The 46,408-nt window shown below is 63.5% G+C and carries 32 protein-coding genes and 1 tRNA gene; 18 read left to right on the top strand and 15 right to left on the bottom strand.

Annotated features, from left to right (window positions below; all coding sequences use genetic code 11):
- On the bottom strand, positions 1–345 hold a 345-nt coding region (locus KA184_07160), incomplete at its 3' end, for a hypothetical protein (protein MBP8129347.1).
- Between the two features lie 285 nt (positions 346–630).
- On the opposite strand from KA184_07160, the gene KA184_07165 reads away from it, so the two are divergent.
- The gene (locus KA184_07165; protein ID MBP8129348.1) at positions 631–3,345 is read left to right on the top strand and encodes a DUF1080 domain-containing protein; all 2,715 of its coding nucleotides are present in this window, start codon (positions 631–633) and stop codon (positions 3,343–3,345) included.
- A gap of 344 nt (positions 3,346–3,689) precedes the next feature.
- On the opposite strand, the gene KA184_07170 is transcribed toward KA184_07165, so the two are convergent.
- Positions 3,690–3,768: transfer RNA gene (locus KA184_07170), tRNA-Pro, on the bottom strand.
- A gap of 210 nt (positions 3,769–3,978) precedes the next feature.
- On the opposite strand from KA184_07170, the gene miaB reads away from it, so the two are divergent.
- On the top strand, positions 3,979–5,319 hold the full coding sequence (gene miaB / locus KA184_07175; GenBank protein ID MBP8129349.1) for a tRNA (N6-isopentenyl adenosine(37)-C2)-methylthiotransferase MiaB: 1,341 nt from the start codon (positions 3,979–3,981) through the stop codon (positions 5,317–5,319).
- Positions 5,320–5,326: 7 nt separating this feature from the next.
- Here miaB and KA184_07180 read toward each other — a convergent pair whose 3' ends face one another.
- On the bottom strand, positions 5,327–6,469 hold the full coding sequence (locus KA184_07180; GenBank protein MBP8129350.1) for a lactonase family protein: 1,143 nt from the start codon (positions 6,467–6,469) through the stop codon (positions 5,327–5,329).
- 84 nt (positions 6,470–6,553) lie between these two features.
- On the opposite strand from KA184_07180, the gene KA184_07185 reads away from it, so the two are divergent.
- Positions 6,554–7,525: an aldo/keto reductase gene (locus KA184_07185; GenBank protein ID MBP8129351.1), complete on the top strand. Its 972-nt coding sequence runs from the start codon at positions 6,554–6,556 to the stop codon at positions 7,523–7,525.
- Between the two features lie 281 nt (positions 7,526–7,806).
- Here KA184_07185 and KA184_07190 read toward each other — a convergent pair whose 3' ends face one another.
- From KA184_07190 to KA184_07200, 3 genes are all read right to left on the bottom strand, one after another.
- Positions 7,807–8,946 carry an exo-alpha-sialidase gene (locus KA184_07190; GenBank protein MBP8129352.1) on the bottom strand — a complete coding sequence of 380 codons (1,140 nt, stop codon included), beginning with the start codon at positions 8,944–8,946 and terminating at the stop codon, positions 7,807–7,809.
- 106 nt (positions 8,947–9,052) lie between these two features.
- Positions 9,053–11,089, bottom strand: a complete 2,037-nt coding sequence (locus KA184_07195) for a hypothetical protein (GenBank protein MBP8129353.1) — start codon at positions 11,087–11,089, stop codon at positions 9,053–9,055.
- Entirely contained in the window at positions 11,086–12,864 is a 1,779-nt protein-coding gene (locus KA184_07200; protein MBP8129354.1) for a right-handed parallel beta-helix repeat-containing protein, read from the bottom strand. The genes KA184_07195 and KA184_07200 overlap by 4 nt, the downstream gene beginning before the upstream one ends.
- Positions 12,865–13,051: 187 nt before the next feature.
- Between KA184_07200 and KA184_07205 the strand changes: the two genes are divergently transcribed.
- On the top strand, positions 13,052–13,894 hold the full coding sequence (locus tag KA184_07205) for a DUF1559 domain-containing protein (GenBank protein MBP8129355.1): 843 nt from the start codon (positions 13,052–13,054) through the stop codon (positions 13,892–13,894).
- 28 nt (positions 13,895–13,922) lie between these two features.
- Here the strand turns inward: KA184_07205 and KA184_07210 are convergent, their stop codons facing one another.
- On the bottom strand, positions 13,923–14,732 hold the full coding sequence (locus tag KA184_07210; GenBank protein MBP8129356.1) for an ankyrin repeat domain-containing protein: 810 nt from the start codon (positions 14,730–14,732) through the stop codon (positions 13,923–13,925).
- Between the two features lie 91 nt (positions 14,733–14,823).
- Between KA184_07210 and KA184_07215 the strand changes: the two genes are divergently transcribed.
- The 7 genes from KA184_07215 (at position 14,824) to KA184_07245 (ending at position 26,417) form a co-directional block, all read left to right on the top strand.
- On the top strand, positions 14,824–15,564 hold the full coding sequence (locus KA184_07215; GenBank protein ID MBP8129357.1) for a class I SAM-dependent methyltransferase: 741 nt from the start codon (positions 14,824–14,826) through the stop codon (positions 15,562–15,564).
- A gap of 182 nt (positions 15,565–15,746) precedes the next feature.
- Positions 15,747–19,382 carry a response regulator gene (locus KA184_07220; GenBank protein ID MBP8129358.1) on the top strand — a complete coding sequence of 1,212 codons (3,636 nt, stop codon included), beginning with the start codon at positions 15,747–15,749 and terminating at the stop codon, positions 19,380–19,382.
- Entirely contained in the window at positions 19,379–21,157 is a 1,779-nt protein-coding gene (locus KA184_07225) for an ABC transporter ATP-binding protein (GenBank protein ID MBP8129359.1), read from the top strand. Before KA184_07220 ends, KA184_07225 begins: the two co-directional genes overlap by 4 nt.
- A complete protein-coding gene (locus tag KA184_07230) occupies positions 21,154–23,022 on the top strand; it encodes an ABC transporter ATP-binding protein (GenBank protein ID MBP8129360.1) in 1,869 nt (622 codons plus the stop codon). The genes KA184_07225 and KA184_07230 overlap by 4 nt, the downstream gene beginning before the upstream one ends.
- A 131-nt stretch (positions 23,023–23,153) precedes the next feature.
- On the top strand, positions 23,154–24,314 hold the full coding sequence (locus KA184_07235) for a hypothetical protein (GenBank protein ID MBP8129361.1): 1,161 nt from the start codon (positions 23,154–23,156) through the stop codon (positions 24,312–24,314).
- Positions 24,315–24,335: 21 nt separating this feature from the next.
- On the top strand, positions 24,336–25,196 hold the full coding sequence (locus KA184_07240; protein MBP8129362.1) for a sulfurtransferase: 861 nt from the start codon (positions 24,336–24,338) through the stop codon (positions 25,194–25,196).
- Positions 25,197–25,241: 45 nt separating this feature from the next.
- Positions 25,242–26,417: an aldo/keto reductase gene (locus KA184_07245; GenBank protein MBP8129363.1), complete on the top strand. Its 1,176-nt coding sequence runs from the start codon at positions 25,242–25,244 to the stop codon at positions 26,415–26,417.
- 61 nt (positions 26,418–26,478) lie between these two features.
- Here the strand turns inward: KA184_07245 and KA184_07250 are convergent, their stop codons facing one another.
- The 6 genes from KA184_07250 to KA184_07275 all read right to left on the bottom strand — a co-directional run bounded on the left by KA184_07250 (position 26,479) and on the right by KA184_07275 (position 34,970).
- Positions 26,479–27,066 carry a response regulator gene (locus KA184_07250; protein MBP8129364.1) on the bottom strand — a complete coding sequence of 196 codons (588 nt, stop codon included), beginning with the start codon at positions 27,064–27,066 and terminating at the stop codon, positions 26,479–26,481.
- A gap of 233 nt (positions 27,067–27,299) precedes the next feature.
- Complete coding sequence (locus KA184_07255; GenBank protein MBP8129365.1) at positions 27,300–29,084, bottom strand: hypothetical protein; 1,785 nt, start codon at positions 29,082–29,084, stop codon at positions 27,300–27,302.
- Positions 29,081–30,457 carry a glucose-6-phosphate isomerase gene (locus tag KA184_07260; GenBank protein ID MBP8129366.1) on the bottom strand — a complete coding sequence of 459 codons (1,377 nt, stop codon included), beginning with the start codon at positions 30,455–30,457 and terminating at the stop codon, positions 29,081–29,083. Before KA184_07260 ends, KA184_07255 begins: the two co-directional genes overlap by 4 nt.
- A 6-nt stretch (positions 30,458–30,463) precedes the next feature.
- Positions 30,464–33,040: a DEAD/DEAH box helicase family protein gene (locus KA184_07265; GenBank protein MBP8129367.1), complete on the bottom strand. Its 2,577-nt coding sequence runs from the start codon at positions 33,038–33,040 to the stop codon at positions 30,464–30,466.
- A gap of 106 nt (positions 33,041–33,146) precedes the next feature.
- On the bottom strand, positions 33,147–34,247 hold the full coding sequence (locus KA184_07270; GenBank protein MBP8129368.1) for a DegT/DnrJ/EryC1/StrS family aminotransferase: 1,101 nt from the start codon (positions 34,245–34,247) through the stop codon (positions 33,147–33,149).
- A gap of 6 nt (positions 34,248–34,253) precedes the next feature.
- Positions 34,254–34,970 carry a glycosyltransferase family 2 protein gene (locus tag KA184_07275; protein ID MBP8129369.1) on the bottom strand — a complete coding sequence of 239 codons (717 nt, stop codon included), beginning with the start codon at positions 34,968–34,970 and terminating at the stop codon, positions 34,254–34,256.
- Between the two features lie 226 nt (positions 34,971–35,196).
- Here KA184_07275 and KA184_07280 point away from each other — a divergent pair, with 226 nt between their 5' ends.
- From KA184_07280 to KA184_07310, 7 genes are all read left to right on the top strand, one after another.
- Positions 35,197–36,156 (top strand): haloacid dehalogenase-like hydrolase, encoded by a 960-nt coding sequence (locus KA184_07280; protein MBP8129370.1) that lies wholly within the window; start codon positions 35,197–35,199, stop codon positions 36,154–36,156.
- A gap of 44 nt (positions 36,157–36,200) precedes the next feature.
- Positions 36,201–37,532 (top strand): glycosyltransferase family 2 protein, encoded by a 1,332-nt coding sequence (locus tag KA184_07285; protein MBP8129371.1) that lies wholly within the window; start codon positions 36,201–36,203, stop codon positions 37,530–37,532.
- 31 nt (positions 37,533–37,563) lie between these two features.
- On the top strand, positions 37,564–38,427 hold the full coding sequence (locus tag KA184_07290; protein ID MBP8129372.1) for a polyprenyl synthetase family protein: 864 nt from the start codon (positions 37,564–37,566) through the stop codon (positions 38,425–38,427).
- Complete coding sequence (locus KA184_07295; GenBank protein MBP8129373.1) at positions 38,402–40,750, top strand: hypothetical protein; 2,349 nt, start codon at positions 38,402–38,404, stop codon at positions 40,748–40,750. The genes KA184_07290 and KA184_07295 overlap by 26 nt, the downstream gene beginning before the upstream one ends.
- Positions 40,751–40,944: 194 nt before the next feature.
- A complete protein-coding gene (locus KA184_07300; protein MBP8129374.1) occupies positions 40,945–42,399 on the top strand; it encodes a hypothetical protein in 1,455 nt (484 codons plus the stop codon).
- A gap of 78 nt (positions 42,400–42,477) precedes the next feature.
- Positions 42,478–43,770 carry a Gfo/Idh/MocA family oxidoreductase gene (locus KA184_07305; GenBank protein ID MBP8129375.1) on the top strand — a complete coding sequence of 431 codons (1,293 nt, stop codon included), beginning with the start codon at positions 42,478–42,480 and terminating at the stop codon, positions 43,768–43,770.
- A gap of 71 nt (positions 43,771–43,841) precedes the next feature.
- Positions 43,842–45,062, top strand: a complete 1,221-nt coding sequence (locus KA184_07310) for a M20/M25/M40 family metallo-hydrolase (protein MBP8129376.1) — start codon at positions 43,842–43,844, stop codon at positions 45,060–45,062.
- Positions 45,063–45,081: 19 nt separating this feature from the next.
- Here KA184_07310 and KA184_07315 read toward each other — a convergent pair whose 3' ends face one another.
- The gene (locus KA184_07315) at positions 45,082–46,131 is read right to left on the bottom strand and encodes a hypothetical protein (protein MBP8129377.1); all 1,050 of its coding nucleotides are present in this window, start codon (positions 46,129–46,131) and stop codon (positions 45,082–45,084) included.
- A gap of 71 nt (positions 46,132–46,202) precedes the next feature.
- Positions 46,203–46,408: hypothetical protein (locus tag KA184_07320; GenBank protein MBP8129378.1), on the bottom strand; the 206-nt coding region annotated here is incomplete at its 5' end.

The raw sequence follows: 46,408 nt of genomic DNA on the forward strand, positions 1-46,408 counted from the left end.
CTTGCGGATGAGCGGGCCGCGCCACGTCACGCCTGTCAGGTCGTTGCCCTTCTCCAGATACAGCACGTCGCCCTCGACGCGGACCTTGCCCGGCGCGGCGAAGTCCGAAACACGCCACCCTTCGCTCCATTGCATTGATCCGGGCAGCACCTGCCCCGCCGCGCCCGCATTGTGGCGCAATTTGAATCCCGGAACGGGCGCCAGTTTCGCGGTGTCGTCGGTCGGCGTATCGGTGGCCGGTTCTTCCGTCTCTGCCCGGCCTTCCAGGCGCCCCAGCAACAACAACGCGGGCAACAGCACACAAAGCCAGGCCAGACGACTCGTCCTCGCAGGAACGCGCACCATTTTAAGCCTCCCTCAGCCGATTATCGTGTTGTGACGCGGCTTCGATTCATTATACACGCTTGGCGGCCGGGCCGTCCTTCTGCACGGGTGTCTTCCCGCGTGTTCTGCTCACAAGTTACAGCACGCATTCTCATTACCCCGATCTTCCGGCTGGTCCGTCAGGCGCCGTTTCTTCCATGACATAGTGCGCTTGATATTGGGGCACGGGCTGGGCAAGGATGCCGCAGGCGGGCGGAACGGGAAGACTATCGCCGCGCCGTTTTTCCAAACACGAAGGAGACAGCCATGAAGTGTGCCGCCACGGTGCTTGTCGTGCTCGTTCTGGGCGGGTCCGGTTGCGCGAGGGGCGCGGACGCGCCCGCGCTGCCGGAGCTCAGCGACAAGACTCTTGTGGTCTGGGCGCGGCCCGCGAACCTGACGCAGCAGGGCGGCAGCGCACTGACCATCGAACAGCGCGGCATTTTTGACGCCATCGTGCTTGGCGAGCGCGCGCCGGGCAAGTGGATGGCCGGCAGCAACAATTTCCTGCGCACACAGGATGACCAGAGCGCAAACGCTGTGGAAACGGCCGGGCCGGACATGCTGGTGCAGGTTGCCATCGCGTACGCGGGCAAACGCGTGACGCTGCACCGGGACGGCGCCGTCTATGCGGTTTACGAGGTGGCCGAACCGCAGACCTTCGCGGAAGGCAGCATGGTCCTTATCGGGCTGCGTCACCTGGACCGGCGCGGCCAGCAGAACGCCTATTTCGCCGGTGCGATTGAAGAGGCCCGCATTTATGACCGCGCGTTGATCGGGGCCGAAATCGCGGCGTTGAAGCCGAATATGCCCTCGGAACCCGCGCCGCTGGCCTGCTGGGACTTTGAAGACGGCGCCGCCAGAGACACCATGGGCGTGTTTGCCGATGGCTTGCTCCTGGGCGGTGCGCGCATCGAGGGCGGGCGTCTTGTGCTCGACGGGATGTCCGCGTACATGAGAACGCCCGATGACGCCAGCGCGGGCGGCGCGTCGCCGCTGCATTTCCGGCCCGCGGCCGGGGTGATGGCCGACACGATCCCCTTTTACTGGAAAGGCGAGTATCACATCTTCTACTTGCGCGGCGGCATCGGCAAAGTACCTTGGGAACATGTGGTGTCCAGGGACCTGGTCCGCTGGCGCGAACTGCCGACGGCGCTTTTGTCCGACGGCGCGCCGGACAGCCCCGATGGCGGCCACATGTTCACCGGCAGCGTCATTGAGAAGGACGGGACCTTCCACATCTTCTATACCGGCCATAATCCCCAGAATCCAGAGGGACAGGAATTCACGATGCACGCCACGAGTCCGGATCTCATCACCTGGACCAAACACCCGGAAGACAAACTCGGGCCGGATGGCGTCATCTATTCAAATGCGCCGCACAACCGCAATTGGCGCGATTCATATGTGTTCCGGAATGACGCCGAGCAGCAATACTGGATGCTGGTCATCGCCGACGGCGTGCGGGAGAAAAAGCCCGTGCAAGGGCTGCTCACATCGAAAGACCTCGCTGCCTGGACCTATGAGCAGCCGCTTGCGGGCGCAGATGGCCAGGAATGTCCCGACCTGTTCCGTATCGGCGGCACGTGGTATCTCCTCGGCGGCGACCACTACCTGTGCGCGCCACATCCGCGCGGGCCTTACACGCGCCCTGCGTTCAGCGTCATCGACCGGCCCGGTGTTTACGCGGCCAAGCGCATGTTCGACGGGCAGCGGCACATCTGGACCGGCTGGGCGTGGGACACCGCGACGCTGCGCGATGGCGAGAATGGCATCTGGGGCGGCGACCAGTGTCTGCCCCGCGAACTGCATCCCGGCCCGGACGGGCAGCTCTTCTGCAAACCCGCGCGCGAGGTCGAGGCCGCCTTCTCAAACACGGTGAGACCCAATCCGGAAATCCTGGAAGGCGCGTGGGACAGGAGCGGCGGCAAGCTCACGGGTGCGCCAGAAGGGGCTGGCATCGCCCGGTGCCGCTGCGCCGTCCCGGCGGATTACATGTTTACCTGCAAGTTCCGTCTCGACCGCAAGGGGCAAGTGACCTTTCTGATGCGCCAGCGCGATGACGGCCGCGCGTACCGCTTCTCGGTGCGACCGGACGCGCAGTCGGCGGCGTTGTCGGGCGAGAATATCGACAGGGTGCATGACCACGTCGCCGTGAATACGGACGAACCCATCACTGTGAAGGGGTTTGTGCTCGGCAGCCTGATTGAGTGCTTCCTCAACGACGACTATGCGTTCACGCGGCGCGCGTACAATCTGCGCTCGGGCAGCCTCGGCCTGGAAGTCGAGAACGGCGCTATCGAGATCCTCGACCTGTCCGTCAGTTCGCCTGCCGACACGCCGCTTCCCTTGGACGACTCGGGGTTTGTCCCCATTTTTGATGGCAAGACTTTGACGGGGTGGGAATCGCCGGACATGAGCTACTGGAGCATCGAGGAGGGAGCGATTACGGGCCGCATTACGCCGGAGCATCCCTGCACGGTCAATCAGTATCTCGTGTGGGAAGGCGGCGCGCTGGACGATTTCGAACTGAAGATGAACTACCGGATGTTCGGCGCGTCGGCTTCGAACGGCGGCTTCCAGTTCCGCAGCGCCTTGCTTCCCGGCCACGACATCGCCGGCTACCAGATGGACAACAACCTCCAGACCGACTGGCTTGTGCGGCTCTACGACGAACACGGCCGCGAGACCCTCGCCTGGCGCGGGCAGCGCACAGCCATCGGGCCGGACGGCGCCGTGAACACCGTGTCCCTCCCCGAAGCGGGGGGGCCCGCGCCGTTCAGGCTTGAGGAGTGGCACGAATACCGGCTTATCTGTTGCGGTGCGCACATCAGCCTGTATGTCAATGGCCAACTCATGGCTGACGTGGTGGACGACGACCCGGCGCAGCGCGACCGTTCCGGGATCCTCGGCCTGCAGTTGCACAGCGGCGACCCGGTAACCGTGCAATTCAAGGATCTGCTGCTCAAGAGACTGCGTTAGCGCGTGGAGGTTGTGGACGAGGTCAGCACGAGGGGCGGCTCGGGCGCGATGACGTGTGGGACGCCAACTGGCCGGCGGCGGGCTCCTCCGTCGGGGTCTTGGCGATGCGGCCCGGCGCGGACACCGCCAAGTCGTCTCCACGGAATCTTCCAGAAGCCATCGCAAGGCGTGATTCCCGCTTCTTGCAGGAGCGAGGCCCGTCTCGCCCTTGCGAAACGCGGTCACAGTCAGCACGAACTGAAAACGGAAACGCCCCCTTTCAACAAGGGGCTCTTGGAAGGAACATCCACGTGGGTTTGATGAGAATCGGGCGGAAACGAAGTGAAAATGCCCGAAAGAGAGAGTGGTCGGGGTGATTGGATTTGAACCAACGCTCTCTTGACCCCCAGTCAAGCGCCTTAGACCGGGCTAGGCCACACCCCGACAACGTGTACCATGAGAATCATAGCAGACCCTGGGCCGCAGGCACAAGGCGCGGGCGATTGTTGCCTGGCGTGGCAAGCCGCCGGTGCCGCGCGCCCGGCCGGGTGTCTTTGAGCGCCCCTACGGCTCGATGCTATACTGAACGCGTGTTCAGTTGCGTCTACGGGCGCCCTCGCAGCGATGACAACACCTGCCCGCGGAATCGTGTCCATGCCGGAAAAAGCCTACATCAAGACGTTCGGCTGTCAGATGAACGAGCATGACAGCTTCCGAATGATGGACCTCCTGCGCGAGGCGGGATATGGCATTGCCGAATCGCCGGACGACGCGTCGGTCATCCTGCTGAACACGTGCAGCGTGCGGCACAATCCGGAAAACAAGGTGTACAGCTTTCTGGGCGCGCTGCGGCGGCGGAAGATGCAGCGGCCGGACATCATCGTGGGCGTAGCGGGCTGCGTCGCGCAGCAGGAAGGCGAACGGCTGCTCGAACGGGAGAAAGCGCTGGACCTCGTCTTCGGCCCGGATAACCTGTTCCGCTTGCCGGAGATGCTTGAAGCCGTGAAGCGGGGCGAGCGCGTGTGCGCGACGCAATGGCTGCCGCGCGAGCGGAAGATTCAGAATTTCATCCCGGAGGAATGGGTGGAGCGGGGCCATGTGGACGGCGTGAAGGCGTACATCGCCATCACGAAGGGGTGCAACAACATGTGCACCTTCTGTATCGTGCCGCACACGCGCGGGCGCGAAGTGAGCCGCGAGGCGGAGAATATCGTGCGGGAAGCGCGCAGTCTGGTCGCCCGCGGCGCGAAGGAAATCTGGCTGCTCGGCCAGAACGTCAACTCGTATCAGGCTTCGCGCAACTACCGGTTCCTCGAACTGCTCGATGAATTGTCGCGCCTGGAAGGGCTCGAGCGCATCCGGTTCACGGCGCCGCACCCGAAAGACTGGAACAAGGAATTGTCGGACCTCATGGCGGCGCGCAAGCGCATCTGCAAGCATTTGCATCTGCCGTTCCAGGCGGGCTCGGACCGCATACTGTCCATGATGCGGCGCAACCATACGCTTGAAGAGTATCTCGACAAGGTGCGCTACTTGCGCTCAGTTGCGCCGGGCGTCGAAATCACCACGGACCTCATCGTTGGTTTTCCAACGGAGAGCGAAGCGGAATTCGAGCGTACGCTCTATTGTCTGGAACAAGCGCGCTTCAGCCAGGTCTATCCGTTCAAGTATTCGCCGCGTCCAGGCACGCCCGCGGCGGGTCTCAACGATGACGTGCCGCGCGAAACCAAGGAAGAGCGCTTGGCTCGCGTGATCGCGGTTCAGGATCGCATCAACGAGGAAAGCCAGCGTGCGCTGGTGGGCACGACGCAGGAGGTGCTTATCGACGGCGCGCATCCGAGGAAGCGGCATGTGATGAGCGGGCGCACGGACGGATACCGCGCCATCAGCGTGCGCGGCGCAACGCTCGAGATTGGCGACCTCGTTTCCGTGCGCGTCGCCGGTTATGCCGGGCACTGGCTCGAAGGCGAACTGGCGGACGTGACTTGCGCGTAGTGCGGGTTCAGTAGAACGTCACGCACACCGGCTTGGGGATTTCCATACTCTGACCAACGGGGGAGAGCGCGCCCGATTCCGCGTCGATGCGGAACAGCACCACGGTATTCGTGTCCTGGTTCGCCGCGACCAGAAAACGCCCCGAGGGATCGATATTGAAATTGCGCGGCGTGCGCCCCTGCGTGGATGTCTCGCCCAACGGGGTAAGCCGGCCCGTGTCTGCGTCCACGGCGAAGGCCGCGACGCTGTCATGTCCGCGGTTCGAGCAATAAACGAACCGGCCCGACGGATGCACGCGGATCTCCGCGGTCGTGTTCTGGCCGTCGAATCCTTCTGGCAGCGTGCCCACGGAATGCAACATATCGAGCCGGCCCTGTGTCGCGTCATAAGCGAATGCGGTGACAGTGCTGCCCAATTCGTTCACAACGTAAGCGAAGCGTCCACTTGGATGAAACGCGAAATGCCGCGGACCCGCGCCGGGAGCAAGCGCCGCGAAGGGCGGGACATTCGGCTCGAGCGTGCCGCCCCGGTCGTCGTAGCGATAGACAAGAATCTTGTCAAGGCCGAGGTCCGCGGCGAATACGAAACGCCCGGCCGCGTCGAGCGTCACGGAATGCGCGTGCGGTCCTTCCTGGCGCTGCGGGTTGATGCTCGATCCTTCGTGCTGGACGAATGCGCAGGCCTCGCCGAGCCGGCCTGCTTCGTCGATGGGCAGCACGACGACACTGCCGCCGCCGTAATTCGCCGCGAGAACGTGGCGGCCCGCGCGGTCCACCGCAACATGGCACGGCCCCCGGCCCACGGACGACGCGGCGTTGAGGAACGTAAGCTTGCCCGTGACGGGGTCGATGGCAAAGGCGTTGATCGTGCCCGGGCCGCCCTCGCCCACGGCATACAGGTGAGGCTTGCTCGGATGGACCGCGAGGAACGACGGGCCCTTCGCACGCCCGGCAAGGCCGAGGTATTCGAGGCGGCCGTCCTCCGCGTGGAGTCTCAGCAGAAAGATACCCTCGTCCGGACCGCTGGCGTAAGTGCCTATATAGACGAACAGAGGCCTCGAGGCTGTTTCCCCAGCGGCGGCGAACCCGGCTTGTGTGAGACCGCTCAGACTCACGGAGATCAGGCCTGCCAAGACCAACTCGTTTCTCATGGCATATCCTTCGGCTGTGCGTGCCCTCCACTATGGCATAATGAGCCGCAAGGTTCCATTATCAAACGCGGAGGCAGCCAAGTCATGAAGCGTCGCGAATTCATGGGAAAATTCGCCGCGTCAGCGGCTCTCGCCGCAAGCGGCGCGGCATGGCGAGGGGCGGCGAGTGCCCGGGAGAACATTTCGTCGGCGGCTGTCTTGCCTCGGCGGTCTATCGGCGCGAGCGGGATCGAGGTCTCCGTGATCGGCTTCAGCGGCATTGTGGCGCGTGACAATACGCCGGAAGCCGTGGCGCAAGTCGTGCACGATGCGATCGAGGCGGGCGTCAACTACTTCGACACGGCGGCTTCCTATGGAAATTCGCAAGAGATGCTTGCCCCGGCGCTCAAGCCATTCCGCAAGGACATTGTCCTCGCCACGAAAACGCGCGAGCGCACGCGCGAAGGCGCGCGGCGCGAGTTCGAGCAGTCGTGCGCTATTCTCGGCACGGACTACTTCGACCTGTACCTCGTGCATGGCATTCAGCATGTGGCCGCCGATGTAGACCCCGTGTTTGCGGCGGAAGGCGCGATGGAATACCTGCTCGAACGGAGGCGGGCCGGTCAAATCCGGTTGCTGGGATTCTCCGCGCATTCAGATGCCGCGGCTCTTGCAGCCCTGGACCGCCACCCGTTCGACTTCTTCTATTACCCGGTCAGTTATGCGCCGTGGCTGAAGGCCGGCTTCGGGCCGTCCGTGCTGGCCGCGGCACGGGAGAAAAGCATCCCGTGTATTGCGCTGAAAGCGTTGGCGCGGCAGAAATGGCCGGAAGGCACGCCGTCCGAAAAACGGCAGGGCAAGCGCTGGTACGAGCCGATTGAATCGCGCGAAGAAGCCTCGCTCGCGCTAAGATGGGCGCTCAGCCAGGCGATCGTGAGCGTGCTTCCGCCCGGCGATGAGAGACTCTATCGCGAAGCCCTCGCCCTGCGCGACAATCTGTCTCCGATTACCGTGGAAGAGACGGAACGGCTGGGTGTGCTGGCGCAGAGCATGAACCCGCTGTTCCCCCGTGCGTGAGGGGGAAGAGGGGGGAGCAGTGAGCCGGGACTGTTCCTACTCTGTCTCTATCCGAAAAACGGCGACGAGGTGGACGATATCAAGGAACTGGCGGTTCGGGAAGAGGCGGCGGCCGGGTCCGTGAAAAAGGGCTCAAGGACCGCACGGGCCGGGTTCTTGCATACGACGATGTTGCCCAATACACCAATTGGGCGTGAGTGGTCCGCCAAACGATGGCTGTCATGACGCAAATCGGCGCTGCCATCGACGGGAATGGCGCATGGCCCGTCACGTGAGGTCTTTCAGGGGCTGGACTCCGCGGCGTTCGCCGGGTCCCAGATGGTTGCGGCTATGTAGCGCTCGGGCCCCGTCTTCAAGTCATTGAAATAATAGATGGTGACGACTTTACCGTCGGGCCGCTGGACGCTTCGGCAGTAGCCGATGTCGCGGTTGGCGCCGTCGTCGCGCAAGACGATGGGCGCGCTCCAGGTCTGGCCGCCGTCGTTACTCAATTTCGCGCAGATGCTGAATGGCGCGGCGCGGTAGCCGTAAGTGAGGCACAGGCGTGTGTCCCGCAACCTGACCAGGCTTGGCGGGTTCCCCTCCCCGAGGGTGTCCACGGGGTCGTTCAAATACGCCCAACTCGCGCCGTTATCATGCGACACATAGGCGTTCAGCCAGCGGTTGTACGACTCTCGGCGGCGCACCACGGTGAACAATGCGTTCTCCGAGAGGCGTACTGTTGCAGGCATGATCGCGAACCCGTCATGCTCCGGTCCAATCCAGGACAAGAACTCCCACGTCTTGGCGCCGTCCGTTGTACGGGCGCAGAAAGGCCGGCCTTCTTTGCCGTTGCTCTTTGCCGCGGTCAGGAACACCGTGCATGCGCGGGGCCCGTCCACGATGTAGTCCGTGCGCGCCGCCACGCCCTGCGCGTCGAAGTCTGGGAAAGCAAAAGGCCCTTTCCAGGTGTGTCCGCGGTCATAAGAGTAGTAAAAGCGCGCGGGGCCCGCATCGACGCTCGACATGCGCAGCGTCATCGCGAAATCCGGGTGTGTGAAGTCCACGCCGCCGGGGCAGGGCGTTGCGGGGGGGACCGCTATCCCGGGAAGTTCCGTGCCGTGCAGCGCACGGCCTTGAGGAAGAAGGTATCCGCGGCCGTTCGGATGCTCGACGGTCCATGTCTCGCCTCCGTCCAGACTGCGCGCGAGGCAGTGTTCTTCGGGTTTCTCGCGGTCGATGTGGTGCCGGTCGGGGCCGAGGTCCTTGTAATGGCCGCGCGAGAAGCCGACAAGTATCTCGTTGTCCCAAATCCAGATGCCGTGGTTGGCGGGCCAGCCGCCGAACCGGCCAGGCTCGTAGTAAACCATGACGTGCTTTTCCACAAAATCGGACTTCGGCTCCGGCTGCGCGGCAAGCAAACAACACACTATTGTCATCATGACGACGCGCTCCTTCTTCATCTTTGCGCTTTGCGTATTTCTCATGTCCGCTGCGATGAGACACTGGAAATTCAAGCGAAGGAGATAGTGTTCTCTTTCGCATGAACTACGGTTCCAGGAACGCGCTGGCTTCGCGGCGTGTGTCCGTCCAATCGAGTTCCAGCCAATGTCCGTTGCACCGGAAGACCGCCTGATCGCACGGGAACGACGCTTGCGCATAGGGATTCTCGTAGCGCGGGTAGTTGTCCAGCGTCACAACAGCGCCGTTCTGCCGCAACGGACCGGTCCAGCCGAAGGAGAGGCGACCTTGTGACGGTGACTCATAGCTGACACGCAGACCAGTGACACTAATGCGGGCGCCAAGAATGCGGTCCACGAATGCCTCAAAATCGCCGTCCGTCGCGCGCCTGCCCATCTCGCAGATGTAGACGTTCCGCCGCCCTCGCACGATCAATTCCCGGCCCTGATCTTCGCCCGGCCGGTCCTGCCAACGGTATGGACGATGCGAATACAAGGCGAGATATCCGTCGCCGCGCCGCGCGAACACCCAGCCGCCCCGTTCGATGCATTCATCGAAACAATCGCGGGGCAGCCACGCATGCGTGAAGAAAAGTGCGGTCGGCACGTAGAGACTTGGCCAGCGCGTGATGTTGTATATCTCGAGCACGACATTCCCGACCTGTGCCGCGCGCGGCAACACGCCGTAGCCGGTCCAGTAGTTGGGTGATTTCCCCAGCCGCCGCGCCGGATGCGAAGTGAAGCAGACGGCATCGGGGCCGAGCGTGGCCTGCCAGATATGCTGCTGATCGCCGCCGAAGCCCCGCCGGTAGTCCTGGGCGGTGCTCAACAGGAAGTCCGGCGTCCTGTGCGTGTAGATGTTCACTTCCTCGCGCGTGTTGCGGCATGCGTCCTGTTGGAAGAAGATGCTCGCGAGCGGCAGCACGCCCCAGTTCCGGCCCTGCAACAGCAGTTGCTGAAACGATTTCGCTTCCGAGAAGAATTCGTTCTCCCACCAGCCGAAGCTGTCTAGCATATCAACCCACAGGTTTATTGTCCGCGGATGCGCGTACGCTTCCAGGCTCAGCCACGTCATTCCGTCCTCGAGATTGTCGAAGCGGAGGCCCCACTGCGCGGCGTCGCGAACGCGGATACCCATGCGCTGCCGATGCACCATGGCCTCATGATTTTGCGTTTCCGATATTTCGTACAGGACGCGCGGCACGTGGTAATTCCTGGACAGGGCCAGGCAGACTGCGCTCATGCCGCGGCCTTCGATGCCGCCGCGGCCGAACGCCATCCGCTGGGTGTCCGATGTGTTCTCGGCGCGCGCGTGTTTCCGTTCGCGCTCATACGTGCGTCCGTGCGTGCCGCCGAACACGCCCCGGAACGAATTGCAGGCCATGTCCGCCAGCAGCAGGTGGGCCACCATCGCTGCTCGTGCAGCCATCTCGGGGTCGCCGCAGAAATCAACGAGGTTGAGCAGCGCCGTCAGGTCCGCGTCATAGTAGACGTTCGACAGCCACTCGCTGAACCCTGAGCGGAACCGCAGTTCGAGCCACCGCAACACGCGCGGGCGCATCACCGCCATCTGTTCGCGGCCTGTCCTGCCCGAGTTCGTGAATACGGCGTCGGGGAAATACTGGCCCGCGAGGTAGCCTGCCGAGGCGAACAGGATGTGGTGGTTTTCCGACCACGTGCACATCGAGTCCGTCCCCGGTTCGTCGGGCCAATACTTGAACCCGAGCGCCGAGCGCTGTACGCGCTCCCATTGCGTGGCTGTGAGACCCCGTGCTTCGGGGAACTGGTACAGCAGGCGAAGGACGGCATGCATGTCGAAATCGGCGCAATCGCGCCGGCTGTCGATCTCATTCAGGCTCGCCTCGAAGGCGGACCATTCCGCGGCTTCGCCCGCCGCCAGCCACGCGAGCTGGGCATACGCGCCTCCGCGGCCGCCGTTGACCAGATGCGAGAGGTATTCCGCGCGCCGCGCGGCGAAGTCTGGCAGGAGCACGACCTGATCGAAACCGGGCTGGTCCGCCTGGCAGGGCGGCCGGGGCTGTGCCGCGGCGATCACCGGGCAGAGGATCAACAGCGCCAGCGCCGCAACCGCGACCGGGATTCGAATCAGGCTTCGATTCGTCACTCTGGCCTCGGGCCGGCCTTTGCGGCCGCTTCGACCGGAAACGCGGGGTCGCCCGGCGCGATGCCGAAGGTATTCTCGCGCAGGTCGAGGTTCTCGGGGCCGGTCTGATTGAATCTAACCGGGTCGCCCGAGGTGTTGTAGATGATATTTCCTTCCACGAGGTACCCTTTGCTCCCTTGGTCAAAGAAGATGCCGTTGTTCGGCGCGCCGCCATGGGCGAACGCGCTCCGGTGCACGTCATACAAGAGGTTTCCGCGCAACACCGTGCCGGGCTGCAACCCGAGCGTATAGATCCCGCCGCCGTCCGCGAGCATCTTCATGACGTCATGCACGTCGTTGTATTCGACGAGGCAACTTCGCTGGCTGGTTTCGGATTCGTCCCAGCGGAAGCCGATGGAGATGCCCGTGTACGGCATGTCCGTCACGAGGTTGTGCGTGATGCGGGTGCCGTCGCAGAACGCGTCGAAAATGCCGACACAGCCGTGATTCACCGCGCCGCAACGCCGCACCGTGCAATCCGCAACCGCGTTGTTCCGCGGCACGAACCGCGGTTCCAGCCAATCTGCGGACAGAGAGGAATCGCCCGCCAACTCCTTGCGGCGGGACCATTCCTCGCCGCGCCAACCCACCATGATGCCGTTGCCCCCGATGTCTTCGAGGCTGCAATGACCGGCGATATTGTCGCGGCAAGCCGCGCCGAAAACGATGCCGCACGCCCCGGTATGCGCAACACGGCATCGCTTCATGCGGCAACCCTCGGCATACTCGAACTCAATCGCGCCGGGCAGCACGAACGCCGGCGCTTCCATCGTCGTGCCGTGGTGGCCGGCCTGAATGCCGACATACCCGAACTCGGGCAAGGGCCATTCCGTGTGCTGGAACGTCAACCCGACGAAGCATACGTTGCGCACCGGCGCTTCGGGCGCGCCGCGAACGACCAGCAGCCGTTCCAGACGCGGGGCGACCATCTCCTCCGCGTTGGGGTCTTCGCCGTCCGCCGCGTAATACGTCAAGACCCCGGTGCGGCGGTCCAGATACCACTCGCCCGGCTCGTCGACCAATTCGGGTGCGTTCTCGACATGGCAGGGTTTGCCGGGGCTTGTGGTCGTTGCGTCGCCATGGCCGATCCAGCCCGCGGGATGCCGGGTATGGATGACCGCTCCGTCGTTGGAGGCAATGCGCGCGCGTGTAATCGACCAGTTCTGGTAAACGACCAGTTCCGCGTCGCCATTGGCGAGGCCGCCCGCGGGCGGCGCTTGATCCAGCGTGATGGCCGTCACCTCCGGGTTGACTGCCGTAACGTGCAGCAGACCGTTCCCATTCGGGAAACGTCCGCGCGGCAAGCGCTGGCCGCCTCGGAATAACTGGCGAAAACACCACGTTCCGGACGCGACATCCGGCAGCGTAGCCGTCCAGCGCCCGTCCGCTCCCTTTTTCCAGCCGGTAATTCGCTCTCCGCCGCTGAAAATTGGCTGCTCTTTCTCATACGCGGTGTAGAGGATGCTGTGGCCGCCGGCGCCGGAATCCTGCGGCCCCAGCGTAAACGGTGCATCGAGGTAATACACGCCGCCGCGAACATACACGACCACGTCCGCGTCGAGTCCCTGATAGACAAGATGCCGGACGGCGTCCCGAGCGCGATGCAGTGTTGCGAATGGCGCCTCAATCGTGCCTTCGGCGCGGTCATCGCCGTGCGGAGCGACGTAAAATGCGGCGGGCGATACAGCGCCCGCGCAGGCGAACGCCTGGACCAGCAGAATCACGGTTTGCAGCATGACATTGCCCTCGCAATTGGTTTTCAGACGCGCCCTAAGATAGCGCACCACCGGCGTCCCGGGAAACTCCTGCCCGCGGGACGCCAGACGGGCGCCGTGACTGCCGCGCGCGGATTCGCCATGTGCCGCGAGATTTGTGTTATTCTGACGCAGAACATGCCGCAAGAAATGGACGGAGGGCTTGGGCATGACGCGTCGTGGATTTACGCTTATAGAACTCCTCGTGGTGATTGCGGTCATCAGCATCCTCGCGGGGATGCTGTTGCCCGCTCTGGGGCGGGCGCGGGAGTCGGCGCGGCGGACAAGCTGCTCGAACAATCTGCGCCAGCTCGGGCTGGTGCTCGAGATGTACGCGAGCGAGCAGGGGGGCGCGTTTCCAGTGGTCCAGCCGTATATCGGCGACCAATGCGATGAAAAAAACACCAACGTACTGATGTTCGACGGCCGCGCGATTTATCCGGAATATCTGTCGGATATTCGCGTGCTGGCGTGCCCGTCGAGCCCCGACGCATCCGATCGCGTCAAGGCCGGCTCCTGGAATCGCCCCGACGGACCCGGTGGCCAAAGGCGCGGCGGCTCGGTCAATCCGTGCCTGCTCGACCAGACCTCCTATCTGTACACGGGCTGGCTCCTGCGCACCGAAGACATCGCGGAGGTCGGCACCCGCGACCTATCGGAAATATTTCTTACGGCATTCAGGGATGTGTTGGAGAGCAAGGACCCCGGCCTGTTGGACCAGCCCTGGATGTTCGTCGACGATTTCGCGAAAGAGCACGAAATCATGCGCCTGCGCCAGGGGCTCAATCGCTTCCTGATCGAAGACATCAACGAACCGTCCAAGACTTCCCGCGCGGAGAGCGCCGTTGCCGTGATGTTTGACCGCGTTGACTTCGACCCCCAAGGGTTCAATCACGTGCCCGGCGGCGGTAATGTCCTTTACATGGACGGGCACGTCGAATTCTTGCGTTACCCGGGCGAATTCCCCGTTAGCCGGGCATGGGCCGAATTCATCGACCTGATGAACCTCTGAACAGGCGCCGGCGCGATGTACGGCTGGGTCAGCGGCCTCCCCATTGCCAGACCAGCTGCGCGATCTCCGGGCTGTTCTCTTGCGCGAGCATCAAGGGCGTCTTGCCCGCCGCGTCCTTCTTGTTCACGTCGGCGCCCTGCGTCACCAGGATTCGGACCATCTCCAGAGCCCCCGCCTGGATAGCCAGATGCAGGGGCGTGTTGCCGGCGCCATCCAGTGCGTCCGGGTCTGACCCAGCCGTCAGCAGGGGAAAGAGCACGTCCAACTGCTTGTGACGGACAGCCAGGTGCAGCGGAGTGTTGGCCTCTCCGTCACGTTCGTTGACGGACAGTCTGCCGCCGGCCCCGTAGCGGCTCCAGTCCTCCATGGCGGCGCGAAACAGGGTCTCATTGCCCTTGATCGCCGCGATGTGAAGCAATGTATGGCCCTCGGGCGTCTTCCGGTCGAGCTTGCCACCGTTAGCGAGCAGGAACCGCACCATTTCAACCTGCCCGTGCCACGCGGCCAGTTGCACGGCGTCCCAGCCGTCATTCGTCGTCAGAGTGGGGTCGGCGTAATAGCTGACCAATAACCGGGCCATCTCGAGGTTCCCGTGGCGCGCGGCGCGGTGCAGCGGTGTTACGCCGTCCGCGTCTTGCAGGTTCGCGCGCGCGCCGGAGCGCAACAGCTTCTCGACTGCGGCGAGGTCGCCGTCGCGCGCGGCGCGATGCAGCGCCGTGAGACCGTGCGCGTCCTGCCGGGCCGGGTTGTTCGGACGGCACGCGCACAGCGCCAGCGCCACGAACACGGCGGTCGCGCGCAAGCCCATATACAGCGGTCTTGTCCTTTTCTTGAACATGGCACTCTCCAATTATCACAATACAGATGAAGCGCCGCCCCTGCAAGGGCAGCCGCCGTGCCGGCGGCGAGGCGCGGAGCCGGTGCCGTCCGTGGAGAAGGAAGAATACGCCATCCTGGACCGCGTCCAGGACGCTCATTGGTGGTATCGCGGCTTATGCGCGATGCTTGAAGACGCGCTGGATAACGGCTTGCCGACAGGCCATCGCGATGCACGGCTATGCTGCGACGCGGGCTGCGGCGCGGGTGTCGCCTTTCCGGTGTTGCGCCAGTCGGCGCGGGTCATCGGCGTCGATTGCGCGGAGGAGGCGCTGCGTTTCTGCGTTCTTCGTGGCGAGCACAGGCTTGCCCGGGCTTCCGTGACGGCCATTCCTCTTGCCGATGCGTGTTTCGACCTCGTCGTGTCCTGCGACGTGCTCTATCATCGCGGTGTACACGATGAGGCATTGGCTGTGCGCGAAATGTGCCGCATCCTCAAACCGGGCGGCCTCCTGCTTGTCAATGTTCCCGCCTATGAATGGCTGCGTTCCTCGCACGACGCCGCCATACATACCGGCAGGCGTTTCACCCGTGCGCAAGTGATTCGTTTGCTTGATCAGAACGGATTCGAAACGGTCCGAGCGACGTACTGGAACACGCTGTTGTTTCCCATCGTCGCCGCGGTTCGTGTTTGGCGCAGGGCGGTCCCGCGTGCCCAGTCGGACCTGAGCGGCCCCCGGCCCGGCTGGCGCCAGGCCGCTCCCGCGGCCGTGCTTACCCTGGAACGGCGCATCCTCAGGCGGATTTCGCTCCCGTTCGGAGTGTCTATCTTCGCCGTCGCGCGCAAGGCGTAAGCCAGGCTGCCTGCGTTTTCCGTCGTATCAGCGTCCTGCGCGGCCCGTTGGTATGTTATTGCCTGTACGCGTTATACTTGCGGCGGGTTGGAACGGGGACAAGACTATTTCCCTTTCCGCCCGGGCCGTATGGCTATCCCGGGGAGCACGCGCCCGGACCTTTCCTGCGGCAAACGGAGACAATGGCGAATACGCGCAAAAAACTGGCCCGGCGCAGCATCGAGCGGCGCATCCTGACATCCATCCTGTGGGTGGGCGTCATTCCCATGGCCATTGCGCTCACCCTTGGGTATTTTGCCGCGCACGAGGGGCAACGCATCGCCGTACAGCAGAACCTGGAAACGGCTGCGAGCAAGACCGCGCTGGGCGTGCAACTGGCCATCAAGGGCCGCCAGCGCGGCGTTGTCCGGCTGACGCAAGACCCGATTATCACGGAGGCGCTCGGCCGCCTGCGTCTTGGCGAGACGATGGACCGGGACGCCGTCATGCAACGGCTCAGAAGCGAAACCTCGGCCGCTGCCGACCTTCAGTCCCGATTCCATCTCTACGATGCCGCTGGCCGGCACCTTGTGGGGACGGACGCCGCTTCGCCAGATGAAGAGGATCACCCCGAATGGGTGGGAACCATCGATTCCGTGCAATTCAAGAGCCTGTACCCCGCGTCCACGGGCGAAGGGTATACCGCCCGCGTCGTCGGCCCCGTGTATGCTCCCGGCTCCGAAACGGTTCTCGGTTTTGTCGCGGATGACCAGAATATCGAAGACTTGCTTCGTTTTGTGCTGCGCCAGGGCAGCTGGGAAGAAGGCCCGGTCGGCAGCAACGACGTCTACGAGGTAGTCTACCTGGGCGACCTGTTTTCCGCTACTGCATACCTCGATTCCGGCGTCGACCCTTCCGACCCGGACGTCACAGTCAGTCCCGTGGTCGAGACCAGCGTTGATCCCCAGCTGGCCGAGCTTTTGCGCAATGCCAGGAAGGACTTCGATTCCTTCTCGATCTGGAATTACCGGAGCCGCGGCGAGAGCATCCACGCGCTCATCGCCTATCACCGTCTCATGCCGGAGCGCAACCTCTTTATCGTGGTGTACCGGCCGCGCATGACCGTCTTCGCCAATATCAACCTCGCCGCGGTCATCAGCTTTGTTGTCAGCGTTATCATCATTGCGCTCTTCTGTATCGTCGCCTACCGCAACGTCCACAACAACATCATTCGCGCCGTTTCGCTGCTCAATGAAGGCGCGCAGATCATCAAGCAGGGGGATTACGAGCTTAAACTCAAGATTGGCACGGGCGACGAGATTGAACAACTTGCCAATTCCTTTAATGAGATGGCGTCGGCGTTGCGCCGTAATATCAAACAGCTCGAGGAATCAGAAGAAAAGTACCGCAGTCTGATTACCTCGATGCGTGACGGCATCTACCAGACCGATCCCGCCGGCCGCATCCTCTTCATGAATCCGGCGGGCGTCGAAATACTTGGTTTCCGCACCGTGGACGACGTCATGAGCCGTCATCTGCGCGAACTGTTCGTCGAGGAGGATGATTTTGTGCGGCTCACGCGCGAATTGGCCCGCCGCGGCTACATCGAACGCACCCGCGTCTGGATGCGCCGCAGTGACGACCGCGCCATTTGCGTCGAGATTACGGCGAACCGGGTCGAGAGCCGCGAAGGCGCGATCCTCGGCATGGAAGGCGCGTTTCGCGATGTGACGCAGAGCGTGCGTCTTGAACAGGAGGCCCGCGAACGGTCGGAGCGTATCAGCGCGATCAACCAGATTGCGAACGTCATCAACTCCAGCCTCGAGGCCGGGCGCGTCTACGAAAGTATCGTTGGCGAAGTGCGGAAGGTTGTCACGTTCGACTATGCCTCCGTTTCCCTCCAAGGGAAGGACGGGGACGGTTTTGAGACCCGGCAACTTTGGCCGGAGCCGGACGACGGCGGGGCCGCCGTGGTGCGCCGGGAAGAAGACTCGTCCTGTGTCGCATGGGTCGCGCGCGAAGGCCATACCTTGATCGTTGACAACCTCGGCGGCGCTTCCGCGGAACTCGCGCGCCAGTTCCCGCCAGGCACCTTGAGCTGTCTGTGCACGCCCCTGCACGCGAATGAGCGCATCATCGGCTCCCTCAACCTCGGGGCCGCCCGCAACAGCGCGTTTACTACGCACGACATCGAAGTGATGGAACAGATGGCCCCGCACGTCGCCATCGCCATTCGCAACGCGGTCCTGATGGACAACCTCCAGCATTCGCTCGACGAGGTCACGCAGGCCCGCGAAGAACTCCACCGCGTAAATGAGGAACTCAAGACCCTCGACGAGATGAAGACGAATCTGCTCTCCAACGTCTCGCACGAACTGCGCACGCCCCTTGTCGCCGTCATGGGGTATACCGACATGATCCTCAACGGCAAGGCGGGCCCCGTGAATGAGACGCAGCGGGAGTATCTCGGCATTACGCTGCGCAACGTCGAAAAGCTCGTCACCTTGATCGAGAATCTGCTGGACTTCTCCCGGTTGCACCGTGGCCAGGAGGAACTCGTGTTCGATGTGTTCGACATGGTCGATTGCGCCCTCACCAGCATTCAGATCATCCAGCCCGTGGCCGACAGCCGCGGCATTGCTGTGACGCTGAACGCGCCGCCGGAGCCCGTGCTGGTGGAAGGCGACAAGGGGAAACTGGGCCAAGTCTTCAACAATCTGCTTTCGAACGCGGTGAAGTTCAATCGGCAGGGCGGTCAGGTGTGCGTGGATATCCGCATCAACGGCGACAACGTCGAGGCGTCCGTCAGCGACACGGGCATTGGCATCCCGAAAGAGGCGCAAGACAAGGTGTTTACCCGCTTCTATCAATACGACGCCACGTCCACGCGCAAATATGGCGGCACCGGCATCGGCCTTTCCATCAGCCAGGACATCATGCGCCTGCATGGCAGCCGTATCACGATCCGCAGCGAAGAGGGTCGGGGCAGCACCTTCCTGTTCACGCTGCCGCTGAGCAATGTGCGCCACCCCGCGCCGGAGGGGCAGACGCCGCCGCTGCCCTTGCCGGTGGAAACGCACCTGCTCGTGTGCCTCGTGACGCAAGACCGCGCCCTGAGCGGGCAAGTGCGCAACATGCTTCTTTCCGAGCGCATGGATATCATCCACGCCGCGTATCCGGCGTTCGCGGTGACGCTGGTCAACCGGTACAACCCCGACTGCATGATCGTCGATACGCAGGTCGGCCCGCTGGGAAGCGTCGTACTCGACGAAATCCTCGCCGACCCGTCGGCGTCAAGCGTCCCGGTGATTCTATTGACCAACGACGACCACCTGTATGCCCGGTATCGTAACGTCGTCGCGGGGCGCATCAAGCGGGGGTTTCGGCGGAGCACACTGCTCAGCGGCATCCACTACGCCCTGAGCAAAGGCGTTAGCACAGGCGAACAATTGGGTCACAAGATTCTTACCGTCGACGATGACCGCGAAATCTGCACCTTTATCCGCCGGTGTCTGGAACCGGAAGGTCATGTGGTCGACCAGTGCGCCAGTGGCGAGGAAGCGCTCGAGCGGATGGCCACGGGCGAATATTGGCTGGTGTTGCTCGACATCGCCATGCCCGGCCTTGACGGGTGGGAAACCTGCGCCCGCATCAGGGCCAACCCGGCCCTCGCGGGTGTCAAAGTCTACCTCGTGACGGCCAAAGCCGTCGACAAGACCCTGCAGCAAATCCAGGAATCGGGAGCGGATGGATACCTGCTCAAACCGTTCAAAGCTGAAGACCTCTTAACGCTGATCCAGGGCTTTGAAACGTCACGAGGCGTGAAACTATCACCGTGAGAACCCGATCGCTTCCGCCTGCTGCCGTTCCAGACCGGCCCTTTCTGACCCTGTTGCGCTACAATGCGCCGTATTGGCGGGAATACGCCGCCGGCGCCGCGCTCGCGTCCATTCACGCGCTTCTCGGACTGGCCATGCCCCTGGTAGTCCGCGGCGTGGTCGGCGCGTTCGAATCCCGAACCATAACGGGAACGGGGCTGGCGGGTTTTGTCTGCGGATTGATAGGGGTGTTTCTTGTGGCGGGCGTGGCGCGCTATTTCCAGCGCACGCTGATGATTAACGCCTCGCGCAAGTTTGAGTACGACCTGCGCAACGATTACTACGCCCGCGTGCTGGCCTTGTCGCGCGCGTTCCTTAACCGGACCAGCACCGGCGACATCATGGCCCGCGCCACGAACGACATCAATTTCGCGCGCGACTTCATCGGCCCCGGCATCATGTATACGATTGACATGCTGCGTGTGCCGGCAAGCCTCGGCATGATGCTTTGGCTAAGCGTGAAATTGACCTTCATCGCCCTTGTGCCGCTGCCGTTTCTCTCCATCGTTGTCTATGTGCTCGTCCGTTACATCCACCGTCAGTCCCGGATTGTGCAGGAACAGTACGGAACAGTAACCGCGCGTGTCCAAGAAAACCTTGCGGGCGCGCGTGTCGTGAAGGCCTATGGCATCGCCGACCGCGAAGTGGCGCGTTTCCGCGAGGAATCCGAACGATATATGCGCGAAAACCTGCGTCTGGTGGCCATAACCTCCTTCGCGTGGCCGCTGATCGGGCTGTTGATTGGCGGCGCCATCCTGCTCATCATCTGGCGCGGTGGTGGTTACGTGATTCAGGGCTCTCTGCGTGTAGCGGACCTGACGGCCTTTCTCGTCTGCCTGATCATGCTTGCACTGCCCCTGGCCCAATTCGGCTGGGTGCTTACCCTGTACCAGCGCGGCGCGGTCGGAATGAACCGCATCAGCGAGGTGCTCGCGACGGAACCGGACATTCGGGACGGCGCGAGCACACGCCGCGACGCCTGTATCACGCACGGGGCGATCCGGTTTGAAGAGGTTTCTTTCGCGCACGGGCCGACGCCCGTACTGCAGAACGTATCGTTCGAAGCGCCCGCGGGCCGGGCCCTGGCCATCGTCGGGCCCACCGGTTCCGGCAAGAGCACCGTCGTGGCCCTGTTGACCCGCGAATACGATCCCCAGTCCGGGCGCATTTGCATCGACGGCGTCGACCTGCGCGAACTGCCCTTGGCCGTTCTGCGCGACGCTGTCGGCTGCGTGCCCCAGGATACCTTCATCTTTTCCGACACCATTCGGCGCAACCTTCTGCTGGGGCGGACCGGCGCCACCGATGCGGAGCTGCGCGATGCGTGTGAAGTAGCCCAGTTCGCGCCCGACGTGGCCGGGATGGCTATGGGATACGACACGCTGCTCGGCGAGCGCGGCATTAATCTGTCTGGCGGTCAGAAGCAACGCCTGGCCCTGGCCCGCGCCATTGTGCGCAACCCGCGCGTTCTCATCCTGGACGATGCCCTGTCGAGCGTCGACACCCACACGGAAGAACGCATTCTGCGCGGTTTGCGCGGCGTCATGGCCGCCCGCACAAGCATTATCATCTCCCACCGCATCTCGGCGGTACGCGAGGCGGACCTTATCCTTGTTCTTCAGGACGGGCGCATTGTCGAGCGCGGCAGTCACGCCGCGCTTATCGCGCACGGCGGCCTCTATGCCGGCATGTACCGGCGGCAGTTGCTCGAGAAGGCCCTGGAAGACGAATCGTGAGCGAAGGCTATCACCACGAAGACGAGGCGCCGCAACGCGCTTACGACGCGCGGCTCATGCGCCGTCTGCTCGGCTACGTGCGGCCCTACCGTCGCTGGATGTTGACAGCCGTCGCGCTACTGTGTGTCGTCGCGGTCATCAGCAACCTCACGCCGCTCCTCATCATGTGGTCCGTGGACCGTTATATCGCCAGTGCGCCGAACGTGCCGGGAGCAGGCGCGGAACACGCGGCGGACACCCAGGCCGCCGATGCCAGCATGGACAGACTGTTCCGCCTGACAACCATCCTGGCCGGCCTGATAGTGACAGAGGCCATTCTCCGTTACATCCAATTGTTGATTGTGTCCTTCGTGGGCCAGCGCACCATGCTCGAGATGCGGGTGGGGCTTTTCAACCACCTGCAGCGCATGCCGCTGAGTTTTCTCGACCGCCACCCCGTGGGCCGCCTCATGTCGCGCGTCACCAACGACGTGGAGCGCATACAGCAGACTATCGTGTCCGGCGTCGTCGATGTCTGCAGCGACCTGCTCACCCTGGCCGCGGTCCTCTGTTTCATGTTCGCCATCAACTGGGAACTGGCGCTCATTTCGCTCAGCCCCGTGCCTCTTGTCCTCGTTGTGAGCGCCTTGTTCCGCAAACATGCACAGCACTCATTCCTGGAAATCAGGCGCAAGATCGCCGGTCTCAGCGCGTACCTGCAGGAAACCCTCAGCGGCATGCGCGTCGTGCAGCTGTTCCGCCGCGAGCAAGCCTGCGCGGCGGAATTCGACCGCAAGAACGCGGACCATCGCGACGAGTGGTTCCGGCAGGTGCGCAACTTCGCCCTGTATTTTCCCGCCGTGGATTTCCTGGGCGCGCTCTCCGTTTCGCTGATAATCCTCTACTGCGGCGTTCAGTTCTTGCGCACGGAAGCCCTCGTGTCCGGCGTCGCCTCCGTGGGCACCCTGTTCGGCTACGTATTCTGGGCCGAACGCTTCTTCGGACCCATTCGGGCCCTGGCCGACCGCTACAACATGCTGCTCGAAGCGATGGCCTCATCTGAGCGTGTCTTTCAACTCCTGGATACCGCGCCTGACATACTGGACAAGCCGGGCGCGGCCGCTCCGCCCCAATGCGCGGGCAGGGTCGACTTCGATGGTGTGGGATTTGCCTACGAAGAAGGCCGGCCTGTGCTCCAGGATATCGACCTGCATATTGCGCCGGGGGAACGCGTCGCCATCGTGGGGCATACCGGCGCAGGCAAGAGCACGCTCATCAGCCTGCTTACCCGCTTCTACGACGTCACGGAAGGCGCCATCTGCGTCGATGGCGTCGATGTGCGGGACTACGAGCAGGTCGCGCTCCGCCGCAGGATTGGACTTGTGCTGCAGGACGTCTTTCTGTTTTCCGGTTCCGTCGCGGAAAACATCCGCCTGGGCAACCGCGATTTGGACGACGCCGTGGTGCGACAGTGCGCCGCCTATGTGAACGCGGCCCGATTCATCGAGCGGCTGCCCGGCGCATACGCATATGAAGTGGGCGAGCGCGGCTGCAATCTCTCGACGGGGCAGCGTCAGCTCCTTGCTTTTGCGCGAGCGCTTGCGCACGGCCCGCGCATTCTCGTGCTCGATGAGGCAACCTCGAGCGTGGACCCCGAATCCGAGGCGCTTATCCAGGACGCAATCAACAAGCTCCTGGCGGGCCGCACGTCGATCGTCATCGCGCACCGCCTGAGCACCATTCAGCACTGCGACCGCATCGTGGTCCTGCATCACGGCCGTATCCGCGAAATGGGCACGCACCAGGAACTCCTGGCCCTCGGCGGCTTGTATCGCACCCTATATGAGTTGCAGTATAGAGACCAGGCGCTCACGGAGAGGACATGATTCAAGCCCCTGACGGCGGCTCGAGACGCAAGGGTCCGCAGATGGACGATCACATAATTCAGGTCCGCTTGGAAACCGGGGACCGGAACCATATTCTCAGACAGGCCTCCCCTTCGCCGGAATTGCGGCGGATGTTGCGGCTCGGCCTCGTAGATGGCAACACGGTCGTCTGCCGCATGACGTCCCTGGACGTTGCCGAATTGCTCGACTGCATGTTTACGCTCTCGGAGAACGCCCCCAGAAAAGAAGACCGCGAACACTTCCGGCGCGTCTTGGTCCAGTTGACGGGGGAAATGAATGAAGAAGCGTCCGGCGGCGAGGCGCGCACGGACGCACCCGGCTTCGTTGAACCGCGCCACCCGTGGGCCGAACCGCCGCGGGATAATGGAAACGGAACTATGCCACAGATGGCAGGGCCGGATGTTGAGGCGCTGGCCCGTCTTGGGGACGAACCGATGCCCGAACTCTGCGACTTGTCGTTGCCGGAGCTCATCGCCCTGATAGATGGCGGCATTGGAGCGGACTCCAGCGTCGTGCTGCTGAATACGGACGTTGAGGCGGCGGCGGTGGAGGGGACCCGATTTCTCCGGAATGCCCGCACCTTTCTCCATGCCGTGGACGAGATGGGGCATATCAAGGCGACGGATGCCGGCAATCTGAATCGCGCCTTTGTCTCGCAGATGCTTGACAATCTCGACCTGGTGAAGGGTTATCGGGACAGGATTCGCCATTTCTGCAAGGCCATCAGGGAGTCCGACGTGCATCCCATTCACGTCCTGCGCATTGTGCTGACCCTCGCGGGGTTGCTCAGTCTGCGGCACGGACGGTTCCGCGTGACGCGCAAGGGCAAGAGCCTCATGAGGGAAGAGCACCTCACTCAACTCTATGCGAGGCTTTTCTTGACCTTCATTGACAAATTCAATCTGGCTTGCCTCGACTGCGGGCCTGAGTGCCCAGAAATCCAGGACGCCTACTGCTACACGCTTTACGCCGTGGCGCGCAAACTCAAGAAATGGGTCACGCCCAAGGCCATGGCGCAGCGCGTTCTGTTGCCGATGACCTACAAGTTGCTGAATCCCGTTGAATATGACATCGCGACATTGCTCACCAATACACGTATCCTGGAGCCGCTCGCGGAATTTGGCCTGCTTGAGGTCGAATACGCATATGAGCCCAAGGTGTTTTGGAGTGAACCGAAGCGCGTTCGCAAGACGCCCCTCTTCGACCGGTTCATAAGTTTCTCGTTCCCGGACACGGCGCTGGAAGAAGAGCAGGGCCCCTCGGGGCCGTAACAAACGAAGAGAGGACCGAATATGGAAGCAGTGACCTTCGTCATGCTGTTGATTGCCACGGACCAATTGCAGCAGCTACAGGGCGTACAGGTGGTCGACGCCCGGCCCATCGAAGCCTATGCCGCCGCGCATTTGCCTGGCGCGCTGCACCTCGACCCCGCCACACTCTCGGAGGAACGGGACGGCGTACAGGGATTGCTGAAACCCGTCGAGACGCTTGCCGCGCTGTTGTCTGAAGCCGGGTTGCAGCCCGCCCGTCACGTTGTCGTCTATTCCGGAATGGACAAGCCGGACGACCTCAAGAATGCGGCCCGGCTGTTCTGGATTCTGGAATATCTGGGTTTCCCCCGAGTATCGGTGCTGGACGGCGGTTTCGCAAAGTGGCGGGCTGAGGGCCGTCCTGTCGAAGCGGGGGCGCCGCCCGTGCCCCCGGAACCCGTGCCGGAACTCTCTCTGACGCCCCGCCCGGAATTGCTCGCTGTCCGCGAAGACGTGCTGGCGATTATCGGAACATCCCGCGGAACGTTGGTGGACATGCGGGCGCCGGAGGAATACGCCGGTCTCGCGAAGAAGGATTTCGTGTTGCGCGCCGGGCACATCCCGGGCGCGTGCAACCTGCCTGCAACCGACTTCGCCGTCAAGATGGGCAGCGATATCGCGCCCTACTACACTCTGCGGCCTGTGACTGAATTGAAGCAGGCCATTCAAGGAGACGCCTCCGCGCCGGTCATCACCTACTGCAATACCGGCCGCGACGCGTCCGTGGGTTATCTCGTGTACCGCTTGGCCGGAATTGACCGGGTTGCCGTGTACGACGGTTCCATGGCGGAGTGGGGGAATCACCCCGGCCTTAGTGTCGCGGGCCATGCGACGCAAGAGTGACCGGTCCAAGTGTGTCTGCATCCATAAAGCGGAGAGGAAGTGAGCATGGAGTATCGTCGCTTTGGAGGAACGGAGCTTCAAATCCCCGTAATCACCTGCGGCGCAATGCGCTTTCAGCAGAGCTGGAAAGACGACGACCCGGTCTCAGACGAAAGCCAGCGCAATGTCGAGGAATGCATCCGCCATGCCCTGGAACTCGGCATCAACCATATCGAGACGGCCCGCGGCTATGGCACCAGTGAATATCAACTCGGGAAGGTGTTGCCTTCCCTGCCGCGCGACCGCATCTACGTGCAAACCAAGGTCGGACCCAGCAAGAATGTCGCCGAATTCGCCGAGACCTTCGAGAGGTCCATGAGTCTGTTGCATCTGGACTACGTCGACCTCTTCTCGTTCCACGGCGTGAATGACGATGCGGTGCTCGAAGCCGCCATGGTCTGCATGGATACGGCGCTGGCCTGGAAACGGGAAGGGCGTATCCGCGACATCGGTTTCAGCACGCACGGCGGCGTCGAAACGGTGCGCAAAGCGATAGAAACCGGCGCATTCGAACATGTTAACCTGCACTGGTACTTCATTTACCAGGACCATTGGGAAAACATCCTCGAAGCGCGCCGGCGCGACATGGGCGTCTTAATTATCAGTCCTAATGACAAGGCAGGCATGCTCTACAAGCCGAGCGAGAAGCTGCTGCGCTTGTGCGACCCGCTGCACCCCATGGTCTTTAACGGCCTGTTCTGCCTGGCCCGGCCCGAAGTGCACACCATCAGCGTGGGTGTTTCGCGCGCCGCGGATTTCGACACGCACATGGAGACGGTCGCGCTCCTGCCGCGCGCCCGGGAGATGGTGGCGCCTATTGAGCGCCGGCTTCACGAGGAAATGACGCGAACTCTCGGGGAAGACTGGGTGGCCACCTGGGATCAGGGGTTACCGCGCTGGGACGAGGCGCCCGGCGAGATGAACATCGAGTGGATTCTGCGGTTGCGCAATCTGGTGCTCGCCTTCGACATGATTGAGTATGCCAAGATGCGCTACAACCTGCTCGGCAACGGCGGCCACTGGTTTCCTGGCAACAAGGCGGACCGCGTGCAGGAGCTTGACCTCGGCGCGTGCCTGAAACGGTCGCCTCACGCGCATAGAATTCCCGACTATCTCATGGAAGCGCATAGAATGCTGGAAGGCGAGCCCGTAAAACGCCTGCAAAAAAACGAACAGCAATGAACTCCGGACCACGCCGGGCCCGCACGTGCAACCGGCCCGGCCAGGACGTTTCTTGAGGGGCTCAGTCGAGCGCGCGGCCACGCCCAATCAGTTCGCGCACCTTCTCGATAAGCTGTTCGATCTTGAAGGGCTTGGCGAGATACTCGTCGGCGCCACACGAAAAGATGCGCTCGATGTCGCGCTCTTTCGTCAGGCAGGTGACGGCCATGATAGGGATGCTGCGCGTCATTTCATTGTCCCGTAACGCTTTACAGACCTCGAACCCATTGATTTCGGGCATCAGGAAGTCCAACAGGATGAGGTCCGGCGTTAGTTGCGCCGCTTTCAGCCCCACCTCCGTCGCGTTGCTGACCTTGACCAGTTCGAAGCCCTCATCATTCAGGATCTTTTCCATCAGCGCCAGCGCATCGGGGTCATCGTCCACAATCATGATGCGCTTTTTCACGGGACCCTTCTCCCGTGGGAACATGTCATATTTCTCCCGGAACCGGTCCAGGTCGTCCTCTAGAATCCGGTAGTGGCCTCCCGGCGTGCGCGATGCCTTGATCAGACCCTGCTTAATCCAGTTCTTGATGCTGTGATGCGTCACGTGGCAGATCTTAGCCGCTTCAAATGTCGTATACGCTTTCTGTTCGCGGTCCCCGGCCATTGCTATTCCTCCGTCGCGTCGACGACCCCCGTTATGCGCGCCAAGGCACAGATACATCACGGATGCTTTGTCTGCGCCAAAATTCACATTATGCGAGGTTTGTTAAGATTGTACACGAGTAGCAGCGCACTTGTCAACTCAGTCCTGACGAATATCGCTGTTTTCGCCATTCAGCCGGGCTTGTGCGGCACGTCCTGTCCAGTAGATTTTCTGGAATCAGCGTTGCCCAACCGCTACAGCAAAGCGCCCTGAAGAAGGGTCTGAACTTGAGAGACAAGGGCCAGTTCCTGGCTTTCCAGGCCGGAAATCAGCAACTGGGCTTGAATCCAAGGATACAACCCGAGGACCAGCCGATGGGCGATGACGTACGCGCACAAAAGAACAATAAACGACGCGGCGAGAATGCCGTAGTAACGGCGCAGGAAGCTGGCGTACGTCCGGAGGCGGGATGCCCGGTTTGAAGAAGCGCCGGAGGCCCCGGTTTTCCCGGCTGCACGGTTCTGGGTAGTGGCGGGCCGCACCAGGCGGGGATAAACGAGGCCCGCGGCCATAGCAAGCGCGATGACTCCGTACCAGGCATAGGTGAGCACGACCAGCCAGACTCCCGGTTGTCTGGTTGCCAGCTGGAGCAGAAGAAAACCCAGGAGAAATACGAAAAGCACGCCAAACGCCGCCGCAACGCACGTCAACGCCCATATCGGATGCGGAATGGCCCAGGCCATTCGCCCGGCGTGCATCCGTTTGGCGAGGATATAGACAATGAGATAGGCCAGGAAGAGCGCGGCGGCCGTCTGCAGGCAGAGAACGCCCGGCCGGTTCACGACAATAGCGTGTTCCCGGGTCCGTTCCTCTCGCTGGTCATCAAAGGCCTGGAGTTGCGCCTGGGCATCCTCGAGCACGGCCAGCCGCCGTGCCGCTGCGTCGCGTTCCGCGGCGGGCAGCGAAAGACTATTCATGCGCAGACGGAGTGCTTCCTCCTGGAAGAGGATGCCCATCCGCGCCTGGAGGGTAATCGGCGCCGTTGCTTCCTCGTCGGATTCCGGGTTTCCGGCTTCCGGGGGGGGGGCCTTTTCGGCGCTTGCCCGCGTTTCGTGACGGTTTGCCGTCTCTATTGCCCTTGGGATGGGGGCAATGCCGAGCATGCGCATGCCAAGCGCTTCGATTTCCTGCAGCCACGCATCGGTGTCGATCGGCGGCTGCGGTGTTTCGCCGCCGGACGGCGCGGATGAGGGAGCAGTCGAGCGTCCGCCCATGCGGCGCGCTGCCTGGTCGCAAACCAGGTCCTTGAGCTTTACCAGGGGCGCCAGGACGCGTTCCGTGAGGCGGCGCTGCATCTTGGCGTACCATGTGCCTTGCCGGGGCAGCGTGGCGTGCCATAACGGTTCCGGTGTGTGGACGCGCATGGCCGGGTTGTCGTTCGTTTGCCGAATCAGACTCAAGGCTTCCTGCATCTCGCCCAGTTGTGCGCGTGCCGCTGCCTCAAGATAGATGGGCAGCGCGTCCTCTGGGTCTGTAAACCGGCGCGCATCGCGGAAGAGGTCGCGTGCGCGGGTGCACTGTCCGTCCAGGAACAGAGCGCACCCGAACATCATCAGGATAAAGGGATTTTCCTTGTCGGCGCTGAGCGCCTGCTCATACCGTTCTATGACCAGGGGGTCCACTGCGTACGATTCGTATATGCCTTGGCGTTCCCGGTCCCAGGTGCCATCTTCGATGAACGCGAGCGCGGCGAGATAAGCGCCATAGCGGGGGTCTTGGGGGATCTTGCCGTCTTTCGGGACGAGGTTGCGCAACAGCGCCCGCGCCGAATCGTCTTCCAGCAGTAGCGCCATCCGGTACAGCCGCTCCGGTTTTGGGTACCGGAGGTAGTTTTCCGAGAACCACAGGGTGACCGTTGTCATTACGCACGCCAACACGGCAAAGCGGAACGCATGCCGGACGCGTCGCGCGCCCACCGAATCGGCGGGCCCGTCGGGCCGCTCGGATAACGGCGGATGTCCGTCCGCTTCAGGAATCACCCATTGCCTCCCATGAGGCGGCGTGCGATGCGCTTGCCCTCCTCGACGCCGGGCTGGTCAAAAGCATTGACATGATACAGCTGCCCCGCCATGGCGGTCTCGACTTCCAGCATATACAACAATTGCGCCACCGTGTTTGCGTTGATTCGGGGCATGCTGATGCGGATTACGGGCCGCTGACTGTGCGTGAGCGCCTCAACCGTGCCCTCCAGCTCCGCGGCCATCAGCTCGTTCATCGTTGCGCCGTGCAGATAGGCGAGGTCCGGAACGCAGACGAGGCTATCCGGAACCGGGACCGTTTCGCTGAATTCCAGCACTTCCAGCACCGTGAAGACCTTGTTATTCGGGCCTTCGCGGTACAACTGCACCTGTGAGTGCTGGTCGGTCGCGCCCAACGCCTTGACCGGTGTCTGGCCTACGTAGACTTCCTTGCCGTCGAGGTTGTTCTTCTTACCCAGACTCTCCGCCCAAAGCTGCCGGTACCAGTCCGCAACGTCCCGTAATCCGTCCGAATAGGGCATCATGACGGACATGGTTTTGCCTTTGCGGGTATCCAGCACGTACTGCAGCGCCGCGCAAAGGTACGCCGGGTTTTCTTGCAGGTCCGGCGAACTGCACCGTGTGTCCATGACCGCACAGCCCGCGACCATGCCGTCGATATCCATGCCGAGCACCGCCGCGGGAAACAATCCCACAGGTGAGAACACCGAGAAGCGCCCACCGACGTTCACCGGTATGTCGAAGGTTGTGGTTTCATATTCCTCCGCCACCGGCTTGAGCAGGCTTGCGGGGGCGTCGGGGGCGGTGACGCGGTCCGGGCTTGTCGTAATTACGAGGTGGTCTCTGACGCCGGCCTTGCCCACTGCCCGTTCCAGCGCGTCCATGACTATCAGCAGCTGCAGCATTGTCTCGGCCGTTTCACCGGACTTCGAGATGGCGTTGTAGAGTGTCTTCTCCGGGGGGCACACGCTCATCATTCGTGCAAAGGTGACCGGGTCGATGTTGTCCATGACAAAGAGCCGCGGAGCGCCGCCGCGCGCCGTACTGTCGAGCAAGTTATAGTAGGGCGGGTTCAGCGCGGTATTCAGGGCGGAAAGGCCGAGCGCGGACCCGCCGATGCCCAGCACGACGAGGTTCTCGTAGCCCATCCCTCGGAATCTTTCCGCTTCCGCCTTGACGCGTTCAATAACCTGCGTGTCCTTGTGGAGGTCATAAAAGCCCCGTACCTTGTCCACGCGGTCTTGCACGAGTGCCCCGTGCAGTTCGCGAACCCGGCCGGCCGTGCTGTCGAGTTCCGCGGGCGTGATGCCGTGGGCCTCACCGACCACGTCCGACATGGCGAGGCGGATGTCAATTCGGATGGCGTCATTCATGCGTCTTCAGTCCTCATGCAACTCGTCAAAGAATTCCGTCAATTCCTGGAGCACCTCGTCGCGCGAACCGCGCACCATGCGCACCCCCGGCAGCGACTCCACGAAGATGCGGCCGTAAAACTTGGTCACGATCCGGGAGTCGAGCACCACGACCGCGCCCCGGTCCGTACGGCGCCGGATCAGCCGTCCGAATCCCTGCCGGAACTTTATTACGGCTTGGGGAACGGAGTAACTCAGGAAAGAGTTCCCGCCGCGGTCGTCGATAGCCTCGGCGCGTGCCTCCAGAATAGGCTCGGTAGGCACCCGGAACGGAAGCCGGGGCAGTATAACACACTGGAGCGCGCGCCCGGCAACATCGACACCTTCCCAGAAACTGTCCGTCGCGAACAGGACGCTCGCCGTGTCGCTTCGGAACCGTTCCAGCAACTGCGTGCGCGACGCCTCACCCTGCCGCAGCGGCGTGATATGCGAGGCGCGCAGATCGTCCCGCAAGCGCCGGTAGGTGTAGTCGAGTGCGTAGAACGAGGTGAAGAGCACAAACGCGTGCCCGCGTGTGATGCGCAATACTTCGCGCACGGCGTCCACGGATTCGTCCAGGAATCCTCGTTCGCTTGGCGAGACAAGGCCGGTGAAAATGCCGAGCAGCGCCTGTTCGCCGAAATCGAACGGCGTATCGAGGCAGACCGCGTTAAGCCGGTCGCGCGGGACCAGGTCCATGCCGAGGCGGCCGAAAAGGTAATCGAATTCGCGCCGCACCGTAAGCGTCGCGGAAGTCATGACGATGGTCTTGAGATTGCTGTAGAGCCAGTCGGCCAACGGCTTGCCGACCTCGAGCGGACAGCGCGCAACTTTCACGAAACTGGGGTTCTCCGCGTCGATCTCGATCCAGCGCACGGTGTTCTCGGCCAGTTCCTCGCTGGTCGATTCCGCAAGCGCGAGCGCCAGCCGCTCGAGCCGCTTCGCGTAGGCGCTCAACTGGAGCATTTCCATTTCAATCGGCGATCCCTTCGATTCGGGATCCGGCGGAATGGCCTGCAGCAGCCGCAACAGCGCCAGGCAGGACTGGTTCAGCTTCGTGACCGCCTCGACGGACGGCAGCACGAAGTCCGCGTGCACGGCGCGCACGTCCGGGTCCTGCAGAGTATTCGGTTTCAGTCGCCATTTGATATCACGGCCGATTTCGCCGCACTTGGCCGCGGCCAGCGCGCGCAGCGCGTCGAACGCGGTATTGAGCGTCTCTCGCGCCAGTGCAATCTCGGGCAGGACTTGTCGCTCAATGAGATCCTGGATCACCTCGAATGCGTCCACGGGCAGTTGAGGGCAATCCTTGACCAGCTTGAGGCGCAAGAACGGGATCAGGCCGCGTTCCTGACCGCGTTCCGTGCGCAGGAAGCGGGAAAGGGTGGCGAGCGCGCCCAGCCGGACCGCGGAAACGCCCATGTACTCCGTCGCCGAGTCCTCAACGCTGTGCGCCTCGTCAAAAATCAGCCTTTGATAAGAAGGCAGAACCGACAAGGCCGAGAAATCGCCGAGTTCCCGCTTGATCGCGAGGTCCGCGAACAGCATGTGATGATTGACGACGAGAATATCGGCCTTGGCCACCTGCCGGCGCGCGCGTGTGACGAAGCACTTCTGCTGGTCGGGGCATCGCCCCATCGCGCACGTATCCGATTCCGAGCAGAGCCGGTCCCACAGTTCCCGCTCTGGCACGAAGGGGAGGTCCTCGCGGTCGCCTTCCGCGGTTTTTTCCGCCCATTCCGCGATCGCCTCGACCTGCTCGCGCATCCGGTCGTCGTCGAATAGGGACGCTTCGGACAGGAGACGCTCCAGTTTACGCCAGCAAAGGTAATTTCCCCTGCCCTTGACGAGGCAACAGGTGAATGTCTCCTTGAGGCACTGCTGCAACAAGGGGATGTCCTTGTAGACGATTTGTTCTTGCAGGTTGATGGTTCGCGTGGATACGACCACCCGTTCCTTGTTGCGCACGGCCCAGAGCGCCGCGGGCAGCAGGTACGCGACGGTCTTCCCCACGCCTGTCGGCGCTTCCACGGCGGCGATGCCATCCTGGTTGAACGCCTGTGCGACCGCTTCCATCATCTCTTCCTGCTGCGGGCGCACCTCGAATTGCGGCAGCGTGCGCGCGAGCTTGCCGTCGGGACGGAAGAACCGGGCAAGTTCCTCTGGGTCCAGCCGCTCGGCTTGCTGCGGCAGAAAGGGCTCCACCACCACGTAGACGCGGCTCAGCCCGTTGTCGACTATGAGCACGCCGTGGCCGTGCACGCTGTAGACAGACGCCAGGTCGAGGTCGGCCTCGCTGGGCTCGAGATTGCCGGACGGGTGGTTGTGCAACACCACGTCGCGGACGCGGAGCCCCTCGAACAGCGCGGGCACCGCGTCGTCATTTCCCCGCGCGCAGACCCGCACCTCGCATACGCGTCCCGCCGCATCCAGCGCCCCCGCGAAGAAGACTTCGCGCCCGCCCGTCTCCACGATCGCATCGCGCATGTGATCAATCGCGGATGGCGTAATCCTGCGCAAGGCTGGTTCGCCGCGCACGTCTTTTCGGGGCATCGGTCCAGGCATGCTTTTCTTTCCCGTGCCGGATAGGCCTTCAATCTCGCGCGTCCCGGGGCAAGAGCGCATGATCCTGACAGGGGACGCCCTGTTCAGGCAACTCGGCGGGATGCGTTCACCCCTGGAAGAACTGGGTGATGGCCCGGCACACCGTTTCTACGGCAGACAATGGGAGTTCGGGATACAGAGGCAGGGAGAGCGTCTCGCGGCAGGCCTGCTCCGCACGGGGAAACGCGCCCTCGCGATACCCGAGGCTGCCGTAGGCTTCCTGCAGGTGGATCGGGATAGGATAGTGCATGAGCGTGGCGATGCCTTGCTGTGCCAGGAACGCGCGCAACGCGTCGCGCCGGGGCGCGCGCACCGCGAACAGGTGATAATTGTGCCGCGCCCACGGCGCCTCGAAAGGCAGGGTGACAGGCAGGCCCGCCAAGCCTTGCTGATACGCGCGCGCCCGTTCGCGCCGCGCGGCATTCCATCGGTCGAGATAAGGCAGTTTCGCGCGCAAGACCGCTGCCTGCAATTCGTCCAGTCGGCTGTTCACGCCTTCGATGCCGTGGCGATACCGTTCGCGTTCCCCGTAATTGCGCAGCATGCGCACCCGTTCGTCCACCGCGGGGTCGTTGGTCGCGATGGCCCCGGCGTCGCCGAAGGCGCCGAGGTTCTTCGTCGGATAGAAACTGAACGCCGCCGCGTCGCCCAGCGTGCCGCACTTGCGACCTTTATAGGCTGCGCCGTGAGCTTGCGCGCAATCCTCGATCACGAAAACGCCTCGTTCGCGCGCCGTGGCCAGAATCGGGGCCATGTCGCAGGGATGGCCGTACAGATGAACCGGAACCACCGCCTTGGTCTTGGGCGTAATAGCCCGCGCAACCGCCGCCGGGTCGATCGTGCACGTGCGGGGGTCGATGTCCGCGGGCACGGGTCTTGCCCCTGCCGAGGCGACGCCCGCCGCTGTGGGCACGCATGTGTTCGCGGGGATAATTACCTCGTCGCCAGGTTTCACGCCAACGGCGGCCAGGGCCAGGTGCAGCGCCGAGGTGCCTGAGCCGACGCCGGCAACGCAGCCCGCGCCGAGATACGTTGCGAACTCGTGCTCGAAGGCGCGGCCTTCCTCGCCCAGGACGAACCACGCGCGCGCCAGCACCCGGTCCATGGCCGCGCGCAATTCGGGTTCCAGGTCGCGAACCTGCTGTTCGAGTTCGAAAAAAGGGATCATGACCGTCTACACTTCCCGGCGCAGCAGTACAAGGCGCACCCATAACGCCGTCAGTTGACGGGCTACCCTCAGAATCCGCCGCAGTTGAAAGAACTGCGACTTGCCGTGGGCGCGCTGGAAATGATGCACGGGCACTTCTTTCACGCGGAAGCCCTGACGTTGTATCTTCGCCATCATTTCGCAGCAGATCACGCCGCTGTTGCTCACCAGCGTGACCTTGTCCAGTGCGCTGCGCCGGATCAGCCGGAAATCGCAATCCACGTCGCGCAGGCGCAGGCCAAAAGCGAACTTGACGATATAGTGATAGATCCGGCCGATGATGCGCCTGTACATGGGGTCGTTTCGGGTAATCTTGTAACCTTGCACTACGTCGATTTCGGGACCTGCCTCTCGCAGCAGCACGTCGAGTTCGCGCACGTCGTACTGCGCGTCGCCGTCGGTATAGAAGATCCATTCGCGTGTTGCGGCTGCAAAGCCACTTCGCAACGCGCCGCCGTAGCCGCGGTTTTTCTCATGCCGGACGACCCGGACGTTGGGGTAGCGGCGCACGATTTCTTCGAGGAGCTCGCCGGTGTGTTCGCCGCTGCCGTCATCCACCAGGGTTATGTCATAGTCGAGGCCAAGACGTTCCGCCGTCTGGACCGTGAACATCACCATTGAACCCATGGTGCCCCAATCGTTATAGCAAGGATAAAAGATGGAAACAGAGAACTGATTACTCACGTTTGCTTTACCCCTCGATACCCAAAATGCCTCATGCTCCTTGGAACATTTCCACTGCTGTCTTCCAGTTCTGCGTGTTGGCTAATCCTGCATGCCTCACCCGGTATGCCGCGCGGGCTCAGTATACCGGCGGGGGGCGCGTTGGCAAAACGCCGGGCGCCGTCCCCTGGGAAGCGTTGCGCGAACCTGCTACTATCTCCGGCGGAGCATCCGGGAGAATCGGACCGTGGCTGCCAAAGGGCTTTTTCTTCAGAATGTGATTGCGTTGATCTGGGACTTCGACAAGACCCTGTCGCCGCAATACATGCAAACTCCGCTGTTCCAAGCGTTTGGCGTCAACGAGAAGCGCTTCTGGCGCGAAGTGCACGCGCTGCCCGCATACTACGGGCGGGCGGGAGTCCACGTGCAGCCGGACACGTGCTACCTGGGCCATTTGCTCACCTACGTGCAGGCGGGCCTGCTGCCGGGCCTGACGAACGCTCGCCTGCGTGAACTGGGCGCCGCAATCCGGTTCTTTCCCGGTGTCCCGCAGCTTTTCGACCGGTTGATCGCCGTTCTTGACCACGCCCAGTTCCGGGAAAGCGACCTGCGGCTCGAACACTATGTCGTCAGCACCGGTCTGGCCGAATTGATCCGCGGCTCGGCGATCTCGGACCGGCTCGCGGGGGTCTACGCCAGTGAGTTTATCGAGGCGCCCGCCGCGCCGGGCGCTGATTTCGATGGCCTCCCGGAATCCGGGCCAATCAGCCAGATCGCGACGTTCCTGGACCACACGACGAAGACGCGCGCCCTCTTCGAGATCAACAAAGGCGTCAACAAGCATCCCGAAATTACCGTCAACGACATGATTCCGGAAGAAGAGCGGCGCGTGCCCTTCCGGAACATGATCTACATCGCCGATGGCCCGAGTGACATCCCGAGTTTCTCCGTTGTGCGCAGGAACGGCGGGCTGGCCTACGCGGTGTACGACGCCGCCTCGGACGAACAGTATGAGCAGGCCGTGCGCCTTCATGAAACGCAGCGCGTGGACATGATTGGCCCTGCGGACTACCGGGAAGACAGCCCGACTTCGAAGTGGCTCGCGCTGCAGGTGCGCCGCATCGCTGAACGCATCATGTCGGAGCGCAAGCGCGCGCTCGAGGGCCGGGTGCGCCCGAGCCCCACGCATATCGCCGATGACGATTGAAGGCGGTCTATCAGAGCGGCGCGGCCTGCTGCTATACTGGCGGCATGAGACCTCCCCTTGTCTACGTGCTCGTCATCAACTGGAACGGCCTCGAACATCTTGAGGAGTGCTTCGCGTCGCTGCTCGCGTGCCCGTACCCGAGCATCCGGTTCTTCCTCATTGATAACGCGAGCACGGACGGTTCCGTAGCCTTCGTGCGGGACCGCTTTGGCTCAGACGAGCGCGTCGTTGTCCTGCAATGCCCGAGAAACCTCGGGTGGAGCGGCGGGAACAACGTGGGCCTGCGCCGCGCGCTCGAGGACGGCGCGGATTACGCGTTCCTGCTCAACAACGATACCGCTACCGCGCCAGACGCGATTCCGGAATTGGTCGCAACGGCGGAGGCGCGCCCCGAAATTGGCGCGCTGGCGCCGAAAATGCTCCTCTTCGACCAGCCGTTTCTGCTCAACTCGCTGGGGCTCGAATGCTCGATCATCGCGTCCAGCTGGGACCGCGGGCTTGGCCGGGTCGACGGGCCGCACTGGGACTTGCCCGGGCAAACCATCGGCGTCTGCGGGGGCGCCTGGTTCCTGCGTGCGGCCGCGCTGCGCAAGACGGGCCTCTTGCCCGAAGATTTCGACATATACCTGGACGACCTGGACCTGTGCCTGCGCTTGTGGGATGGCGGCTATGAAGTGTGGACGTGCCCCGCCGCGCGTGTCCGGCACAAGTTCGGCGCGACCTACGGACAAGGCGAACGCGCGCGCCGCAAATACTTCCTCAGCACGCGCAACCGGTTCCGGCTCATGTTGCGGAATTTTCCCTGGTCGCGTATGGCCGCCTGTTTCCCCGCGATTGTGCTGGGCGAGTGCCGCGCCGTGGGCCGGGCGCTGCTCGATAAGGAATACTGGCGGGCAGGCCTTCATGCCCGCGCATGGCTTGACGCGCCCCTCTATGTCCCGCACGCGCTCGCCGAACGCGCACGGCGCAGAAGGGCCGGCCTGGTGCGCGGGCGTTTCTGGCCGCTGGTGCGGCGGCGCCCGCTCTTTTGTCCCCGCATCCCGTTGCCGGAACGCGGCTGGTACCCCGAAATCGCGCATCAGGGCCGCCGGCTGCGGCCCATGTCCGCGCGCGCCTGGGAGGAAGTGCCGCCGGGGCGTTTGCGGCTTCTGCACGGCAATTGCTATCCTGCCCTCGGTCCCACCGAGGTGGTGGTTCGCGCCGAAGGCGCGGAACTCGCCCGTCTTTCCACAACCAGCTTGGAAGAGACGCGTGTGGAAGCGCGGGCCGGCCGGCTCGAGTTCGAGTCACGGCGGGTTTTCACGGCGCAGGAAACGGGCGCGGAGGTTGACCTGGGCGGCTGGATAGGCATTGAACGGCTTGATACGCATGAGTGATAACGAACAAGCAACCGGAGGAACCGGTCCCATGCCGGCCGACGCCGCCGTGCGGCTCATGCTGGCGAGGGGATGCGTCGAAGCGGCGCTCAATGCGTGCCTGCCGCCCGCGGCGGAGGAGCCGCGGCGGGTGCATGAGGCGATGCGTTATGCCGCGCTCGGCGGCGGCAAACGGTTGCGGCCCCTGTTGCTGCTCGGCGTCTGTGACCTGGCTGCCGCTGAGTGGAACCAGGGGTTGGACGCCGCCTGCGCCATCGAGTTGTCCCACGCCGCATCGCTCATCCTCGATGACTTGCCCTGTATGGACGACGCGCAACAGCGGCGCGGCCGCGCCTGCACCCACATTCAGTACGGGGAAGCGACCGCGATCCTGGCCGCGATTGGGATGCTTGCGCGCGCCTTTGAACTGCTCGCGCGGAACGCACAGGCTGTGCGCCCTGCCTGCGCCGCCGAGGCATTGGGCGCGCTTGCGGCCGCCGTGGGCACGCGCGGCCTCGTGTGCGGCCAACACATCGACCTCGCGTTGACGGGATGCAAGCTTTCCCTCAACGAGTTGGAGCGAGAGCACCGGCTCAAGGCGGGGGTTCTGTTCCTGGCGGCGGTGCGCATACCGGCTCTCTTGCTGGACCTGCAAAGCGGTGTCGTACAGGGATTGGAGGACTACGCGAGGAACCTGGGCCTTGCGTTTCAGGTCGTGGACGACCTTCTGGACGCGCGCGCGCCGCGCGAAGACGCGGGCAAGACGACCTTTGAAACCCATCTGGGCGCATCGGGCGCGTGCGCCCGCGTGCACGTTTTGCTCGATCAAGCCGTAGATGCGCTTCGGCCCCTGGGCGGAGACGTATCCATACTGCGACGGATTGCGGAGTATGTCCGGGCAAGTATCCAATCATAGACGCCGTGTCCTGGTGCGCGGGGCAATCATCGGTCTCCTGATGGCGCTGGCGGCGATGCTGGGATTGTGGCTCGGCGAACTGTCCGTGCCGGAAGCGCCGCCGCCGGAAGTGGCGCCGCCGCCCGCGCCCGGACTGTCTGGGGGGCGTCCGGCCGCGGCGGCACCCGTAATGGACGCGAATGCGCCGCCGCTGTACTTCTTTGCAGAACCCGAGCGCGGCGGCGAATGGTCCATTGTCGAGGCGGAAATCGGCATGGCCGCGAAGACCGGCCTGCACCGCTACGTGGCGGCGGTCAGCCTGCCTTGGGCGGGCGAGACGGATTGCAGCGCATTGCTGGAACCGGCGGCGCACATTATCCAGGCCGACCCGCGGGCCGCGCTGCTGCTGAAAGTCAACCTGAATCCCACGGACGAGTGGCTGCGCGCGAACATGGACCATGCGGCGCGTATTGGCGGTCAAACGCGCCGTTACCCCACACCTGCGTCGCCCGTCTGGCTCGACGCCGCGCGCGCGGCGCTGGCCACGCTCATGGCGGCGCTGGAAGAAGACGCGTTCAAGGACCGCGTTATTGGGCTGGTCCTGTGCGCGCTGCAAGACGGGGCGTGGCAGCGGCCGGGCTGGGACGACTCCCCCGCGAATCTGAACGGGTTTCGCGCATGGTTGCGAGGGCAATACGTGCAGGACGAACCGCTGCGCGAGGCTTGGGGGAATGCCGAGGTGACGATCGACACCGCGGCGATTCCGCAAGTTCTGGAGCCCGCGGCCACGGAATCCGTTTTCTATGCGCTTCCGGAACAGGCATCTTATTCCGATTTTCTGCGCTATACGGCGGAAAGCACCGCGGATGCCATCGCGGCGCTGTGCGTGCACGTAAAAAGCGCCGCCAAGGCGCCCGTGAAGGTCTTCGCGCCGTACGGCTATACCTATGAGCTGCTTCGCAACGATACCGGGCATCTGGGCCTCGGCGTGGTAATCGCCAGCGACCTGGACGGCTTCGTCGCGCCCATTTCCTACGCGAACCGCGGACTCGGCGGCGCGGGAAGCTTCATGGGGCCTGTGACGAGCGTGCTGTTTCACGGCAAGGAATGGCTGGTGGTGGACGATACGCGCACCGGCGTCGCGCGCGACCCGGAAACGGGGGAGATTGCGCGCATGAAGGGCCTGCGCAGCGAGGATGTCTTCAACGTGCAGCGGCGCAACTTTGCCTCGGCGCTAATCATGGGCCTCGGGGTCGTCTGGTCGGACCCCGAGGGCAAGGGTTGGCTCCACGACGAAGAGCAATGGGAAGAATTTGGCCTGATGTATCAGGCGTACGCGAACGTCCTGGCGAAGGAGCGCGAGCCTGCTGCGGAAGCAGTCGCGGAAACCGGCGACCCTGCGTGGGGCGTTCCCCCGTTCCCGCACGCGCGCAGTCTGGCCGTCGTCGTAGACGAAATCAGCCGTTTCTATCAGCGATGCGACGAGACCGTGAATGAATTGCTCCTGCATCAGACGGTGGATGCCGCCCTGCGCAGCGGCATGCCGACCCGGTTTTGCCTCCTCCAGGACGTTCTCGACGACCGCATGGCGCCCGCGCCGGTGTACCTCTTCCTCAACGCGTTCTTCTTGCCGGATGACGACCGGAAGCGGCTGCACGAAATACTCACCCGTGAACAGGCGTCGGCCATCTGGATGTACGCGCCCGGTTACCTGAACGGGCGCGAAGACGCGGCGAATATCAGCGCCACGACACAAATGGAGGTAAAGCAGTTCGACGGAGCCGCCAGGAGCGGCTCGTATTCCGTATTGCCCGGGCCCTGGGCGGCGCAGGACGCGCCTTTCGGACAAGCCCAGGACTGGGCGCCATTGTTCTATATCGACGACCCGGATGTCGACGTACTCGCGAAGTACGTGGACTCCGGCAAGGCCAGTCTGGGCATCAAGTTTCTGGACGAAGGCTGGACCTCCGTGTATGTGGCGGAGCCGCTTCTGACGCCGCCCGTGCTCCGGGAGATCCTGCGTATTCTCGAGCAACCGATGTGTTTTCGCGAGGGTGCGTACGGCTTTTTCGACGCCGCCTGGATGGGCCGCGGTCTTCTCGCCGTCCATTCGCAGGAAAGCGGCGAGCGCGTGATGGACCTGAGCCGCTACTACGACGTGCAGGACCTGTTCGACGCCCGTATCGGCTGGCCCCAGAAGCGCTCATTTGTCATGAATCTCACTATCGGCGAGACGCGTCTGATGCAGCTCACGCCGCTGCCTCTCTCCGCTTACGGTCAAACGGAGCAGGCCGCCGAGGGCGAGGCGGCCGAGGGGGAGTCCGTCGTCACGGGCGAGTCGTAGCATCGCGCGGGGTCTTTGAAATCCGCCCGGGAGCGGAAACATGTCTCGATTCGCCGCCGCGTCGTGACGTTTCGCGGAGACGGCGGCACGCAATCTGACTTTGTTGTCAGGGAGGATGCTTTGCGCTACCATGGGACGCGGTGGGAGGAGCCGGCGGGCATGCAACTGCGCCGGGTGCGCGGAAAGGGACTGCCATGACGCATGACCACGAATGTTGCGGCGGAGGCATTTCGCGGCGGGGTTTTCTGCAGGCCATGAGCGTTTCTGCGGCGGGAGCCGCGGGGATACCGGGGCTGATCCCCGTCATGGCCGGGGGTCAGACAGCCGCAACCCGGGTAATACGGCCGGCCGTGGTGCGCGGCGCGTTCGTGTATCCCCCCACGAAGACCCTCGATGAAGCCGGGTATTACAGCTGGCCGGGCTCGAGTTTCGATGCGGAGGGCCGTCAGCGCGAATACGCGGCCCGCATCGACGCGATGCAGGCAAGACTCGGCATGACGATCACCATGGACGCCGCGCCGCTGGACACGGAAGAGGACGCCGCGCGCTTTATCGAGGACGTAAGGGCCGCGCCGCCGGACGGGCTGCTGTTGGTCCCGTTCAAGAAAGGTCACTGGGGCCGGGTGACGCGGATTATCGAGGAGACAAAGCTCCCCGCTGTGGTCCTGGCCACCTTGGGCGTGCTGCTCGTGGACCACGTCAATGAAGTGCGCGACGCCCCGGGCATCTACCTGATCAATTCCTTCGAGAATCTGGACGCGGCCGAAAATGGTTTGCGCATGATTCGTGCCGCGCACCGTATGAAAGAAGCCCGCCTGTTGAACCTCGCGGGCGACATGGCGCGCGAGGATATCGTGCCCGTGCTGGGCACAACCGTGCGCACGGCGCCGCTGCAGCGGTTTTACGATATCTATGAGCGGACGCAGATCGACGAGGCCGTGACCCAACTGGCGCGGGTCTATCGCGAAGGCGCAAAGGAAATCGTGGAGCCTGTCGAGGACGATATCACGCAGGCCGCGCGAGCCTATTTCGCGCTCAAGGCGCTGATCACGGAGGAAGAGGCCAGTGCCGTCATGATGGACTGCCTGCCGGGGCTGAGCCGTCCGCACAAGCACGTGCCGCCCTGCATGGGCTTCATGTCTCTGCGCGACGAAGGCATTCCGGCGGGGTGTCAGTCAGACCTCAACGCGACGCTGACGCTGATGCTGGTTCAGGAGCTGTTTGACCGTCCGGGGTTCCAGCAGAACGCGGGTATGGACACGGAGCGCAACCTGTATTTCGGCGCCCATTGCACAAGCCCTTCGAAAATGAACGGGCCAGGGACGGCGCCGGAGCCGTACATCCTGCGCAGCCACGCGGAAGCAGGGTGGGGCTGCGTGCCGCGAGTCCTGTTCACGCCGGGCCAGCCCGCCACGCTGGCCTTGTACAAGTCGTCGGAACAACCCGAGATGATCGCTTACTCCGGGGAAATCGTGGAATGCCCGAGCATGCCGCCCGCGGGCGGATGCCGCACCAATCTGCTGATGAAAATCAAGGAAGTGGACGATGTCCGCGACGTGAAGGGCATGCACCAAGTTGTTTTCTACGGCGACCGCGCGCGCGACCTGCGGCAATTCTGTCGGCTTTATGGCATTCGAACGGTAGTGTGACGCGGCCGGTGACAAGAGGAAAAACCGGAACGTCCGCCGCGGCGCGAGCGGCGGCAAACACCTATGGAGGGTGGAGTAATGAGTGGACTGTCACGCAGACGATTCCTGGGCGCATCTGCCGCCGCGGTCGTCGCCGCGGGCGCCATGGCGCGCGGGACGGTGTTCGGGGCCAATGACCGCATCGGTGTATGCGTCGCGGGCGTGAACGGCCGCGGCACGGCGCACATCGGCGGATTCTCCGATTCGGACCGGTCGGAAGTCGTGGCACTGTGCGACCCCGACGAACAGGTGCTCGAACAGCGCGCGAAGGAACTGGAAAAGAGAACCGGCAAGGCGCCGAAGAAGTACGTGGATATCCGGGACGCGCTGGCGGATGAGTCCATTCACGTGCTCGGTATCGCCACGCCGAACCACTGGCACTCGCTCGCGACGGTATGGGCCTGCCAGGCCGGCAAGGACGTCTATGTGGAGAAGCCGCTCTCGCATGAAGTCTGGGAGGGCCGTCAAGTGGTCGCGGCGGCGAAGCAATACGGGCGGATTGTGCAGCACGGCACGCAACGCCGCTCGGAAAGCAACTGGGTCCGCGATATGGCGCTGCTCCAGTCCGGCGAGATTATTGGGCCGCTCTACATGGCCCGCGCCCTGTGCTACAAGCGCCGCGACGGCCTCACTGCGGCGGGGGACCAGGAACCGCCGGCGCACCTGCACTGGCGCATCTGGCAGGGGCCCGCGACGGAGAAACCCTATAATCCCCTGTATGTGCACTACAACTGGCACTGGTTCTGGCACTACGGCAACGGCGACATCGGCAATCAAGGCGTGCATCAAATGGACGTCGCCGCGTGGGGCATGAACAAGGGGCTGCCCGTCAAGGTTCAAAGCGCGGGCGGGCGTTACACCTACAAGGACCCGTGCGAAACGCCGAACACGCAGGTGGCGACGTTCACCTACTCCGACGGCACGATGACCGTCTTCGAGGTGCGCGGACGCTGGACAAACAGCGAGGAGGGCGTTGGCGTCGGAAACCTCTTCTATGCGGACCGGGGCTACTTCGTCGAGGGCAAGGGGTTCTTCAGTGAGAAAGGGGAAGCCATACCGGTCGACCCGGCGAAATATCCCGAACCGGAGTCCGCCGGGCCGTTCGAGAACTTCCTGCGCGCGGTGCGCGACCGCAATGACCAGCTTGTCCACGGCACGGCGCTCGAGGGGCACATCGCGTCCGCGCATTGCCATCTGGCCAATGTCGCCTACCGGCTCGGGCGCGCCATCGATTTCGACCCCGCGACGGAGACGTGTCCGCACGACGAGGAAGCGAATGCGATGCTCAGGCGCGAGTATCATCCCGACTTCGCGGTTCCGCCGCTCGCGTGACCGCGCGGTCCGGTTTATTGTACCCATAAGGGACTTAGGATTCCAGGCCCCTTTTATATTAGGAGTTAGATATGTTAGACAACGCGGTGCTTGACCGCTGCGCCGCCTTCTCGATGGACGGCATCCGCCATGTGATCGAATCGTTCGGCCCGCGCGAGCCGGGCGGCGAGGGCGAAACGCGCGCCCAGGCGCATTTTGCCGGCCTGTTGAAGCCGTGGGCGGACGAAATCCGGACGGAGCCCTTCGCAGTGCGTCCGCCCGCGCTCATGGGCTTCATGCCCGTTGCGGGCGCGCTGTTTTTCGCCGCGATCCTGGCGTATTGGCTCTTCCCGGCGCTCGCGCTGCTGTTCACGGCGGGCGCGCTGCTGGTGGTTGTGCTGCAATTCGTGCTCTACCGCCAGTTCCTGGACCCGCTGTTCCCGGCGCGCGTCTCGCACAACGTCGTCGCAACGCGCCGCGCCGCGGGCGAGCGCAAACGCCGGATCATCGTGTCCGGACACGCCGACGCCGCCTATGAGTGGACTTTCAGCTACTACGGCGGCGTGGGCCTGTTGAAGCTCGCAATCGTGAGCATGCTGCTTGCCGGCGTCTTCAAGGTGGGGCTGGACGTGGCCTGCGTGTTGCTGAACGGTCCCTTGGCCGCGCCGCGGGGCATCTGGCGCGCGCTGGGATACGCGCAATGGGCGTGCGCGCCGTTCTTCGCCGGGATGTGCTTCTTCTCGAACTTCCGGCGCGTCGTTCCCGGCGCCAACGACAACCTGACGGGCGTGTTCGCCGCCGTGTCCGTCCTGAAGTACCTGCACGAGACGAACACACGCTTCGAGCATACGGAGGTGTCGTGCGTCATCACCGGCTCGGAAGAGGCGGGCCTGCGCGGCGCAAAAGCCTACGCGCGTGCGCACGGCGAGGAACTGCGCGGCGGCGAAAACGCCTTTCTCGCCCTTGAGACGTTTCGTGACCTGAAGCACATGGCCGTGTATCGGCGCGACATGAGCGGCGTGGTGCGCAATGATGCGCGCGTGTGCGCGCTGTTGCAGCGCGCGGGGCGCGAGTGCGGGCTGGACCTGCCGCTCGCGACGATCTACCTCGGTTCGTCGGACGCCGCGGCCGTGTCGCAGGCGGGCGTTCCCGCCGCCGCGCTCGCGGCCATGGACCCGGCGCCGCCCCGGTATTACCACACGCGCCTGGATGACGCGGACAACCTGGACCGCGAATGCATCGCGCAGGCCGTGCGCGTTTCCGTCGCCGCGGTCGAGCAGTTCGACCGCGAAGGACTGCAGCAGGCGCGGTGACAGGCGGGGCCTTCCGCAATCACGGGGCCCGGAAGGCCGCGCGCAGCGCCTCGATATTCTTCGCGTCGCCGGTGGCCCCGGCGACGGGCAATGCCGTTTCCAGGCCGGGCTTGATGAATCCGTATAGGCCGGCATCCGCAAAACGCGGGTCCTGAAGGAAAGCCGCGGCGTCGTGTTTGCCGCCCCAGCCGCTCAGGCACTGGATCAGCCGGGTGTGCGCGCCCGCGGCCTGCCTTGCGGCTTCGAGCTTCGCCGCTTCCGGGGCTTCGTTCATGAGCCAGTCCACTTCCCGCAACAGCGTCGAGCCCGCGACCTGGGGATGTTCCAGGTCGTAGCAACTCAGCCAGATAATGCAGTCCGGTTTTGCCGTCTTCGCGGCGGCGCGGATTGTCTTCCAGCAGCGGTCGAGGGCGCGGCGATTGAATTCGTTGACCCGGTCGGCGGTCATGGCCGCGTCTCCGGGGAATGGCTCGCCGAACAATTCCTGGTACATCCGCTTCTCGCAGTCGAGCCATGCGTATGGCTTGTCCGGGTAAAAGTGGGAACCGTTGAAAACCCAGTCGATCATGAATCCATCGATGCCCGTTGCTGTCAGGGCCTCGGGGATTACCCGCGACAGGTACTCGAGGTATTCCCGCGTGAATGGGATGGAGATCGCGCTCGGGATGCAGTGGCTTAGTTCAGGGTGCGTCTCGTCCCAGTGCGAGTTTGCGCCGATGCAGAAATAGCCCATGACCTTCATGCCCTCGGCATGGCCCAGTTCCGTCAGTTCCTTGAGGAAATCACCCTGCATGCCGGGCTGCACGGGCGCAACTTCGCTCCGGTACCACGCATAACCCGGGCAACTGACGCAGAAAGTCTGGATCGTGTTGACGCCGAGGTCGCGGTACCAGTCGAAATGTTCTTGCGGCGACGCCTGGGCGTACATGCCCGGCGTCGCGAAGCCGTCTGGCCCCCAGTTGAAATCGATGCAAAACGCCTTGATGCGCGGCTCGGCGGGCTTCACATCTTGTGCGGCGAGGGCGGCCGCATAACCAACCGCCAACAGGGCGGACAACGCTGGTCTCATGGCAGGTCCTTTGCTTCTGGTTGCGGCGTGAGAATAGCGCGCGGCCCGCGACGGCGCAAGGGCCGCCGCGCTCAGGAACGCTCCTCTTGCGCGCCGTCTTGCTCGCGCGAGAGGACCAGGAAGGCGCAAGTCATCATGGCGAGGAAGACGGCGCCGGCCGGGTACGTCAATCGCGGCATGGCCAGCGACGCGACAAGCTGCCCGGCCGTCGCGGCGACGAGGCCGCGCAGCAGGAACCGGCCGCGCGCGTCTTGTGTGCGGTCTATGGCTTGATACG

Source organism: Candidatus Hydrogenedentota bacterium, assembly GCA_018005585.1.
In the GTDB taxonomy this organism is placed as follows: Bacteria; Hydrogenedentota; Hydrogenedentia; order Hydrogenedentales; family JAGMZX01; genus JAGMZX01.

Coding starts and splice junctions, on each gene's coding strand:
- KA184_07165 (MBP8129348.1), top strand. CDS start 631: ATGAAGTGTGCCGCCACGGTGCTTGTCGTGCTCGTTCTGGGCGGGTCC.
- miaB (MBP8129349.1), top strand. CDS start 3,979: ATGCCGGAAAAAGCCTACATCAAGACGTTCGGCTGTCAGATGAACGAG.
- KA184_07180 (MBP8129350.1), bottom strand. CDS start 6,469: ATGAGAAACGAGTTGGTCTTGGCAGGCCTGATCTCCGTGAGTCTGAGC.
- KA184_07185 (MBP8129351.1), top strand. CDS start 6,554: ATGAAGCGTCGCGAATTCATGGGAAAATTCGCCGCGTCAGCGGCTCTC.
- KA184_07190 (MBP8129352.1), bottom strand. CDS start 8,946: ATGATGACAATAGTGTGTTGTTTGCTTGCCGCGCAGCCGGAGCCGAAG.
- KA184_07200 (MBP8129354.1), bottom strand. CDS start 12,864: ATGCTGCAAACCGTGATTCTGCTGGTCCAGGCGTTCGCCTGCGCGGGC.
- KA184_07205 (MBP8129355.1), top strand. CDS start 13,052: ATGACGCGTCGTGGATTTACGCTTATAGAACTCCTCGTGGTGATTGCG.
- KA184_07210 (MBP8129356.1), bottom strand. CDS start 14,732: ATGTTCAAGAAAAGGACAAGACCGCTGTATATGGGCTTGCGCGCGACC.
- KA184_07220 (MBP8129358.1), top strand. CDS start 15,747: ATGGCGAATACGCGCAAAAAACTGGCCCGGCGCAGCATCGAGCGGCGC.
- KA184_07235 (MBP8129361.1), top strand. CDS start 23,154: ATGTTGCGGCTCGGCCTCGTAGATGGCAACACGGTCGTCTGCCGCATG.
- KA184_07240 (MBP8129362.1), top strand. CDS start 24,336: ATGGAAGCAGTGACCTTCGTCATGCTGTTGATTGCCACGGACCAATTG.
- KA184_07245 (MBP8129363.1), top strand. CDS start 25,242: ATGGAGTATCGTCGCTTTGGAGGAACGGAGCTTCAAATCCCCGTAATC.
- KA184_07250 (MBP8129364.1), bottom strand. CDS start 27,066: ATGGCCGGGGACCGCGAACAGAAAGCGTATACGACATTTGAAGCGGCT.
- KA184_07260 (MBP8129366.1), bottom strand. CDS start 30,457: ATGAATGACGCCATCCGAATTGACATCCGCCTCGCCATGTCGGACGTG.
- KA184_07265 (MBP8129367.1), bottom strand. CDS start 33,040: ATGCCTGGACCGATGCCCCGAAAAGACGTGCGCGGCGAACCAGCCTTG.
- KA184_07270 (MBP8129368.1), bottom strand. CDS start 34,247: ATGATCCCTTTTTTCGAACTCGAACAGCAGGTTCGCGACCTGGAACCC.
- KA184_07285 (MBP8129371.1), top strand. CDS start 36,201: ATGAGACCTCCCCTTGTCTACGTGCTCGTCATCAACTGGAACGGCCTC.
- KA184_07290 (MBP8129372.1), top strand. CDS start 37,564: ATGCCGGCCGACGCCGCCGTGCGGCTCATGCTGGCGAGGGGATGCGTC.
- KA184_07295 (MBP8129373.1), top strand. CDS start 38,402: ATGTCCGGGCAAGTATCCAATCATAGACGCCGTGTCCTGGTGCGCGGG.
- KA184_07300 (MBP8129374.1), top strand. CDS start 40,945: ATGACGCATGACCACGAATGTTGCGGCGGAGGCATTTCGCGGCGGGGT.
- KA184_07305 (MBP8129375.1), top strand. CDS start 42,478: ATGAGTGGACTGTCACGCAGACGATTCCTGGGCGCATCTGCCGCCGCG.
- KA184_07310 (MBP8129376.1), top strand. CDS start 43,842: ATGTTAGACAACGCGGTGCTTGACCGCTGCGCCGCCTTCTCGATGGAC.
- KA184_07315 (MBP8129377.1), bottom strand. CDS start 46,131: ATGAGACCAGCGTTGTCCGCCCTGTTGGCGGTTGGTTATGCGGCCGCC.